This window comes from Salinivibrio sp. SS3, assembly GCF_001722105.1.
GTDB lineage: Bacteria > Pseudomonadota > Gammaproteobacteria > Enterobacterales > Vibrionaceae > Salinivibrio > Salinivibrio kushneri.
In genome coordinates this window covers 1-57,671 of sequence record NZ_MEBQ01000022.1, presented here as the reverse complement: position 1 = coordinate 57,671, position 57,671 = coordinate 1, and the positions used below count along the sequence as shown (strand labels likewise).

The following is a 57,671-nucleotide window of genomic DNA, read 5'->3' as shown; positions in this document are numbered from 1 at the left end:
ACCCATTGAGGTGGCTGATGCCAAGCCGGGCCGTTTCAAGGCGGGCGAAGACTACCAAGTGCTGGACACGCCAGCCACGGAGACACCGACCGTCACCGAGTTTTTCTCCTTCTACTGCCCGCACTGTTATCAATTTGAGCCATTGGTTCAACAGCTTAAGCAGCAGGTGCCCGACAACGCCAAAGTGGTGAAAAATCACGTCTCCTTTATGGGCGGTGATATGGGCAGTGTCGTCACCCGTGCATACGCAACCGCCGTGGTACTTAACGCACAAGACACTATCATTCCGGTGATGTTTGATCGCATTCACGCGGCGCAAAACCCACCCAAATCATTGGCCGAGGTGCGCCAAATGTTTGTTGATAACGGCATTGATGGCCAAGAGTTTGATGGTGCTTACAACAGCTTTGCAGCCAACTCAATGGCGAAGCGTTTTGACCAATCATTCGAAAAGGCGGGCCTGCGCGGCGTCCCTGCCGTGGTCGTGAACGGCAAGTATCATGTCACGCCGAAAACAGTGGAAACCCCTGAAGAATACTTTCAGTTGATCAACTTCTTGCTTACCCAAAAGTAATTAGCTGACTTGGGCGTTGAGGTGGCGTAATAAGCCATCCATCGCCCGATACCCCAGCGCCTCAGCAAGGTGAGAGCGCTGGATGGTGTCAACATCGGCCAAATCCGCAATGGTTCTCGCCACTTTTATAATCCGATGATACGCCCGCACAGACAGCCCCAAACGATGCAAGGCTTGCTCTAAAAATGCCGCATCGGTTTGAGCCAGTTGGCAATGTTGTTCCATTTCTCGATTGCTTAGCAACGCATTAACCTTACCTTGACGCGCCACCATCCGCGTGCGCGCCGCTTCAACTCGGGCTTTTACCACCTCCGTTGACTCACCACGGTCTCCACCATTGGAGAGGCTCCCTCTTGGCAGTGCTGGGATGTCAATCGACATATCAAACCTATCTAATAATGGCCCAGACAAACGGGCTAAATAGCGCAAGATTTGCTGTGGGTTTGAACGCGCGAGCTCTCCTTCATGATGGCCTGTGGGGCTAGGGTTTAATGGGCCTATCAACTGAAAGCGCGCGGGAAAGCGGGTTTTGCCATTGGCGCGAGAGATAATAATCTCCCCCGACTCTAGCGGCTCACGCAGGGCATCAAGCACCCGGCGCTCGAACTCTGGCATTTCATCTAAAAACAGTACCCCATGGTGCGACAAAGAGATCTCTCCCGGGCGCGGGACGGTGCCACCCCCGACCAACGCCGCCATCGAGCTTGAGTGGTGGGGACTACGAAACGGGCGCTGACGCCAATTTCCTTCATGCAAGGGTTGCTGGGTTAAAGAAGTCACCGCCGCGGAGGCCAGTGCTTCTTCATCATTCATGGGCGGGAGTAAATCGCACAAACGCGAGGCCAGCATGGTTTTGCCGGTGCCGGGTGGGCCAACAAAAAGGAGATTGTGAGAGCCACTCGCGGCGATTTCGAGCGCCCGCTTGCCTTGCTGTTGGCCGATAATGTCACGCAAACACCGGGTCGGCGGTGGATCGGGGGCCTCAACCTGGTTTGTATTCAAACAAAGGCTTTGTTGGCCTGTCAGGTGCTGACCCACCGCAATCAGATCAGGGGCGGACACATGGCGCTCATTGTCCACCAATGCGACCTGGCTGGCGTTATCATCTGGCACCACCAGTGCGCGCTGCGCTTTTTGACAGGCAAGCGCGGCGGGCAAGGCCCCTTTAACCGGCCGTAGCTGCCCAGACAAAGCCAGCTCCCCCAAAAACTCGAATTCGTTGAGCCGCTTCTCCGGCAGTTGCCCAGACGCCACCAAGATCCCAAGTGCAATCGGTAAATCAAACCGTCCACCTTCTTTGGGTAAGTCAGCCGGTGCAAGGTTAACGGTGATCCGACGTGATGGGAACTCAAAGTTAGAGGTCACAATCGCACTTCTCACCCTGTCTCGGGCTTCTTTCACCGTGGTTTCCGGCAGCCCCACCAGCGCAAAACCAGGTAAACCATTGGATATATGCACTTCTACCGTTACATTTGGTGCTTGCACGCCCACACAGGCTCGACTGTGCACTATCGCTAATGCCATTTTCTCTCCGCGTTGCCCTTGTTAGCCACTATGAAACCCGGCTCTTATAGTGCCGAGCCAATTTATGATTAAGAGTATTTTTTTCTTGTCATGCGAGTGAGGTCTGTGATACCACTACAAATGCACAACAATTAAACACGAGACTCGGCGACAGATCGGGTTCGTGACTGACCTGTAACAAGCAGGCATAAACAAAAAACAAATTAACAAAAAGCTCATAAAATGGGCTAACGACAAGAAAAGACAGACAAATGCTTAACTTCGCTATCGTCCTAATTATTCGCCTCATCGTGGTCATTATGCCGCGAGGGGTTTAGGTACGCGAAATACAGCAGCAACATCGCAACCAAGCCCCCGCAACCAACAGGTTCGGGGGCTTTTTTCATTCATGTGGCGATAGCCACGCGACAACGGAAGCAACAATGATGGAGAGCGCAGAGACCGATCATTCGCCCGCCTGCCCTCCCCGTTCATACGGGGAGGGACGAGGATGACAGGTGCACAATGGGTTGTGGAAGCCTTACATAAGCAAGGCGTTGAAACCGTATTTGGGTATCCAGGCGGTGCCATCATGCCTGTGTATGATGCCCTCTATGATGGTGGGGTTGAACATATTTTATGTCGCCACGAACAAGGCGCGGCGATGGCCGCCATCGGGTATGCCCGCGCCAGTGGCCGCCCTGGCGTCTGCCTGGCGACATCAGGGCCGGGCGCCACTAACTTAGTCACCGGGCTTGCCGATGCAATGATGGACTCGGTGCCCGTGGTCGCGATCACCGGCCAAGTTGCCAGTCCGCTAATTGGAACGGATGCCTTTCAAGAGATTGATGTCCTCGGCTTATCGCTTGCCTGCACCAAACACAGTTTTCTGGTCACTGATCCGGCCGAGCTTACTACCACCTTAGCGCAGGCATTCGAAATAGCACAATCCGGCCGGCCCGGCCCAGTATTGGTCGATATCGCTAAAGATGTGCAACAAGCACTGATCCCACACACGGAAACTCAAGTTCGCACCGCAAACGCTGATCCTGTCGACAACCAAGCGCTCGAAAAGGCCAATACGCTGATTCGAACCAGTGAGCGCCCTATGGTCTATTTGGGCGGTGGCGTGATACTCGGTAAAGCGACCCAGGCATTACGTGATTACTTGGATCGCAGTCAGCTACCTGTCGTGAGCACGCTGAAAGGCTTGGGCACAGTTGAAGCAAACTATCCGTATTACCTCGGGATGCTCGGCATGCATGGCACCAAAGCGGCCAACCTCGCAGTGCAAGCGTCTGATTTGCTGATTGTCATCGGCGCGCGCTTTGATGACCGGGTGACCGGCAAGCTCGATACCTTTGCCCCCCATGCCAATGTGGTGCACCTGGATATCGATGCCGCCGAAATCAATAAACTGCGCCGCGCACAAGCTCCGGTTTGCGCCCCACTCAATCAAGTGCTCCCTGCACTCGCCTGCCCTGACACCTCACCGGCATGGCGGGCGCAAATCACTGAATGGCAAACCACTCACGCGTGGCGCTACGACCACCCTGGCGAGGCGATCTACGCGCCTGCCTTACTCAAACACTTATCCGATAGCATGCCTGCAAGCACAGTGGTTGCCACCGATGTGGGTCAACACCAAATGTGGGTCGCGCAACATGTTCGCCCCACTCGACCTGAGAATCTGCTGACCTCAGCCGGCCTTGGCACCATGGGATTTGGCTTGCCTGCCGCGATGGGGGCCAAAGTGGCTCGCCCCGAGGATGAAGTGGTGTTGGTGTCCGGAGATGGCTCATTCATGATGAACGTCCAAGAGCTGGGCACACTGAAGCGTCGCGGGATCGGGGTGAAAATCATCCTGCTGGACAACCAACGCTTGGGCATGGTGCGTCAATGGCAACAGCTGTTTTTCGAGCAACGTTACAGTGAAACTGACCTATCTGATAACCCGGATTTTCTCACCCTAGCGCGCGCCTTTGATATTCCTGGACACAGTATCCAGCGCAAAGACGAAGTCGAGGACGCGCTCAACACCTTGATGGCACATCAAGGCCCGTATTTGCTGCATGTTGCCATTGATGAGATGGAAAACGTATGGCCGCTGGTACCACCCGGCGCGGCAAACCAACAAATGATGGAGCAAGACTTATGATGCAACACCAGTTTTCAATTCATGCCACCCACAGCCCTGAACTGCTTGAGCGTGTTTTGCGTGTGATCCGTCATCGCGGCTTTACGGTTTGTCAATTCAATATGTCTTTGCCTTCAGAAAGCGGCCAAGTAATTTTTGACGTCACCGTCGAAAGCCAAAGAGCGATCGAGACCTTGCGACCACAACTGACTAAGCTATGGGACGTGGCTGAGGTCATGATGTCCTCATCCCAGCCACACTCCCTACGCGCATAACCAAAAAGGAAGAAAAGAATGTCGACAAATACCGCTGATTACATTTGGTCTAACGGTGAAATGATCGCTTGGCAGGATGCTACCGTGCACGTACTCACGCACGCCATGCACTATGGTACCTCGGTGTTTGAGGGGATCCGCTGCTACGACACGCCGAACGGCCCAGTGGTGTTTCGCCATCGCGAGCACATGCAGCGCTTGAAAGACTCGGCCAAAATATATCGTTTTCCGATCCCATTTAGCGTCGACGCGCTGATGGAAGCGTGTCGTGAAACCTTACGCGTGAACCAACTACGCTCTGCCTACATTCGCCCGCTGGGGTTTGTGGGCAACGTCGGCCTAGGGGTCTGCCCGCCACCTGATACACAAATGGATATCATCATCGCCGCGTTTAGCTGGGGAAGCTACTTAGGGGAAGAAGCGCTCGCCCAAGGGGTGGATGCCATGGTGTCGAGCTGGAACCGAGCGGCCCCCAACACCATTCCGACCGCGGCCAAAGCCGGCGGCAACTATTTATCATCCCTCTTAGTAGGGGGGGAAGCGCGTCGTCACGGCTATGCCGAGGGCATTGCCTTAGATGTACGCGGCTACCTGTCCGAAGGGGCCGGTGAGAACCTCTTTATTGTTAAAAATGGTGTGATCAGCACCCCACCCGCCACCAGTGCCATTTTGCCGGGGCTCACGCGTGATTCCATCATCACCCTGGCGAAAGAAAAAGGGCTCACCATTTGCGAAGAGCCGATTGCACGTGAAGCACTGTATCTGGCCGATGAAGTCTTTATGACCGGCACCGCGGCAGAAATCGTGCCGGTGCGTAGCGTTGATCAGATCACCGTCGGTGAGGGCCAGCGAGGCCCGATCACCGCCTCACTACAACAAGCCTTCTTTGGCTTATTTGATGGCACCACCGAAGACAAATGGGGCTGGCTTGACCCGGTTTACCCAGACCAGAGCGCATAAGGCAAAGGAGTCGTAATATGCCAACCTATCGTTCCAAAACGACTACCCACGGTCGCAACATGGCAGGGGCACGTGCATTATGGCGCGCCACTGGCGTCAAAGATGATGATTTCGGCAAACCCATTATCGCCGTGGTCAACTCATTTACCCAGTTTGTCCCCGGCCATGTCCATCTCAAAGACATGGGTCAGCTGGTCGCCAAGGAAATCGAGCAAGCAGGCGGTATCGCCAAAGAGTTCAATACCATCGCCGTTGATGATGGCATCGCCATGGGTCATGGCGGCATGCTGTACTCACTGCCTTCCCGTGAGATTATCGCAGACTCGGTCGAGTATATGGTCAATGCACACTGTGCCGATGCCATGGTCTGCATTTCTAACTGTGACAAAATCACCCCGGGCATGTTGATGGCCTCAATGCGACTCAATGTCCCGGTGATCTTTGTTTCCGGTGGCCCCATGGAAGCGGGGAAAACCAAGCTCTCCGATCAGATCCTAAAACTCGATTTGGTCGATGCCATGATGCAAGGGGCCAACCCTGATGTGTCCGATGAGCAAAGCGAGCAGATTGAGCGTTCCGCTTGCCCGACATGCGGATCGTGCTCCGGCATGTTTACCGCCAACTCGATGAACTGTCTCACCGAAGCGCTGGGGCTCAGCCAACCCGGTAATGGGTCGATGCTCGCCACCCATGCAGACCGTGAGCAACTGTTCATCAACGCCGGCAAACGGATAGTCGGGCTGGCCAAGCGCTATTATGAGCAGGACGATGACAGCATCCTACCGCGCAATATCGCCAACCGCGCCTCGTTTGAAAACGCGATGGCGCTCGATATTGCCATGGGCGGGTCAACCAATACCGTCTTACACCTACTGGCGGCTGCACAAGAAGGCGACGTCCATTTCGATATGGATGATATCGATCGTATGTCACGCCAAGTGCCTCACCTTTGCAAGGTGGCGCCATCGACGCCGCAATATCACATGGAAGATGTGCACCGTGCTGGCGGGGTAATGGGGATCCTCGGTGAGCTTCAGCGCGCCAACCTGCTAAACGTCGAGCAACAAACCGTGCTGGGCATGAGCCTCAAAGAGCAACTGGCGCAATACGACATCGTGCAAACCGATGATGAAGCGATTAAAGCCTTCTATCGCGCCGGGCCAGCGGGCATTCGTACCACCCAAGCCTTCTCGCAACGCTGTCGCTGGGACACCCTGGATGATGATCGCCAATCAGGCTGTATCCGTGCCCATGAATACGCCTTTAGCCAAGACGGTGGTTTAGCCGTGCTACAAGGCAATATCGCGCTCAATGGCTGCATCGTCAAAACCGCTGGGGTCGATGAAAGTATTCTGACCTTCGAAGGGCCAGCCGTGGTGTTTGAAAGTCAAGACCACGCGGTGGATGCCATCCTCGGGGGGGAAGTGAAAGCCGGTGATGTGGTGGTGATCCGTTACGAAGGGCCGAAAGGGGGGCCAGGCATGCAAGAAATGCTCTATCCCACCACCTACTTAAAATCGATGGGATTGGGCAAATCCTGCGCCCTGCTCACTGATGGACGCTTCTCTGGTGGCACCTCTGGGCTGTCTATTGGTCATGTCTCTCCCGAGGCAGCGAACGGCGGCACCATTGCGTTAGTGGAAAACGGCGATCGTATTCGTATTGATATCCCCACTCGCGAAATCAGTCTGCTAGTGGACGAAGCGACACTGGCCACCCGCCGCACCGAAGTAAACGCACGCGGCTGGAAGCCCAAAGACCGTCAACGTCAGGTCTCTTACGCGTTAAAAGCCTATGCCAGCCTCGCCACCAGCGCCGATAAAGGTGCGGTGCGCGATCGCAGTAAATTGGAGGAGTAAGCATGCAACAGGCCCAACCCTCAAGGGTACAACCGATGGACGGTGCTGATTACCTTAGAGATATCTTGCGCGCGCCTGTTTATGAAGTGGCGATGACCTCGCCTCTTCAAACCATGAAGCGCTTATCTGAGCGCTTCAATAATCAGGTACAGCTCAAGCGTGAAGATCGCCAACCGGTCCACTCATTTAAACTACGCGGCGCGCACAACATGATGGCGCAACTGACTGAGGCGCAAAAAAAAGCGGGTGTGATTGCGGCATCGGCGGGTAACCACGCTCAGGGCGTCGCTCTATCGGGTAGCCGCCTTGGGGTGAAAGCGACCATCGTGATGCCGCGCACCACGCCAGCCATTAAGGTCGACGCGGTACGCGGCTTCGGCGGCCATGTGGTGCTGCACGGTAATAATTTCGATGAAGCCAAAGGCATGGCACAGCAGCTCGCCGACGAACACGGTTATACCTTTGTGCCCCCTTTTGATCATCCCCAAGTGATTGCTGGACAGGGCACCATTGGCTTAGAGCTGGTGCAACAAAATGGTCACCTCGATTATATTTTTCTGCCCGTTGGAGGCGGGGGCATCGCCGCGGGCGTGGCCGTGCTTATCAAACAACTGATGCCCAACATCAAAGTCATCGGCGTCGAGGCGGAAGACTCTGCCTGTCTACGTGCGGCATTAGATGCTGGCTTCCCAGTGACGCTCGACAGAGTGGGCACCTTTGCCGACGGTGTGGCCGTGAAACGTATCGGCGATGAGTCTTTCCGGCTTTGTCAGCAATACTTAGATGACAGCATCACGGTATCGAGTGATGCGATTTGTGCCGCGGTGCAAGACATCTTTGAGGATACGCGAGCCATCTCCGAGCCCTCTGGCGCCTTGGCATTAGCCGGCCTGAAGCAATACGTGGAAAAGCACCAGCTCAAAGATAAACAGCTGGCGGCCGTGTTGTCTGGTGCCAATACCAATTTCCACTCGCTGCGCTACGTCTCTGAGCGCGCGGAGCTTGGCGAGAAGCGAGAGGGCTTACTGGCTGTCACCATCCCCGAGCAAACCGGCGCCTTTTTTAATTTTTGTCAGATATTGGGCGATCGCGCCGTCACCGAGTTCAATTATCGGTATGGCGATGACCATCTCGCCAATATCTTCGTCGGTGTCAGATTACTCGGCGGACAAGAAGAGTTGGACAATATCCTGCGCGATTTGCGCCAAGCCGGCTATCCGGTCGAAGATTTGTCCGATGATGAAATGGCTAAAGTGCACGTGCGCTATATGATTGGTGGCCGACCATTGGCCAACCTCAGTGAACGGCTTTATAGTTTTGAGTTTCCTGAATACCCAGGAGCATTACTACACTTTTTGCAAACCTTGGGCACCCATTGGAACATCAGCCTGTTCAATTATCGTAACCATGGTTCGGACTATGGTCGCGTACTGTGCGGCTTCGAAATTGGCGACCAGGACTTGCTCGCTTTTACGGCCCATTTGCGGGAGCTTGGGTATGGCTGGAAAGACGAGACGTCGAACCCGGCTTATCGCTTTTTCCTGTCAAAAACCACCGATTAATCCGCAATAAAAAGCCCGACATTAATGTCGGGCTGGGTTTATTCGTTTGGCGGCTCTGGGGTCAGGGTGACCACATATTCGGCAATGGACAACGCGTTATCCATTACTGTCTGTCGTGCCATTTGCGGGAGCTGACTCAGCAAGCTCGTCAATGCGGCGAGATCATCACGGTGAGAGAAGGCGATGTCTCGCTCATCCGTTTCACCATGCACAAACCAGTTGAAGGGTCGGCCGGTAATTTCCGCTATCATGACCAGCGCGAGGATTTTCGGATCCGTTTTCCCCGACTCCATATCCAAATAGGTTTGGCGCGCGACATTCAAACGCTTCGCCATGTCTACTTGGGTTATCTTACTAAATTCCCGTGCTTCACGGATCCGTTGCGCGATGCGCGCCGTCGAAATCACCATGGTTCATGCCTCATTTCTGCAACCCGAGCTGTATTAAACACAGCCCGTCACAACACCACCCCTGCATTATGCATGGCTCGGCAGGCGTATCATGGTGGCGCACACCGATAGTGTGACACTACGCTTTTGATGCCTACCTCAGTAAGCAAGCACTCACCTGCCTATCTAGTCGAGCAGGCAGTCTTTTTATGCGCGCTGGGCCGCCTTTGAATAGTTCACCAAGAACGAAGCCATGTTCACGCTTTGGTTTAAGATCGCAGTACGGGCTTCGTGCGGTAAGCGAGAGAAATGCTCAAGCAGGCGGTTCACATCTTGCTTATACTGAACATCGTGCATTTCGACATCTTCGTCACCGTAGACAAACCATACCAATGGGCGCTCAGTCAGCTCAGCAATGTTGGAAAGCATACGAACACGCGGTTCTGTTTTACCATTTTCGATATCTAAGTAGGTTTGACGGGCCACATTAAGCAGCTTGGCCATTTTTACTTGGGTGATGCCTTTCCACTCACGCGCTTCTTTGATGCGTTTTGCTACTTGGGTTTTAGAGTCAATCATTGCTTCCTCTCTATAACTGGTCGATGTTAGTCGTTATACCCTGAGTATGCACAATGTAGGCCAAGTTATTGGACACCAACAAAAACCAATATATTCAACAACTTAAAAACCAGAATGGCGTTCTGTTTAATTTTCCAGACGCCATGCCTGAGATTAAATGCAAAATGATTTGCATTTTGCAATAAATCCTATGCAGATCGCATTTTTGTAGAAAGAGGACAGTAATTGATAAAAGATCAACCACGCTCCTGGTCAGAGCGTGGTGATTATTGGGCAGGTTTACTCAACAGTGACGGCTTTAGCAAGGTTACGAGGTTGATCGACGTCCGTGCCTTTAATCAAGGCCACATGATACGACAATTGCTGCATCGGGATGGTGTAAAACACGGGGGCGATGATGTCATCCACGTGTGGCATGGCGATAATTTTCATGCCTTCTTCTGGTGTAAAGCCGGCGTCTTGATCGGCAAACACGTAGAGCTGGCCACCACGGGCGCGCACTTCTTCGATATTGGATTTGAGCTTTTCCAACAGCTCGTTATTGGGGGCAATCACAATCACTGGCATATCGGCATCAATCAGCGCCAATGGGCCGTGTTTTAGTTCACCCGCGGCATAGGCTTCCGCGTGAATGTACGAGATCTCTTTGAGTTTAAGCGCGGCTTCTACGGCAATCGGATAAAACTCGCCACGCCCTAAGAACAGAGAGTGATGCTTGTCGGCAAAATCTTCCGCGAGTTGCTCAATCGCTTTATCAAAGGTCAACGCTTGCTCGATGCTTGAAGGCAGGTGATGCAAAGCATCGACAATCTCACGTTCTTGGTCACGACCAATCGATCCCTGCATTTTACCTAGCGCGGTGACCAGCATCAGCAGCGCAGACAGCTGGGTGGTAAAGGCCTTGGTCGAGGCCACGCCAATTTCTGCGCCCGCGCGCGTCATAAAGGCCAAATCGGATTCACGTACCAACGATGAGCCTGCCACGTTGCAAATGGCCATGGTGGCCATATAGCCACGCTCCTTGGCTAAACGCAGCGCCGCTAGCGTGTCGGCCGTTTCGCCAGACTGCGACAAGGTGATCAGCACGCTATTAGGACGGGTGACAAACTGGCGATAGCGAAACTCCGAGGCAATCTCCACATCACAACTGACGCCTGCCAGCGATTCAAACCAATAACGCGCTACCATGCCCGCATTGTACGAGGTGCCACAGGCGATGATTTGAATATGCTGTGCTTTGGCGAGAATATCGCTGGCCCCATTACCGATGGCATCGACAATCACATGGTCGCTGCCTAACCGGCCTTCCATGGTGTTGGTGAGCGCGGTGGGCTGCTCATAAATCTCTTTTTGCATATAGTGGCGATATTGGCCTTTATCCGCCGCATCGTACTGAGCACTGGCTTCATGCACCTCGCGCTCTACCGGTGTGCCTTCTTGATTATAAATGGTCACCTCGCGGCGAGAGATATCGGCCACATCCCCTTCTTCGAGATAGATAAAGCGACGCGTGACATTGAGCAGCGCCAACTGATCCGAGGCGAGAAAGTTTTCGCCAATCCCCAAACCAATCACTAGTGGGCTACCCGAACGCGCGGCTATCAAGCGCTCTGGCTGATTTTTATCCATCACCACGGTACCGTATGCCCCTTCAAGCTGACTCACCGTGCGTTGGAATGCCTCAAGCAAATCAGAGGATTGCTTAAGCTCCCAATCAACCCAATGCGCAATCACTTCAGTGTCGGTCTGTGAATGGAATTGATAACCCCGCGCTTGTAATTGTTCACGCAGCATTTGGTGGTTTTCAATAATGCCATTGTGTACCACGGCAATGCGCTCGCCAGACATATGTGGATGGGCGTTCGCCTCACTGGGTTCGCCATGGGTGGCCCAACGTGTATGCGCGATGCCGGTACCACCGGTAGGATTGGTCTCAGCCACCGCGTCTGACAATGCAGCCACTTTACCCAGCCGGCGCACACGAGTGAGCTGCCCGGTTGCCGAATCGGTGATCGCGACCCCAGCCGAGTCGTAACCGCGATATTCAAGGCGACGCAGCCCCTCTACTAAAATCTCGGCGACATCACGCTGAGCGACCGCCCCTACAATTCCACACATAGTCTTTCCTTACTGGTCTTATTACTGGTCAGCACAGATCACATCTGTGCCGGTTTGTTCTATGGCGTGTTTAAGATCATCATCCAGCAAACTGTCGGTGATCAGGGTGTCGATGCTCGACCACGCAAGCTCTAGGTTGGGGATCCGACGCCCGATTTTCTCCGACTCAATCATCACCACCACCTCACGCGCGACCTCCGCCATCACCCGCGTCAGACCCGTCATCTCGTTAAAAGTCGTCGTACCACGTGCCACATCAATGCCATCGGCACCGACAAAAAGCTGGTCAAAGTCGTAGGCACGTAAGGTTTGTTCGGCCACTTGGCCTTGAAACGATTCAGAATGGGTATCCCAAGTGCCGCCGGTCATCAGCAGGGTTGGCTCGTGCTCGAGTTCACGAATGGCATTGGCCACCTGTAGCGAGTTGGTCATCACCACCAAGCCACGTTTCTTATCCAGCAAAGGGATCAAAGCGGCCGTCGTGGTACCACTGTCTACCACAACCCGGTTATGGTCACGAATGCGCGCCGCGGCCGCATCGGCAATACTTTGCTTTTTTTTCGATACCTTGACCGCATGCTCCGACACCATTTCTTGTGGCACGGGTACCGCTCCACCGTAACGGCGCAGCAATAGGCCATTTTTCTCCAGCTCGGCGAGATCTTTGCGAATAGTCACCTCTGAGGTTTCAAAACGTTGCGAGAGCGCGTCGACACTCACTTGGCCTTGCTCGGTGAGCAAAGTAACGATGGTATGGCGCCTTTGCTGAGTATTTCGTTTCGACATATAACAACCAAATTTCGATTCGAAACTTATGGTAGAGCAAACAAAACAAAGATCAAGATAATGAGGGAAAAAGTGTGGCAAAACAGAGAAGAGGATGATTCAGCGTCGAGCAATAACGAAAAAAGCCCACCAGCGAATGCTGATGGGCTTAATATGGTGCGGAAGGAGAGACTTGAACTCTCACACCTTGCGGCGCCAGAACCTAAATCTGGTGCGTCTACCAATTCCGCCACTTCCGCAAATTTATATGATACACCGGCGGGCGGGCCGAATATCAATTGTCTTGGTGCGGGGGGAGGGACTTGAACCCTCACGTCCTTTCGGACACTAGCACCTGAAGCTAGCGCGTCTACCAATTCCGCCACCGCCGCAAATCGGTGCGATTTACTGCGTTAGCAACAAATCGGAATAATGGTGGCTACGACGGGATTCGAACCTGTGACCCCATCATTATGAGTGATGTGCTCTAACCAACTGAGCTACGTAGCCAACCTAAAGTGGCTGGGGTACCAGGATTCGAACCTGGGAATGACGAGATCAAAACCCGTTGCCTTACCGCTTGGCGATACCCCAATTTTCATGCCGCTTAATGCCACATGTTTTAATAATGGTGCGGAAGGAGAGACTTGAACTCTCACACCTTGCGGCGCCAGAACCTAAATCTGGTGCGTCTACCAATTCCGCCACTTCCGCATTCCAAGTTGTTCATCTGACTTCATGGTAGCTGAAGAAAGATGGCGCGTCCGGGAGGATTCGAACCTCCGACCGCCTGGTTCGTAGCCAGGTACTCTATCCAGCTGAGCTACGGACGCGTTGGCTGGGGTACCAGGATTCGAACCTGGGAATGACGAGATCAAAACCCGTTGCCTTACCGCTTGGCGATACCCCAACTGAGGCGCGCATAATAGGCTGGTTTTTATCGGGAGTCAACACCTGATTTTACCAACCGCACAACTTTTCGCCTTTCAAGCTAAAAAGCGGCTTGTGCGCGCTCAACAGTCATATTCTACTTTTTTTTCGGCCGTTGCCAAGCCTCAATTGTTCTGGGTTTAGCACGAGTGATGATAAGTTGACCATCAGCGACATCTTTGCTGATGGTACTGCCAGCCCCGACAGTCACCCCTTCGCCAATCACTACCGGCGCCACCAGCTGAGAATCCGAACCAATAAAGGCATTATCTTTAATCACGGTTTTATGTTTATTGGCGCCATCGTAATTACAGGTGATCACGCCGGCACCAATATTCACGCCGCGTCCTACCTCGGTATCACCCAGATATGTCAGATGATTGGCTTTGGAGCCTTCACCTAAGTGAGACTTTTTCATCTCGACAAAGTTGCCCACGTGGGCATCGCGCGCCATCTCGGCGCCGGGACGCAACCGCGTGAACGGACCAACCGTGCAGTCTTCTCCAACACTGGCCCCTTCTATCACGCTGTACGGGCGTACCAATGTATTATCGTCAATCTCGCAATCTACCAGTACACTGCCAGCACCGATAGTCACGTTATCGCCTAAGGTGACACTGCCTTCAATAATCACATTGACGTCGATGGTCACATCCTGCCCACATTGCAGCTGACCACGCAAGTCAAAACGGGTGGGATCTTTGAGCATCACACCACTGAGCAACAACTGTTCAGCCTGCATTTTTTGGTATTCTCGCTCAAGGCGCGAAAGCTGAAGGCGATTATTCACCCCTTCCACTTCCACCGCACTTACAGGATGGACGGCTTGAATCGAGCGGCCTTGTTGATGTGCCAGCGCAATCACATCGGTGAGATAAAACTCGCCTTGCGCGTTGTTGTTATCAAGTTGCGATAACCAATGGCGCAAGTCACGCCCAGTGGCCACCAGCACACCGGTATTAATTTCAGTGATGGCAAGCTGGCTGTCAGTGGCATCTTTTTGCTCAACAATCGCCACCACTTCCCCGTTTTCACGCACAATACGGCCGTAGCCAGTCGGATCGTCCTGATGCACAGTTAATAAACCAATCCCGCCTTCAGGCTGCCCTTCAAGCAAACGCGTTAAGGTTTGCTCTGAAATCAAGGGCACATCGCCATACAGCACCAACACTTGCTCATCATCAGCAAAATGCGGCGCGGCTTGTTGTACGGCATGGCCGGTGCCCAATTGATCCGCTTGCAAGCACCAGTTCACCGGTGTGTGTGCTAAAACGCGCTGCATAGTGTCGCCACCATGGCCATAAACCAAATGGATTTGCGAGGCGCCAAGGCCGTGACAGATATCGATAACGTGCTCAACCATTGGTTTGCCCGCCAGGGTATGAAGCACCTTAGGGGTTTGTGAATACATACGCGTGCCCTTACCGGCCGCGAGAATAACTGCACTGTATTGCATAGTCTTTCCGTGATAAAAGAGAGGCTTGTCTATTAAGTTGCCCTTAGTGTAACGCGTTTTAGCTTTCACGCGAATCACAGCCTGCAAGGTGGCCTTTGCAGGCAATAAAAAAGCGACGCCGAAGCGTCGCTTTTATTCTCACCGTAAGTGCCTGATTAACGCTTGTGCTTGGTCAGCTCGATCACTCGAAGCTTCGCAATCGCCTTAGCCAGGTCACTGGCCGCTTGAGCAAAGTCGACGTCTTTATGCTGATTGTGGATTTTATCCTCAGCGCGGCGCTTCGCTTCTTCCGCCTTAGCTTGGTCCAGTTCTTCACCACGAATTGCGGTGTCAGCCAGCACAGTGACTGTGCCAGGCTGCACTTCAAGCGTGCCACCAGAAAGATAAATAATCTCTTCGCTACCGCCTTGTTTGACGATGCGAACCATGCCAGGCGTGATAGCGGTCAGCAGCGGTGTGTGTCCTGCGTGAATACCCAGTTCACCTTCGCTACCGGTCACCTGAATATGCTCAGCACGACCAGAGAACAATTGTCGCTCTGCACTGACCACATCCAGATGGAAGGTTATCGCTGCCATATCGCCTCCTACTCAAGCCTTACAGGTTTTTCGCTTTTTCGAGCACTTCTTCAATGCTACCGCAGTACAGGAATGCCTGCTCTGGGATATCATCGTACTCACCACTTAGCAGGCCTTTGAAGCTTGCAATGGTATCTTTCAGCGAAACATAAACACCTGGCTGGCCGGTGAAGACTTCGGCGACGTGGTAAGGCTGCGTTAGGAAACGCTCAATCTTACGTGCACGTGCAACCGTCATTTTATCTTCTTCAGACAGCTCATCCATACCCAGGATAGCAATGATGTCTTTCAGCTCTTTATAACGCTGAAGGACAGACTGTACGCCACGCGCCACATCATAGTGGTCTTGACCAACAACCAGAGGATCCAACATACGTGATGTAGAGTCCAATGGGTCGATCGCTGGGTACATACCCATCGACGCGATGTTACGTGACAGTACAACCGTTGCATCCAAGTGGGCAAAGGTGGTCGCGGGTGACGGGTCAGTCAAGTCATCCGCAGGCACGTAAACCGCCTGTACCGAGGTGATAGATCCAGTACGGGTTGAGGTAATACGCTCTTGCAGTACACCCATCTCTTCCGCCAACGTTGGCTGATAGCCTACCGCTGATGGCATACGACCCAACAGGGCGGATACTTCGGTACCCGCAAGGGTGTAACGATAGATGTTATCGATGAACAGCAGTACATCACGGCCATCATCACGGAATTTTTCCGCCATGGTCAGGCCGGTCAGTGCAACACGCAGACGGTTACCTGGTGGCTCGTTCATCTGACCATAGACCATGGCCACTTTCGATTCTTCTGGGTTCTCGATGTTTACAACACCGGCTTCCTGCATTTCGTAGTAGAAGTCATTACCCTCACGAGTACGCTCACCGACACCTGCGAAAACAGACAGACCTGAGTGTTGCAATGCGATGTTGTTGATAAGCTCCATCATGTTAACGGTCTTACCAACACCCGCACCACCGAACAGACCGATTTTACCCCCTTTCGCAAACGGGCAAATCAGGTCGATAACCTTCACACCGGTTTCCAAAAGTTCGGTTGCACTTGACTGCTCTTCATAGCTTGGCGCTTCACGGTGGATAGAGTAACGCTCTTTCTCACCCAGATCGCCACGCTCATCAATCGCGTCACCCAAAACGTTGACGATACGCCCCAGTGTGGCTTCACCCACAGGGACTTCGATTGCTTTACCTGTATTTTCTACTTCGATTCCACGACGCAGACCATCAGATGAGCCCATTGCGATGGCACGGATGACGCCACCACCAAGCTGCTGCTGAACTTCCAGCACCAGACGCTCGCCTTCACGTTTCACATTCAACGCATCGTATACCTTAGGTACTGCGTCTTGTGGAAACTCTACGTCGACTACCGCACCGATGATCTGAACGATCTTACCTGTAGCCATCGTTATTCCTCTAAACTAGTTCGTTAACCCTTGCCTTTACACCGCACTCGCGCCAGAAACAATTTCTGACAGCTCCTGGGTGATCGCAGCCTGACGGGCTTTGTTGTAGACCAACTGCAGATCATCAATCAGATTCCCCGCATTATCGGTCGCAACTTTCATTGCCACCATACGTGCCGCTTGCTCACTGGCGAGGTTCTCTACCACACCTTGATACACTTGCGATTCGGCATAGCGAACCAACAAGGTATCGAGCAACGGCTTCGGCTCAGGTTCATAGATATAATCCCAAGCGTGGCTGCGCTGCATCTCCTCGTCGTCTGACTTTGGCAAAGGCAGCAATTGATCGATCACTGGGGTCTGTACCATGGTATTTTCAAATTTGTTGAAAACCAGGTACAAGCGGTCCAGCTCACCTTCATCATATTTTTTCAGCATCACCCCAACGGTACCGATGAGGTCTTCCAGTACTGGGGTGTCACCCAGACCAGCAGTTTGTGCCACTACATTGCCGCCATAACTGTTAAAGAAAGCGGTGGCTTTCGCCCCAATCAGTGCCATATCGATTTCGGCACCTTTTTGGCTCCAACTTTCCATATCGTTGATGACACTTTTGAACAAGTTAATGTTCAAGCCACCACACAGTCCGCGGTCAGTAGAAATGATGATGTAACCAACGCGCTTGGCTTCCCGCTCTTCCAAATACGGATGGCGGTACTCCAAGTTACCCAGTGCAAGATGACCGATCACTTTGCGCATAGTGACAGCGTATGGACGTGACGACTCCATGGCTTCTTGCGTTTTACGCATTTTGGAGGCTGCCACCATTTCCATCGCTTTAGTGATCTTCTGTGTGTTTTTCACACTTCCGATCTTATTACGAATCTCTTTTGCGCCGGCCATAGTTACTCTCCATTAGTGGGCGACCACCGAAGTGGTCACCTACGTGTTACCAAGTCTGGGTCGCTTTGAAGTCATCCAACAGCTTTTTCAGCTGTGCCTCAACGTCATCGTTGTAAGCACCAGACTCTTCAATTTGAGCAGCCAGGTCAGCGTACTGGCTCTTCGCAAAGGCCAGCAGGGAACGTTCAAAGTCACCGATCTTGTTCAGCTCAACATCTTCCAAGTAGCCTTTTTCAGCCGCAAAGATCACCAGTGCCTGCTCGAACACAGACATAGGTGCGTATTGCATCTGCTTCATCAGCTCGGTCACTTTCTGACCGTGATCCAATTGCTTCTTGGTTGCGTCATCCAGATCAGAAGAGAACTGCGCAAACGCGGCAAGCTCACGATACTGTGCTAGAGCTGTACGAATACCGCCTGACAGTTTTTTCATGATCTTGGTTTGTGCAGAGCCACCCACACGCGACACCGAAATACCTGGGTCAACAGCCGGGCGGATACCTGCGTTAAACAGCTCGGTTTGCAGGAAGATCTGACCGTCGGTGATCGAGATAACGTTAGTCGGTACGAACGCCGACACGTCACCGGCTTGGGTTTCAATGATAGGCAGGGCGGTCAACGAACCGGTTTGACCTTTCACTTCACCTTGAGTGAACTCTTCGACATAGTGAGCGTTAACACGTGCCGCACGCTCAAGTAGGCGCGAGTGCAAATAGAAAACATCACCTGGGAAGGCTTCACGACCTGGTGGACGACGCAGCAATAGCGAGATCTGACGGTAAGCAACGGCTTGCTTAGACAAATCATCGTAGACAATCAGTGCATCTTCACCGCGGTCACGGAAGTACTCACCCATTGCACAACCCGCGTAAGGCGCGAGGTACTGTAGGGCAGCCGCTTCAGAGGCCGACGCCACGACCACGATGGTGTTTTTCAGTGCGTCATGCTCTTCTAATTTGCGAACCACGTTGGCAATGGTCGATGCTTTTTGGCCGATCGCAACGTAGATAGAGTAAATACCAGAATCTTTCTGGTTGATGATCGCATCGATAGCCAGTGCGGTTTTACCGGTTTGACGGTCACCGATGATCAGCTCACGCTGGCCTCGGCCGATAGGGATCATCGAGTCGACCGCTTTATAGCCCGTTTGTACAGGCTGATCAACCGATTGACGTGCAATAACACCTGGCGCAATCACTTCGACTGGCGATGTGGTTTTGGCCTCGATAGGCCCTTTACCATCAATCGGCTCACCCAGGGTGTTCACCACGCGGCCCAACAGTTCAGGGCCAGTGGGTACTTCGAGGATACGACCCGTACCCGTTACCTTCATGCCTTCTTGCAGGTCCGAGTATGGACCCATTACAACCGCACCGACTGAGTCACGCTCAAGGTTCAATGCCAGTGCATAGCGGTTGCCAGGCAGTTCAATCATTTCACCTTGCATCGCATCAGCAAGGCCGTGAATACGAATGATACCGTCGCTGACTGACACGATGGTACCTTCGTTGCGCGCTTCACTCACAACGTCGAATTTCTCGATGCGTTGTTTGATCAAATCGCTAATTTCCGTGGAATTAAGTTGCATGCTCCAATTCCCCAAATCAAGACTGCAATGCATCGCTCAGGCGGCGCATACGGCCACTTACTGAGTTATCGATGACCAAGTCTCCAGCTCGAATAATAACCCCGGCAACCAGGGTTTCGTCTACACTACAGTTCAGCTTTACTTTGCGCTCAAGACGCGCGGCGAGCTTGTCACTGATGGCTTGTTGTTGCTCTTCAGAAAGAGCCGTCGCTGAAATCACTTGAACTTCAACTTCTTTTTCCAGTTCCAAACGCATCGCTAGGAACTGCTCACAAACCTCAGGAAGAGCTTTTAAGCGCTTGTTTTCGGCCATCACCTTAATCAGGTTTTGACCAAAACCATTGAGCTGATCACCGCCAACTGTGATGAACATCTCTGCCAATGTGTCGGCAGAGAAAGAGGCGTCCAACATATGTTGAACACGTTCATCACGGGCAATCTCAGCAGTAAAGGCGAGCATTTCAGCCCATTGAGCTAACTCGCCTTTTTCTACCGCAAAATCAAAGGCTGCTTTCGCGTAGGGGCGAGCGAGTGTTGTCAGTTCAGACATTGCTGCCCCTCCTTGTTACAGTTCTGCAGTGATTTTATCGAGAAGATCTTTATGAGCGTTCTCATCAATAGAGCGCTCAATAATTTTCTCGGCACCAATAACAGCGAGCGATGCAACTTGCTTACGCAGCTCATCGCGAGCACGGTTACGCTCGGCTTCTAGCTCGGCTTTACCCTGATTGAGGATATTGTCGCGCTCAGCAGCCGCTTCAGCACGAGCCTCATCGAGGATCTGTGCTTTGCGCTTATTGGCCTGCTCGATAATGTCAGTTGCGTTGCGCTTCGCTTCTTTCAATTGATCAGAAGCATTCGCCTGGGCCAAATCCAGGTCTTTGGCGGCGCGATCAGCCGCCGCGAGACCGTCAGCGATTTTTTTCTGACGCTCTTCAATCGCTTGCATCAATGGTGGCCATACATATTTCATGCAGAACCACACAAAGATAGTGAACGCGATTGCCTGGCCTAGCAGAGTTGCGTTGATATTCACAACGGCGCCTCCTTAATCATAAGCTAAAGGGTCTGTTCAGCTATTAGCCAGTTTACAGTTGACCTACGAATGGGTTCGCGAACGTGAACAGCAGTGCAATTACGATACCGATCATTGGAACCGCATCGAGAAGACCCGCGATGATGAACATCTTAACTTGCAGCATAGGAGCCATCTCAGGTTGACGTGCTGCACCTTCAAGGAATTTACCACCCAGCAGGGCGAAACCAATCGCAGTACCAAGGGAAGCAAGACCTACAATGATGCCCACGGCAATTGCAGAAAAGCTCAATAAAGTTTCCATCACTATCTCCAGTTTTCGTTGTCGGCTTTGAGCCAATAATGACTAACAAATTGCTTTCTAAAAAAATGTCATCAATGATCTGAGTCTTCGTGTGCCTGCGAGAGATACACGATGGTCAACATCATAAAGACAAAGGCTTGAATCGTAATGACTAGAATGTGGAAGATTGCCCACGGCACAGAGCCCAGCCATTGCGCCCACCACGGCAACAAGGCCGCGATAAGAATAAATACCACCTCACCGGCAAACATGTTACCGAACAGACGCATCCCGAGAGAAATAGGCTTCGCCAACAGCGAGACTATCTCCAACAGGAGGTTGAACGGAATCATGATAGGGTGATTGAACGGGTGTAGCGCCAGCTCTTTGGCAAAGCCACTCACACCTTTGATCTTGATGCTGTAGAAAATCATCAAGAAGAACACGCCCAGCGCCATCGCAAGGGTGATATTTACGTCTGCAGTTGGCACCACTTTCAAGTAAGGAATGCCTAACCAATGTTCCGCCGGATACGGTAGAAAATCGATAGGAATTAGGTCCATCGTATTCATCAAGAATATCCAGACGAAGATAGTCAGGGCCAAAGGTGCGATCAGTGGGTTTCGTCCATGGAAGGTTTCGCGGACGTTGTCATCAACGAACTCAACCAAGATCTCAACGAAGCACTGAAACTTACCCGGGACACCTGTCGATGCTTTCTTTGCCACCGATCGGAAAAGGCCTAGGAAGACAATACCGATGAGGACAGAGAAAAACAGGCTATCAATGTGAACCGCCCAAAACCCCTCACCGCTTGACAAGTGTGTCAGGTGGTGAGTGATATAGCCAGACGGTGTAAGCGCATCACCTGACGCAGCCATAACTCATCCTATTTGTTGTTGTTAATGAATAAAACTGGCGCGAGGATATTAATCCCTAATGCCAGCAAATAGGCCAGTTTGAGGGGAAGCAATTCCACCTCGACATACAGGTAAGCAAGGACAAACAAGACGACAGTCAGTGAAATTTTCAACACTTCACCGCTAAAGAAGGACGCCACCACGAATTTCGCGGCTCTGGCCCCACTAAAAAGGAAAGCACACGCCGCAAACGCAGCATTGGCAACCACAAAGATGCCTCCACCGATCAGCGCGGATTTTCCCCAGTCGACATTGATAGCAAGTGCCATCACGATTGCCGTTGCTAATACGACGCCAGCTTGCAAAAGCACCAATTTTGTCGCGATTTCACGACCCGGCCGCGCGAGCGTCGATACCATGTATTTGTTCCTCGATTCCGTTCCACTTAGCACTGTTGCCGTGCTGGGAAAACAGCAAAAATTATACGTTTCGCCCCAACTAATGCAATCGCATCGATGTAAAAAAGCGGGGAAAATTTTACAACAGAGTAACCTGATCACAGTAAGCGCTTTTATGTAACAAAAAGCGAATGGCACAGGTCACATTTCTTCGTCGAAAATTGCAAGAATTTGCGCTAATTTTTCGGATTCTTCAAAATTAATCACCAATTTCCCACTGCCGTTTTTCTGTTGTGTTAATGCGACGCTGGCCCCTAATTTGTCCCCTAAACGCTGCTGGAGCGCTTCAACCTCAGGTGACGATTTAGGCTTTTCCGTCTCAACAGGCGGCGAAAGCATCTTTTTTACTAGTTTTTCTATCTGGCGAACCGTCATCTTTTTGTTGACGGCGGTCAGCGCCGCATCGATTTGTGCGTCGCCTTCTAACGCCAGCAGGGCACGTGCGTGACCCATCTCGAGTTGTTTGTTAAGCAGCAGCTGCCGCACCCCCGATTCCAACCCATTTAACCTCAGTAGGTTACTAATGGTGGTCCGGGATTTACCGAGTGACTCTGCCAACTGTTGGTGAGTCAGCTCAAATTCGTCAACTAAGCGCGCCAATGCCTGGGCTTCTTCCATCGCATTGAGGTTTTCGCGCTGAATGTTCTCAATCAAGGCCACCGCACTGGCGACCTTATCGCTCATCTCGCGCACCAAGCAGGGGACATTGTTAAGCCCTGCTTGCTTAGCGGCACGCCAGCGACGCTCACCGGCAATGATTTCATAGCGTCCGGCTGCCACTTGACGGACCACCAAAGGCTGAATAATACCTTGCGCGCGGATGGACTCGGTTAATTCTTCCAGTGCCTCTTCAGCCATATCTTGACGTGGCTGATACTGACCGGGATCCAACGCAGTAACGGGCAACTGCTGCAATTCGCTGTTACTCGTATTGGTGGACTCAGGGGAAGCTTGGGTGGATGACTGTGCATGTGCACTGGTCGCCAACAAGGCATCCAGGCCCTTTCCAAGACCGCGTTTCGCTGAATTCATTGTTTTCCTCAGGCATTGACAGCGTCAGGCGAGGAGCGTGCTTGCTCTTCGCGACGCAAGATTTCACCCGCAAGGGCGAGGTAGGCTTTGGCACCGCTCGATAATTTGTCGTAGTACATGGCAGGTCGGCCATGACTTGGCGCTTCCGCAAGCCGCACGTTGCGAGGAATCACCGTACGATACACCTTATCACCGAAGTGTTTTTTGATCTGATCCGATACTTCGGTCGCTAATCGGTTACGCGGATCGTACATGGTGCGCAGCACCCCTTCCACGTGAAGCTCAGCGTTGACCACACTGGCCAGCTTGCTGATGGTATCCATTAATGCGGTTAATCCCTCTAGGGCAAAGTACTCACACTGCATAGGAACCAACACAGAGTTGGCAGCGGTCATTGCGTTAATCGTCAGCAAGTTAAGCGATGGTGGGCAGTCGATAAAAATATAATCATAACGGTCTACCACAGGCTCCAGCATGGTGCGCAGGCGCACTTCGCGAGCGAACACTTCCATCAGCTTAATTTCTGCCGCGGTCACGTCGCCATTGGCGGCGATCAGGTGATAGCTGCCTGCCGTGTCGTCCACCACAACTTGCTCAAACGGCGTGTCTTCAATTAAGAGGTCGTAGGCGGTGGCATGCACATCGTATTTGTCCACCCCACTGGCCATGGTCGCATTACCTTGTGGGTCTAAATCAATCAGTAGCACCTTACGATTAGTGGCAGCCAGTGACGCTGCAAGGTTGACACTGGTGGTGGTTTTCCCCACGCCGCCTTTCTGGTTTGCTACCGCGATAACTTTACCCACGTGCTCTCGACCTCTATTCGTTACTCTTTGCTCTCAAGATTACTAGATGACGCGCCCCTTCCAATCCCGGTACCTTCAAAGCTTTGATATCGGTCACAGAACAAGCGGCAGGCAAGGCATCCAGCTCCTGCTGGTCCACTTGCCCTTTCAGCGCGTAAAAATATCCCTCAGCATGAGGAAGATGCTGGCACCAGCTCACCATATCGTTCATCGACGCAAACGCCCGGCTCAATACGCCATCAAAGCCATCATCGGGAGTAAAATCCTCGACACGGCTTTGCACCGGCGTGACATTGTCTATCTCGAGTTCGTGCAACACTTGGCGAATAAAACGAATCCGTTTGCCTAAACTGTCTAGCAAGGTGAAGTGTTTATCCGGATTCGCGATAGCCAGAGGAATACCTGGTAATCCTGGACCTGTCCCTACATCGATAAAATGATCGCCGTCAAGATGGGGCGAAACAACCAAACTATCGAGAATATGTTTCACCACCATGTCTTCCGGACGACGGACCGATGTCAGGTTGTACGCTTTGTTCCATTTGTCTAACAGGCGCACATACGCGAGAAGCTGCGCCTGTTGTTGTGAGGACAAAACCAGGCCTGCCTTGGCAAGCCCTTGCGTTAATTGTGATTCCATTTATGCCCCTTTCTTCAGCATGCCTTGCTTTTTCAAGTGCACGAGCAAAATGGAGATCGCCGCGGGGGTCACGCCAGAAATGCGAGACGCTTTGCCGACGGTTTCCGGGCGTGCATCGGCAAGCTTTCCTTTCACTTCATTAGACAAGCCTTTGATTTGCTCGTAATCAAGGTCAGTGGGCAGTGCCGTGTGTTCATGACGTTGCGACTTGGCGATTTCATCCTGCTGACGGTCGATGTAACCGGCATATTTTACTTGGATTTCAACTTGCTCACTCGCTTGTGCATCATCATGCGCCGGACCAAATGTCGGCAAAGACACAATATCGTGATAACGCAGCTCGGGACGACGCAGCAAATCTTCGCCATTGGCTTCACGCGCTAACGGTGTTTTTAACATGGCGTTAAGTGCAGTGACATCGTCCGAGTGTGGATGGATCCACGTACCACGCAGACGCTGACGCTCTTGTTCCATGTTTTCCATTTTCTGGTTAAAACGTGCCCAGCGAGCGTCGTCGACCAGACCAAGCTCGCGCCCTTTTTCGGTCAAACGCATATCGGCGTTATCTTCACGCAGCAACAAGCGGTACTCCGCGCGAGAAGTGAACATACGGTAAGGCTCTTGGGTACCCATAGTGGAGAGATCGTCGATCAATACACCCATGTAGGCTTGATCGCGGCGCGGACTCCAGCCCTCTTTGCCTTGCGCTTGCAACGCGGCATTACACCCGGCAAGCAAACCTTGTGCACCGGCTTCTTCATAACCGGTGGTGCCGTTAATTTGCCCCGCGAAGAACAAGCCATCGATGAATTTCGTTTCTAGGGTCTGCTTGAGATCGCGTGGATCAAAGAAATCGTACTCGATCGCATAGCCAGGGCGGATCACTTTGGCGTTTTCAAACCCTTTGATCGATTGAATAATGCCCATTTGCACGTCAAAGGGTAAGCTGGTGGAGATCCCGTTGGGATACAACTCGTTGCTGGTCAACCCTTCTGGTTCAACAAAGATCTGGTGTTTATCTTTGTCAGCAAACCGCATCACTTTATCTTCAATTGACGGGCAATAACGTGGACCTATCCCCTCGATAACTCCCGCATACATTGGGCTGCGAGAGAGGTTTTCGCGGATAACATCATGGGTTTTTTCGTTGGTATAGGTGATATAGCACGGGATTTGTTCCGGATGCTGGTGGACATTCCCCATAAATGAAAATACCGGACAAGGGGTATCACCATGTTGGGTTTGCATCACAGAAAAGTCCACTGAACGGGCGTCAATGCGTGGGGGAGTACCGGTTTTCAGTCGGTCTACACGGAAGGGTAACGCACGCAAACGATCAGCCAGTTTATTCGATGGAGGATCGCCCGCACGGCCTCCTGAGTAATTATCCATACCGATATGGATTTTCCCACCCAAAAAGGTTCCGACAGTGAGCACCACTGTAGTCGCGCTGAACTTCAACCCCATTTCTGTTTCTACGCCAGTGACACGATCTTGCTCGACGATCAGATCCACCACGGCTTGCTGGAACAAAGAAAGGTTCGGTGTATTTTCTAAGGTGTGGCGGATCGCCGCTTTGTACAACGCACGATCAGCTTGGGCACGGGTGGCTCGTACGGCTGGGCCTTTAGACGCATTCAATGTTCTAAATTGGATCCCGCCTTTGTCAATGGCTTGTGCCATGGCACCACCCAAGGCATCAATTTCTTTTACCAGGTGTCCTTTCCCGATCCCGCCAATGGCAGGGTTACACGACATCTGTCCCAAGGTGTCGATGTTGTGGGTCAACAATAGTGTTCGTTGATTCATCCGTGCGGCGGCCAGCGCCGCTTCGGTACCAGCATGGCCACCACCCACAACGATGACGTCAAAGTGATCCTGGTAAAACATGATTAAAGCCTCAACCTGGTTAAGTGTTTGCGCATGAACTAAGCAAAAGGGGCGACATTCTAGCGCTTTTTCTGCCAACAGGGAACCAAACCTTGATCCGGATCGTTAAAGCGCATTGGCTTTATATATATAAGATCTTTATATAGATCTTTTATTAGATCTACTATTAGGGAAAGGGATCTTAGTGGATAACTCAAAAAAGATCATTGAGATCAAAGATCTTACAACGATCACTTTTTGTGGGTGGCCTTGGATCCGATCCTGTATCACCTGGGATCAAAATAGGTAGTTATCCACATAGGGGGCAGGGGGTGAAAAGTATTAAATGGATAACTAAAGGAAGATCACTGGGTTATTCCTTAGTTATCCACAGTCTGGTTGGGTGTTTTTTGTTCAGTTAATCGTATGGAGAAGCGGTTCCCAGTCCGCTAACCAACGCTCAGCTTCATCTTCAGGGACCGGATGTGCTTGAATGTCGATATCAATCCGTTCGCCGATTTTGATCGCGCCTAAATCTTGCAGTAGCGCATCGGCCTTCATCCCGGCTTCACAAAAGGTGTCATAACTCGAGTCACCAATCCCCACCACGCCATAGTGAACATCACGCAGCATCGGGCGCTCGGCGAGTAATTGTTCCATCAAAGGAGCGATGCTGTCTGGAAAGTCGCCGGCGCCATGGGTTGAGGTAATAACAAGTAAGGTGCTGGCACTGAGTACATCGTCTATGATCCCTTCATTGATCACGTGAGTCTGGTGACCTTTGGCTTGTAAAAGATCAGAGAGGTGATCGCCAACGTATTCAGCGCCGCCTAAGGTGCTACCGGTAATAATGGTGATAGTTGCCATACGTTCCTCGTCGTTAAGGTTGTCGTCCCTAGTATTTCGGCCTTATTGCAAGGAGTCAATCACCGCTTAAACCGCTTGGCTAACCGTCATTTGGCTAAGTTGGCAGACACATTGATTGCCCCCTGCTTGCTTCGCCTCCGTCATGGCTTGGCAGGCTTGGTCAATCAAGCTGATCGCTTTGGCGTTCCCGGAAAAGTGTTGAACGATGCCTATCGAGGCGGTGAATGCATGAGCACCGCCATGAAAAGTAAATGGTGTCTCTTCAATGGCATGATGACATTTAACCGCCCATTTTGGCGCATCGGCGCAATCATTTTCTTTTAGCATGACCAAAAATTGATCGGCGTGAGTGCGGCTCAGTAGCGCATCGTGTGGTAGGTGACGATCCAGTAAGCCAGCAAGGAATTGTAAGCTTTGATCGCCAATATGGTGACCCTGTTGCATATTAAAAGACTGAAAGTGGTCAATATTAATACAAAGGACAGCGATAGGTTTATCGGTTGATGATTGGCATTCTGTGCTCAACCGGCGATAAAACTGGGTGGCATTCCAAGTTTGCGCTAAGGGCTCACGCTGAATGTACTGCCGTGCCTGCCGGTTGAGGGTGTAGAGATCATGGAGATAGAAGTCCATTAATATCACTGACAAGGCAATAAATATCAGAACGATGCTGAGGTAAATCGTTTTGCTATTTAGGCTGGAAAGATTCACCAAGGGGTCGGGCGTGGGTAACACCTGGATGGAAAACATTAAGCCTATGGCCGTCAGTGACAGCCCGTAGCGTGCCAAACGCTCATTGGGATCAAACAGCAATAACACGATAGTGGGTGAGACCAGTAACAAGAGTTCGTTTTGGCTTTGCGCCGCAAACACCCAGTAAGACATGATGAACTGCTGGGCAAAAAACATAAAAAAAAGATAGTACCGGGCGATATACCAGCGTCCTGACCACATCAACAGCCAAGTTGCCGCGTACAAAAAGGCGTAACTGACGTTATGCCAAGCCGCGATAGGGAGTTGGAAAGCAAGCCAGTACATGGTGGAGAAAATGAGCGTGCCGACCACGCAAATCACCGTGAGTAGATTGGTCATACGGATCTGATGCCGCATCAGTTGATTATGTTCACTCAGGCCTATCGATAAGATCGGATTAAAACTTGCTAGCATACTACCTCCATCCACACCTGGTTAAAGCGTAGCTGATCATGGTGAAAACTACGTGGATAACTTAGGATCGAACAGTGAGGATAAAGGCGATCAGGCGAGGCATTACAAGGGATCCTTAGTGGAAGGATCCCGTGATCAGGTTGGGGATAATTATTTACCGATACAAAATGATGAAAAGATTTTCCCCAGCAAATCATCGGCACTGAACTCACCGGTGATGGTATTGAGGTGTTGCTGAGTAAGGCGCAATTCTTCTGCTAAAATCTCGCCAGCCATATAGCCTTCGAGCTGCGCTTGGCCGATGTCTAAGTGATGCGCGGCATTGGCAAGTGCGTCGAGGTGACGGCGACGCGCCATAAAACCGCCTTCACTGCCCCCCGCGTAACCCATACAAGCTTTGAGGTGCTGACGTAGTGCATCCATCCCTTCACCGGTTTTGGCACTTAAGCGGATGAGTGCGGGATCATGGGTATTATCGTGTCCCATTGGTTCGTCGGTCATATCCGCTTTATTGCGGATCACTGTCATGCCCATGGCTTCGGGTAAACGGGAGACGAAATCTGGCCAGATCTCTGCAGGGTGGGTCGCGTCAGTAGTGGTGCCATCAACCATAAACAACACGCGGTCAGCTTGCGCGATTTCATCCCACGCCCGCTCGACACCAATCCGTTCGACTTCATCAGCGGTATCGCGCAGTCCGGCGGTATCAATAATGTGCAACGGCATACCGTCAATATGTATGTGCTCACGCAAGACATCCCGCGTGGTTCCGGCGATATCCGTGACAATCGCGCTATCTTTTCCTGACAAGGCGTTTAATAGGCTTGATTTGCCGGCGTTGGGGCGGCCTGCGATCACCACTTTCATTCCCTCACGCATGATTGCCCCTTGATTGGCTTCTTTACGCAGTGTGGCAAGGTGCTCGATAATATGGTTAAGGTCGCTGGCAACCTTGCCATCAGAGAGAAAGTCAATTTCTTCATCGGGAAAGTCGATCGCCGCTTCAACGTAAATACGCAGGTGAATCACTTTTTCCACCAGCGTATTCACCTGACTAGAGAAGGCACCTTGTAGCGATTGTAAGGCCGAGCGGGCGGCTTGCTCGGAGCTGGCATCAATCAAGTCGGCAATCGCTTCAGCTTGGGCTAAATCCAGTTTGTCGTTTAAAAACGCGCGCTCGGAGAACTCACCGGGTCGTGCGGCACGCACCCCAGAAAAGGCACTGATACGCTGAATAAGCATGTCCATGATCACGGGGCCACCATGGCCTTGAAGTTCAAGCACATCCTCGCCTGTGAACGAGTGAGGGCCTTTAAAGAATAAGGCAATGCCCTGATCGATAGGTTGACCTTCCTGATCGAGAAAGGGCAAATAATCCGCACGACGTGGCACTAACTCGCGCCCCGTCATTTTTGTACCAATTTCATGGGCGAGCGGGCCAGACACGCGGACAATCCCCACGCCGCCGCGGCCTGTTGCAGTGGCTTGCGCCACAATTGTGTCGGTTTGAGCCATAATGCACACTCTTTAATTCAATAACAGGCCCGAAGGCCATAAACGACAAAAAGGCGACCGCCGGGTCGCCTTTTCATTATTACGTGACACGGCCTGAGTTACGAGCGTGAATGCAGGCCTTTTTTCTCCAACGACTTGTAAATCAAGGTCTGTTGGATAAGCGTGACCACGTTCGATACCAGCCAGTATAGAACCAGGCCAGATGGGAAGAACAAGAAGAAGAACGTAAAGACCACAGGCATAAAGGTCATGATCTTCTGCTGCATCGGATCGGTGACCGTGGTCGGGCTCATCTTCTGGATCAGGAACATGGATGCGCCCATCAACAGCGGTAGCACATAGTATGGGTCTTGTGCCGACAAGTCTTGAATCCAGCCAAAGAACGGCGCATGACGCAATTCTACCGATTCCATCAACGCCCAGTACAAAGCAATGAAAATCGGCATTTGTAGGACAAGCGGTAAACAGCCCCCAAGTGGATTGACCTTCTCACGCTTATAGAGCTCCATCATCTCTTGGCTCATGCGCTGACGATCGTCACCGATACGCTCTTTCATCTCTTGCAGCTTAGGCTGTAGCATGCGCATCTTGGCCATTGAGGTGTACTGCGCTTTGGTCAGCGGATACATGGCACCACGGACGATGAAGGTCAGCATAATGATGGCCAGACCCCAGTTACTCACAAAGGTTTGGATGGTGGAGAGCAACCAGTGCAGCGGTTTAGCGATAAACCACAGCCAGCCGTAGTCGACCACCAAATCCAAGCTTGGTGCCACCGCGGCCATTTGCTCTTGCAGTTTAGGGCCTACCCATAAGGTGGCTGTCAGCGTCTTGCTGGTGCCAGCGGCAATGGTATCGCGAGTCTTGGTTTGGATATAGCCGTATTGCGCCGTGGTACGGGTGCTCAGCACATTATTGTCCGCCCGTGGGATCCACGCGGTAGCAAAGTAGTGCTGGATCATCGCGGCCCAACCTTGGTTAAACGTCACGTTCAGGTTTTTGCTTTGCATATCATCAAAGCTGTACTTCTCGTAACGCTTGTCGTCAGTGGAGTAGGCGCTACCGCGATAGGTGGGCATGGTCAAGCTGCCGCCATCGTCCAGCAAGTTTTGCTTTAGCTGGGTATACATGGTGACACTGGCATTGTTGTCGGTTTGGTTGTTGATAGTGTGTTCAACATCCACCGCATAGCTACCACGCTCAAACACGAAGGTTTTGGTATAGGTAATGCCATCTTTCTCAACCGTCATTGGCACTCGTAAGGTGTCTTGATCGTCTGAGAGCGAGAAGTTGTTTTGCGTCACCTGGTATTGTGCGCGACCCTCAGCCGTATCGATGCCGTCCGCACCAATTAAGCCGCTTTGTGCCACAAAGGTATGATCAGGTTTGCTGTGCAACAGCGTGAAGGCATTGTCAGAATCCAGCTCGGCATCATATTGCGGGAGCTCGGCGTGGACAACATCACCGCCTTGCGTATCAATTTTCAGTGTTAAAACGTCAGTGTTGATGGTGACAAGCTTGTCAGAGACAGGCTGTGCATCAAGAGACGTGGTATCACCGTCATTGCTGCTTGGCACGTCACTGTGAGTGGTTTGCTGCTGCTCAACGCCCTGTCCCTGCGGTTGCGGGGAATCTGGTTTGTTCCATTCCATGTAGAGCATGAAAGAAACGAACAATAGGGCAATCAACAGGATATTGCGTTGGGAATCCATTGTTAATTGTCTCTGTTATGGTGGTCGCAAGGCGGTACAGGATCGTAGCCGCCATCATTCAAAGGGTGGCATTTTAATAGACGTTTGCCTGCCAACCAACACCCTTTTATCACACCATGGGATTGAATCGCCATGATGGCGTAGTGAGAGCAGGTTGGTGTAAACCGGCATCGTGGTCCAATTAATGGACTGATGACCAGTTGGTATCCCCGAATCAGCGCGATGAGCGCTTTTTGCGCGGCGGTCGCGACAAACGTTGCCATAACTTGTCCAATTCGTCTCGTAGCGCTTGATTGCTCAGATTGTTGGCACTTTTTTTCGCGATCACCACAAAGTCTTTCGCCGGCAGTTGATGTTGACGTAAACGAAAGCTTTCGCGGACCACACGTTTAAAGCGGTTGCGATCAACAGCAAGTTTGATTTGCTTTTTCGGTACAGCTTGACCGAGACGTGGATGGCCGAGTGGATTATTTCTGGCGAGTATAGTTAAGTGCGGCGAACCTGCGCGATGCGGTTGCTGGAAGACGGCACTGAAATGTTCGGGAGTTAGCAGACGTAACTCCCGAGGATAAGCGAGCTTATTCACAAATCACTGCGGATTATTTAGAAAGCTGCTTGCGGCCTTTCGCACGGCGAGCGGCAATGACCTTACGGCCGTTCTTAGTCGCCATGCGCGCACGGAAACCGTGAGTGCGCTTACGCTTTAGAACTGAAGGTTGAAAAGTGCGTTTCATGGTTTCTACCTTTATTACTGATCAGTGTTAGGTTTGTTAACCCGACGTGGGAGGGTAGCACTAGGCTTGTCTCCGACGCCTCTCAACAAAGAGGGCGGATTGTAGCCATTGACTAACGATTAGTCAATCACTAACCGACGCCACTCCGGGCGGTGAATTATAAGCGCTTAGGCACAGATCGCAAGGATCGATCCCAAGCGATCGGCGACTAGGGGGTGATCCCGACTTGATTCAAAAACTTATGCAAACGAGGATCGTCGCATTGGTTAAATAACCAATTCGGTGTCCCTTGGGCAATAATGTGGCCGTCGTTCATAAAGACCACCCGATCCGCCACATCGCGAGCAAACTGCATCTCATGGGTGACCACCAGCATGGTTTGGTGGCGAGTCGCGAGCTTTTTCATCAATGCCAGGACTTCGCCAACCCATTCTGGATCGAGGGCAGACGTGGGTTCATCAAACAGCAGCAGCTCAGCCTCCAGCGCCATCGCCCGGCCGATGCCAACCCGTTGCTGTTGTCCACCGGATAAAGAGGCCGGGTAATGATCTCCTTTATCGCCAAGGCCAATATCATCGAGGATTTGCTGGGCACGCTCACGGGCTTTGTCTTTCGCCCATCCCTTAACGGTGCGTAGCCCTTCGGCAATGTTGTCACGGGCATTGAGGTGAGCAAATAACGCATAATTTTGGAAAACAAAGCCGGTTTGACGCCGCAACGCCAGAATATCCTGCTTACGGGTGGCCATGTTGCCGCTATCAACGCGTTGTTCCCCAATTTTGATGACCCCTTGCTCGGCGCGCTCGAGAAAGTTAATGCAACGCAACAAGGTGGACTTGCCGGTGCCGCTAGGGCCAATAATGCAAACTATTTCGCCTCGGTCGATAGTGAGATCGATGCCGTCAAGCACCGCTACTCCTTGATAGATTTTTTTGAGCTTCTCTATCTTTATCATCGTTGATACGCCTTATTAAGGTGTGCCTCTGCCCAATACTGAACGCGTGTCAATGCTACGACCACCGCCCAATAGATGAGTGCCACCGCTAAGTAAGCTTCAAAGAACTTGAAGCTGGATGACGCTTCCATTTGCGCCTGTGCCATGATTTCCGCAACCCCTAGGGTAAAGGCGAGTGACGTGGCTTTAATCATATCGATAAAGTAGTTCATCAAGGATGGCAGAGCGATACGCACCGCTTGCGGCAAGATGATACGTTGCATCGCTTGGCGGGTGGTCATGCCCACCGCCAGACTGGCTTCCATCTGACTACGATCCACGCCGGTAATGGCGGCGCGGATTGACTCGGCCATATAGGCAGAAAAGTGCAGGCTGATACCGATGACAGCGGCGGTAAAGGCTTCCATCCCTACCAAGGCGGGGATCACCTGAGGGAGGCCATAATAAAGCAAAAACAGCTGCACCAATAACGGCGTGCCGCGGAAGAAGCTGATAAACACTTGCGCTAAGCCATTGAGTAAAGGAATGCGAAACACGCGGATCAGTGCAATCGCCACGGCGAGGGCGAGCGCGAAGATGAGGCCCAGTACAGCCATCTCCATGGTAATCCCCAAATAACGCAGTAGCAGGGGAAACAAGGAGGCCATGTAATCAAAATCGAACGCCATGATTGACCTTTAAACAAAAAAGCCCGCCAACGCGGGCTTATTAAATGAAAGTAAACACTTACTTTTTAGTGATATCGCCACCAAACCATTTGGTTGAGATATCCGCCAAGGTGCCGTCTTCACGCATCGCGTTTAGCGCAGCATTGACTTCATCACGTAAGCGTTGACCACGCTCTGAGTCGACAAACGGCCATGCATTGGCAATGGTTTCAAAAGGTTGTCCTGCTAATTGTAGGGGCAGACCTGACTCTTTGATCAATTGTAGTGCGGAGAGGCGATCCATAATAAAGGCGTCGGCACGGCCCAGGGCCACATCGTGTTCAATCCCGGTTTCATAGGTTTTGATGTTGATGTCATCAGCGGCTGAATGTTCACGTAGTAGCTGCTCAAAGTTCGAGCCTAAGTTAACGGCCACGGTTTTGCCTTTCAGATCGGCGACCGCGTTAATGGCATCATTGCCTTTACGAACCGTGATTTGTGCGCCGTCCACCACATACGGGTCAGTGAACAGGTACTTCGCCTGGCGCTCATCGGTGATGGTGATTTGGTTTGAAATCGTATCGATACGGCCGGTTTGTAATAGACCAAACAGTCCTGAGAAGTTAGCGGTGACATACTCAACATCGTAGTCGTTGCGCGCGCCAATCTCATCCCACAAATCAACCTCAAAGCCTTGCAGCTGGTCTTGTTTAACAAAGGTAAACGGAAAGTAGCGGCCAGACATGCCCACTTTTACTGTTTCAGAAGCAAAGGCGGGGGCAGTGAGAATCATGCTCACGCTGAGCAAGGCGTTGATGAACCATTTAGTCATGAAAAGCTCCGTAGTAACCACATCGATATTGATAAGGTGCGTAATATAGAGGGTGGCAGCGGCTCGCGAGAAATACCTTCTTGTTATGAGTCATAACTTATGCACCGCATTTTTCGCGTAAAACAGGGGATAACCCCGATATTGCTCAAGATTATGCACAAGGAAAGAACAGGATTATTGGCCAATCTGATCCTGTTCTTGTGAGTAAAACATGGGTTTGTTGTGGCGATCTCGCGTATTTCTGTGGGATCTATGTGAATAACTCGGATCTTATTCACTGATTTCGGGATCGTGTGGGTAGCGATCTGGACGCGACAGGAGTACCATTGAAGCCTTTCTCTTTTCGGTACAACTGCGTGGAGTCAAACGTGTCATCATCGCTTTGGTTGCAGTGTCTTGAACGTCTTCAAGATGATTTACCTGCGACAGAATTCAGTATGTGGGTACGGCCACTTCAGGCCGAGCTCAATGACAATACGTTGACCCTCTTTGCCCCAAACCGTTTTGTGCTTGATTGGGTGCGAGATAAGTATCTGCATCAAATTAATCAATTGCTGAACGAGTTTTGTGGTGTCGACGTACCCATGCTTCGCTTTGAGGTGGGGAGCAAACCGGTTGCCGCGACGCCGCAAGCGGCACCTGCCGGTCCTGCGGCTGCGCCCGCGCCGCAACAAGCCGCGCCTGCGCCGCCGCAAGGACGTGTGTGGGAGCCTGCCCCGTCGCCGGTGCAATCGGATGTTAATCATCGCTCCAACGTCAATCCCAAACACAAGTTTAATAACTTTGTTGAGGGTAAATCTAACCAGTTAGCCTTGGCGGCCGCACGTCAGGTCTCAGACAATCCGGGTGCTGCCTACAACCCGCTTTTTCTATATGGCGGCACGGGTTTAGGTAAAACGCACTTATTGCATGCGGTGGGGAATGCCATTTCTGATCGCAAAGCGGATGCGCGTGTGGTGTACATGCACTCAGAGCGCTTTGTGCAAGATATGGTCAAAGCGCTACAAAACAACGCGATTGAAGAATTTAAGCGTTATTACCGCAGTGTCGATGCATTGTTGATCGATGATATTCAATTTTTTGCCAACAAAGAACGGTCACAAGAAGAATTCTTCCATACCTTTAATGCGTTGCTCGAGGGTAACCAGCAGATCATTCTCACCTCCGACCGCTATCCTAAAGAGATAAACGGGGTCGAGGATCGCTTAAAATCGCGATTTGGTTGGGGCCTGACCGTGGCGATTGAGCCGCCTGAGCTGGAAACCCGCGTGGCGATTTTGATGAAAAAAGCGGAAGACCATGCCATTCGTTTACCTGATGAGGTGGCTTTCTTTATCGCAAAGCGTCTGCGCTCAAACGTGCGTGAACTGGAAGGGGCGCTTAACCGGGTGATCGCTAATGCCAACTTTACCGGGCGAGCGATCACCATCGATTTCGTACGTGAAGCCCTGCGCGATCTGCTCGCCTTGCAAGAAAAATTGGTCACCATCGATAATATCCAGAAAACCGTGGCTGAATATTATAAAATCAAGATGGCAGACTTGTTATCCAAGCGTCGGTCTCGCTCGGTGGCGCGACCTCGACAGATGGCGATGGCGTTAGCGAAAGAGCTGACTAACCACAGCTTACCGGAAATTGGTGATGCATTTGGCGGTCGTGACCACACTACAGTACTGCATGCTTGTCGTAAGATTGAGCAACTGCGTGAAGAAAGTCACGACATTAAAGAAGATTACTCTAACCTGATTCGAACATTGTCGTCCTAATTATGAAATTTACTCTTACGCGTGAGCAATTACTTCAACCGCTTCAGCAAGTCTCTGGGGCGTTAGGCGGGCGTAGCACCTTGCCGATTTTAAGTAACCTATTAATTGAAGTGGCGGAGCAGCAACTTAAGCTGACGGCGACCGATATGGAGGTTGAGCTCAATGCCACCGCGCCGCTAGACAGTGAGCATCTTGATGGCGCTATCACTGTGCCCTCGCGTAAGTTTATGGATATCATCAAAGGCTTACATAGCGAAGCCCGTATCACAGTGGCGCAAGAAGGCGACCGCGTGGTGGTACGCGCAGGGCGAAGCCGCTTTACCTTATCGACCTTACCGGCTTCAGATTATCCCAACATCGAAGACTGGCATGCCGAAGTGAGCTTACAAGTGCCGCAAAGCAAGCTGGGTCATCTGATTGACGCCACCCAGTTTTCGATGGCAAATCAAGATGTGCGCTATTACCTTAATGGGCTTTTGTTCGAAACGGACGGGCACACATTGCGTACGGTCGGGACGGACGGCCACCGGATGGCGGTATGCCATTTATCCATGGAAGAGGGGTTGCCCGCACAACAAGTGATTGTGCCACGTAAAGGCGTCAGTGAGTTGGCGCGTTTGCTCGATGACAGCGAGCACCCGGTGAATATCCAAATTGGCGCGTCCAATATTCGTGCGGTGGTGGGTAACGTGACTTTTACCTCTAAATTGGTGGATGGGCGTTTCCCTGACTATCGCCGTGTGTTGCCGCAATCAACCTCTCGTACGTTGGAAGTCAATTGCGCGGAGTTAAAACAAGCGCTGTCATTGGCGGCGGTATTATCGAACGAGAAATTTCGCGGCGTACGAATGAATATTGAAGGGAGCGAGCTGCGTATCTCTGCCAATAACCCCGAGCAAGAAGAAGCGGAAGAGTTTTTGGAAGTCGACTATCAAGGTGAGCCAATTGAAATCGGTTTTAATGTCAGTTACGTGCTCGATGTGCTCAATGTTTTACGTTGTGACAAGGTGCGTTTTTCGATGACAGACGCGGTGGGTAGTACCTTGATTGAGGACTGCGATCGCGAAGACGCCATGTATGTTGTGATGCCAATTCGCCTCTAGGTTATGGCGCTATCACGACTGGTCGTTCACGACTTTCGAAATATTGAAGCCTGCGATATTGCATTGTCGTCAGGCTTTAACTTTTTAATTGGCCCCAATGGCAGTGGTAAAACCAGTGTCTTGGAAGCCATTCACTTTCTCGGTCATGGGCGCTCTTTTCGCAGCGCGCTTAATAGCCGAGTGATACGTCATCAGCAACCTCATCTTACGGTACATGGTCGCGTAAAAACGCAAGATGGGATCTTGCTTCCGGTCGGGATTCAAAAGCGCCGAGATGGCAGTGCAGATGTTAAAATTGGTCAAGAAAAAGGGCAAAAGCTGGTGGCCCTGGCCAAAGTGCTGCCATTGCAATTGATCACCCCGGAAGGGTTCGAGTTGTTAACCGATGGCCCCAAGTTTCGTCGTGCGTTTATCGATTGGGGGGTGTTTCATTCTGAGCCAGGATTTTTTGAAGCGTGGACGCGCGTAAAACGCCTGACGAAGCAACGCAACGCCGCGTTGAAAACAGCGCGCCACTATGGCGATATTCAAGTATGGGATACGGAACTAGCACGCCTTGCCGAGCAAATCAGCGCATGGCGTCAAGCATACGTTGATGCGGTGGCCGCGCGAGCGACCGCATTGTGCCAAGCCTTTCTCCCCGAGTTTTCCATCCAGTTTCGCTTTTACCAAGGATGGGAGCGAGGTGCCGACTATCAGGCATTGTTGGCGGCGAACTTTGAGCGCGACCAGCAGATGGGATACACGGTGTCAGGGCCGCATAAAGCCGACTTGCGTATCAAGGTGGCAGGTACCCCAGTCGATGATGTGCTATCGCGCGGCCAGTTAAAACTCATGGTGTGTGCACTTCGGCTTGCACAAGGCCAGTTATATAGCGAGGAGCAAGGTATCGCTTGTATCTACTTAATCGATGACTTTGCTTCCGAATTAGACAGTCGCCGGCGAGCACTCTTGGCCAGTGAGCTGACCCGTATCGGGGCTCAGGTTTTTGTTAGCGCCATTAGTGCCGATCAAGTCGCGGAAATTTGCGACGAAAATAGTAAGATGTTTCATGTGGAACATGGCAAAATTAACGCAGGATAAATAAGCGAGAGTAACTCAATGTCCAACGAATACGATTCATCGAGTATCAAGGTACTGAAGGGCTTGGATGCCGTGCGTAAGCGTCCGGGAATGTATATCGGCGATACCGACGATGGTACCGGCCTGCACCACATGGTGTTTGAGGTGGTCGATAACTCGATCGATGAAGCACTGGCCGGACATTGTAATGATATCGTGGCGACCATCCACGAGGATGGCTCGGTATCGGTTCGCGACGATGGTCGTGGTATTCCGGTCGATATTCATGAGGAAGAAGGTGTATCGGCTGCACAAGTGATCATGACCGTCCTTCACGCTGGCGGTAAGTTTGATGACAACTCTTACAAAGTATCTGGCGGCCTTCACGGAGTGGGGGTGTCGGTGGTCAACGCCTTGTCAGAAAAACTCGAGTTGACCATTTGGCGTAATGGCCATGTTCACCAGCTTAACTTTGCACACGGCGAACCGTTGGGGCCGTTGGCTGAAATGGGGGAGACCGATCAAACCGGTACTCGTATTCGTTTCTGGCCAAGTGAAGAGACATTCTCTGATATCAACTTTAACTATGACGTGCTTGCCAAGCGCTTGCGTGAGTTGTCTTTCCTCAATTCGGGTGTCTCCATTAAGCTGATTGACGAGCGCGAAGAAGACAAAGCGGATCACTTTAGATACGAAGGCGGGATCCGTGCGTTTGTTGAACACCTCAACAACAAGAAGACCTCCATCCACCCATCAGTCTTCCACTTTGAACACACCCGTGAAGACGGAGTGAGTGTCGAAGTGGCGATGCAGTGGAATGATGGCTATCAAGAGAATATCTATTGCTTTACCAACAATATTCCGCAGCGCGATGGCGGTACGCACCTGGCCGGCTTCCGCGCGGCCTTGACGCGCACGCTCAACAGCTTCATGGATAAAGAAGGCTACTCCAAAAAGGCCAAAGCCGCGACGTCTGGCGATGATGCCCGTGAAGGCTTGACCGCGGTGGTCTCGGTAAAAGTGCCGGATCCTAAGTTTTCCAGCCAGACCAAAGACAAGTTGGTGTCATCAGAAGTGAAGTCGGCGGTTGAATCCGCCATGAGCAGCCACTTATCAGACTTTCTGATTGAGCATCCGGCCGATGCGAAAGTGGTATGTACCAAGATCATTGACGCGGCCCGAGCGCGTGATGCGGCACGCAAAGCACGTGAAATGACGCGTCGTAAAGGCGCGTTGGATTTAGCTGGCCTTCCCGGCAAGCTTGCCGACTGCCAAGAAAAAGATCCGGCGTTATCCGAACTCTACATTGTGGAGGGTGACTCGGCGGGCGGCTCAGCCAAGCAAGGGCGTAACCGTAAGAACCAAGCGATCTTGCCTTTGAAAGGTAAGATCCTCAACGTCGAGAAAGCCCGTTTTGATAAGATGTTGTCCTCGCAAGAAGTGGCGACACTGATCACGGCAATGGGGTGCGGGATTGGCCGCGAAGAGTACGATCCGGATAAATTGCGTTACCACAGTATTATTATCATGACCGATGCGGATGTCGACGGCTCGCATATTCGTACCTTGCTGCTGACCTTCTTCTATCGCCAAATGCCAGAGTTGATTGAGCGTGGCTACATCTATATTGCTCAGCCACCGCTTTATAAAGTGAAAAAGGGCAAGCAAGAGCAATACATCAAAGATGATGAGGCGATGGAGCAGTATCAGGTGGCACTGGCGTTGGAAAACGCGTCATTGTTCGTGAACCCAGATGCGCCAGCGATGCACGGCGAGTCACTCGAGAAGTTGGTGAAAGAGTACAACGGTGTACTCAAGCTGATCCAGCGTATGAAGCGTCGCTATCCCGCCGCGCTGCTTAATGAGCTACTTTATCAACCGCGCTTGTCAGTCGACGACCTACGCGACGAGTGGGCCGCTAAGCAATGGGTAGAAAACATCGTTGAGATTTTGAATCGTAAGTCGACGGGAGAAAGCCAGTATCAGGCATCGTGCCGACTTGATGAAGAGCACCAAGTATGGGTACCAGAGCTGGTGGTGCGGACTCATGGTGTTGATTACAAGTACTTGGTGAGCTATGACTTCCTGAACTCGAAAGAGTACGGTCGAATCGCCAGCTTGTCAGAGACCTTGAATGATCTCTTGGATGAAGGGGCGTATGTCAAGCGCGGTGAGCGTACCCAAGCCGTAGAGAGCTTTGAGCAAGCGCTCAACTGGTTGATTAAAGAGTCAACCCGTGGGGTATCGCGTCAGCGCTACAAAGGTTTGGGAGAGATGAACCCAGAGCAGCTTTGGGAAACCACCATGGATCCAGAGGGCCGTCGTATGATGCAGGTGACGATTCAGGATGCGGTAGCGGCCGACGAGCTGTTTACCACCTTGATGGGTGATCAAGTTGAGCCACGCCGTGCGTTTATCGAAAATAATGCGCTGAAAGTAGAAAACCTCGACGTATAACCGATAAATCAACTGTTTATCAACAATTAAGGCCAGCATTGCTGGCCTTTTTCATATCTATTTGCGAGGCAAATCGCAATACATAACTGTTTATATATACAGTTGTTTTTGGCACGAGTAATCTCGTCATTCTCTTAACAGCAGAGTGATAGGAAGCCTTATGTCTATAAAAACGCGTGCTAACCTCCAACTGGTTTATGTTTCTGATATTGAGCGTTCTGTGGAATTCTACCAACAACTCTTTCAGTGCGAGCCGGTATTTACCAGCCCCAGATATGTAGCCTTTTCAGCGTCTGAACAGGGCGATGCCTTGTTTGCATTGTGGACAGGCGGCGAGCAGCCCTCACCATCAATCACCCGACTGAGTGAAATTGGCATTATGGTACCCACCAATGATGACGTTGATGCGCTTTTTGACCAATGGTCGAACAACCTAACCATCGATGTGGTGCAGTCCCCTTATGATGATGTGTTTGGTCGAACCTTCGTGATTCAAGATCCTGATGGGCATCTGGTGCGCGTAGCGCCGCTCGATTAGTGCGATGCGCTTGGGGAGAGTGGTGAGGTATAGAATAGTGCGCCACTCACGAAACAAAAAATTTTACGATCAGCCATTGAAATCAATTTGCGCAACCTTATATAGAGTAATGAGGCGATGCCATTGGGTCGCCGGGGGCTTGTCCGAGTTGGAAGGCCGTAGATAACATTTTATTGCTTCATAGGAAGGGTAAGATTATGCGTAACTTTGATTTCTCTCCACTCTATCGTACTGCAATTGGTTTCGATCGTTTATTCGATCTGGTTGAAAACAGCAATACCAATAATGCGGGTGGATTTCCTCCTTACAACATAGAGCAAAGCCAAGAAAACCAATACCGCATCACCATGGCGGTAGCAGGCTTTAGCCAAGATGAGGTGGATATCACTCAGCAAAAAAATAGCCTAATCGTCGCCGGTAAAAAGGGTGCTCGTAATCAAGATACTAAGTTCTTGTACCAAGGCATTGCCGAGCGCGATTTCGAGCGCAAGTTCCAGCTCGATGATCATATTAAAGTGACAGGGGCAGACATGGAAAACGGCATGCTACATATTGATTTAGTACGCGAAGTACCAGAGGAAGAAAAGCCTCGTCGTATCGAAATCGGTAGCCGTTTGCTAGAAAACGCTGAGTAAACCTTAAATCCCGAGTGGTTCACGATAAGGGAGAGGGCAGCCATGCTGCCCTTTTTATCGACTATACACCTAAGACGAGCCTGCCAATCCGTCGTGACATCCGAAGCTGTAAAGCGCCTGATGATTTATCCCGTCCACATAGATCTGTCTATCGCTGCCGGTTGCCTATCCGCCTCTAAACGAGATCTGGCTCAGTAATACGTGACTAACGCTCTACCGCTGAATGAACAAATACTGGTGTGTCAGTTCCCAGCCAAGAACGTCCTCTCTCGATAGATATATTAATGAGAGCAAGGGTAATGTTTCACGTGAAACATATAAGAATACCAATAGCAAACCATCTCGTCTGGCCTATCAAACTAAACCAATCGACGTTCGGGCTGACCACATAGATTGAGTCGACGGCTACTTGGGAGGGAGTGTAGTGGTACGCCTTCCTTAAGGGTAGGTTCGCTTGCAAGGAAAGAAAGGCGTGTCATTAGCAGTGCTGGTTGATGACTTTTTTCTGTGAGCCTACTTGGTCTTAAGTGGTGCGAGATGAGCGACTTCTTCACCTTGTCCAAAAGTCTCGTGCAATATTTGAATGACGAGTTGTTCTTTGGGTGTTGACTCAAAACCATGAGATAGGAAATCTATAAAAGGTTTCACGTGGAACGTCCATTAGCCAGTGTTCCACGTGAAACCAAGGCTTATTCCTCGTTGTAGGCGCGCGCGACTTCTTCAGCGATAATATCAATGCCTTTCTGCATCATCTTGTCATCTTGCACGTAGTTCATTCGGATACATTGCTTAGCATGATCCCAGCCTTCGTGATCGACACCAATAAAGAAGTACTCGCCGGGTACCACCAGCACACCGCGCGCTTTTAAACGTTTATATAGATCTTGGGTGGAGATAGGGAGATCGTTGAACCACAGCCATAGGAAGATGGCACCTTCTGGTTTATGAACACGAACACGTTCATCGTTAATGGTTTCAAGCACCATGTTTAATATTCTTTGCGACTTTTTCTGATAGAAGGGACGAACGACGTCTTTACTCAGGCGGAGTAGGTCGCCACGCTCTATCATTGAAAGTGCCATCGCTGGCCCAACACTGTTGGGAGATAAACTTACAATGCCATTGATATTTGACATGGCTTGGATGACATCTTCGTTGGCGATCACAATGCCGCAACGCACACCAGGCAAACCTAATTTACTGAGGCTAGAGCAGAGTATGGTGTTTTCATTCCAGAACGGTGCGACGTCTTCAAAAATGATATCAGGGAAGGGGGTACCGTACGCGTTATCGATAATTAGTGGAATATTGTTATCACGTGCCAACTGATCAAGCTGATGGATTTCGCTATCAGTGAGTACATTGCCGGTCGGGTTGGTCGGGCGGGAGGCACAGATGGCTCCAATGTTGTCATCAATTGTTAGGCGACTAAAGTCGACGTGATATTTGAATTGACGGTTGTCGAGCAATTCTATTTCAGGCTGGTAGCTGACGAAAATGTCGTCGTTAATTCCGGCGTCACCGTAACCGATATATTCCGGCGCGAGAGGCAGCAAGATTTTTTTGTGGGTGCCATCGGCGTATCGTCCAGCCAATAGATTAAACAGATAAAAGAACGCACTTTGGCTGCCATTGGTCAGCATGATGTTTTTACTAGAAAGCTGCCAGCCATAGGTTTTATTAAGAAGCTCGGCGAGGGCATTTAGTAATGCCGACTTGCCTTGTGGCCCATCATAGTTGGCCATCGCATGAACGAGGCTTCCATCATCGAGCATCGACTGGCTCAGTGTTTTGAAGTAATCGAGCATTTCCGGTATCGCAGCGGGGTTGCCGCCACCTAGCATAATGGCATCTGGATTACGTAAGCCGTCATTAAGATCGTCCATTAACTGTGTGATGCCCGAGTGATTTGCTAACTTCTCGCCAAAGTGAGTGACTTCCATGATTACTGCCTTTAAATATCTGTATCGTTGTTGTGGTTAAGCTGCAATCAACATACAACAATCTATTGTCTAAAAGAAAGTCTGATAAAGTTGTTATCTCTTGGTCACTAACTGGCATGGTTGACGGGGGTTGTTACGTTATCGGTACACACTCGGGAGAAAAGTCGTTGAAAGGGATAACAAGCCGCGTGTTTCACGTGAAACCAACTCGGCTTGACTCGACAAACAGGGTGATTAGCGTCATTGAGGTTAAAAACCAATAATGAGGGTGTGAGTTGGTCGCTAATAAGACGAGAGTGAGTGGCCAACAGGGGCGTGCGCGTTTAAATAGCCAAAAAAAGCCCCGCACCATGGCGGGGCTGAGTGGTGTGTTGCTGATGATTACTTCTGTAGAACAGAGATATCTGCCACGTTGAGGAATTGCTCACGGATAAGGTGAAGCATCGCTAAACGGTTGGCTTTCAGTGCGGGATCATCTGCCATGACCATCACGTTGTCAAAGAAGGTATCAACCGGTGTGCGCAATTGTGCCAGCTCGGTCAGCGCGCCTTGATAATCGCTGTCAGCAAAAAGAGGTTTAACTGCAGCGACTTTCTCTGCTACCACGTTCGCCAATGCTTTTTCTGCGTCTTCTTGTAGCAAGCCAGTATCGACGTTGCTAGGAAGCTCGCCATCATACTTGGCCAAGATATTGCCTACTCGCTTGTTGGCGGCGGCGAGTGCTTCGGCTTCTTCCAGACTGCGGAAGTGCGACACCGCTTTAACGCGGCTGTCAAAGTCAGCAGGCTTGGTTGGACGACGGGCTAAAACCGCTTGGATAATATCGACGCTATAGCCCATATCTTGGTACCAGGCGCGGAAACGACCTAGCATAAAGTCGAGAACGTCCGTCTCTACCTCTTTGTGCGTCAAACGGTCATCGTACTGGGCTTTGGCATCACGAATAAGGTCGACAAGATCAAGCTGATAGCCATTCTCGACGACAATACGCAGAACCCCTAATGCGGCCCGACGTAGGGCGAAGGGGTCACTCCCTTTAGGTGCTTGACCAATACCAAAGATGCCCACGATGGTATCCATTTTGTCAGCCATTGCGAGTGCTGAGGAGACCGGCGTCGTAGGTAGCTTATCACCGGCAAAGCGCGGCCAGTATTGCTCATTCAGCGCCAGCGCTACGGCTTCAGGCTCGCCATCATGACGCGCATAGTGCATGCCCATCACGCCTTGGGTCTCGGTGAACTCAAACACCATCGAGGTCATGAGATCACATTTAGCCAGTTGGCCTGCGCGCTCAGTGTGTGCCTTGTCGGCACCGATACGCTCTGCAATCTGTCCTGCGAGTGCAGTAATGCGGTCGGTTTTATCTTTGATGGTACCCAGTTGCTTTTGGAATACCGCGCTATCTAGCTCTGGCAGGCGATCAATCAATGGGCGCTTGCGGTCTGTATCAAAGAAGAACTCCGCATCCGCGAGGCGAGGACGCACGACTTTTTCATTGCCTGAGATAACTTGCGCTGGATCTTTCGATTCGATGTTAGACACGAAGATGAACTTGGGCAGTAGCTCGCCATTAGCGTCATAGACAGGGAAGTACTTTTGATCGCCTTTCATGGTGTACACCAGCGCTTCTGATGGCACCTTAAGGAACTTGTTCTCAAAAGAGGCAGTCAGTACCACTGGCCATTCCACCAAAGAGGTGACTTCTTCAACCAAGTCGTCATCAAGCTCAGCAACCCCACCAACCGCGTCAGCCGCTGCTTTGGCATCTTTAATAATCAATGCTTTACGCTTTTCATAATCGGCCATGACCTTACCTTCACGCTCAAGGCGCTCTGGGTATTGGTCAGCATGATCCAGCGTTAAGCTCGATTCACCCATAAAGCGGTGACCTCGAATCACGCGATCGGATGCCACGCCAAGAATGGTGCCTTCAATCAAGGTGTCCCCATACAGCATCACCAAGGTTTTCACTGGGCGGATAAACTGGGTGTCTTTGTCACCCCAGCGCATGGGTTTAGGAATAGGCAGTTTGCTTAGGGCGTTATCGGCCAGTACCGGCAGTAAGGCGTCAATGGCTTGGCCAGGTACGTGTTGACGATACAGCAACCACTCACCTTTATCAGTTTTTAGGCGCTCGGCTTCGCTCACATCAATCCCGTTACCGCGCGCCCAACCCATGGCGGCTTTGGTGGGATTGCCGTCTGCGTCAAAGGCGGCTTTGACCGCAGGACCGCGTTTCTCAACCACTTTATCTGGCTGGCGATCGCTCAAAGCAGCCACTTTAAGTGCTAAGCGACGCGGGGACGCGTACCAAGTGATACCTTGGTGGCTCAGATCAGCGTCTTTTAGTTGCGCTTCAAACTGACTCGCGAAGGCTTCAGCCAGTGTGCGCAATGCTGTTGGTGGTAGCTCTTCAGTGCCGAGCTCAATCAGGAAATTTTGCGTTGCCATGATGCTCCCTTATTTGCTGTGTCGGCACATCGGGAAGCCTAGCGCTTCGCGAGATGCGTAGTAGGCTTCGGCGACACGTTTAGTCAGTGTGCGAATGCGCAGAATATAGCGTTGACGTTCAGTCACTGAAATGGCTTTGCGCGCATCCAGTAGGTTGAACGCATGACCGGCTTTTAGGATCTGTTCGTAAGCAGGCAAAGGGAGCGGCTGCTCGAGATCCAGTAGCTTGGTACTTTCGGCTTCGCACTGATCAAAGTAGCGGAACAGAAAATCAACATCAGCGTGTTCAAAGTTATAGGTCGATTGCTCCACTTCGTTTTGGTGGAAAATATCGCCGTAGGTGACTTTGCCAAATGGGCCATCGGTCCAAACCAGATCATACACAGAGTCGACTTCTTGAATGTACATCGCCAGACGTTCGATACCGTAGGTAATCTCACCCGTGACCGGTTTACATTCCAATCCGCCTACTTGTTGGAAGTAGGTAAACTGAGTGATCTCCATCCCGTTCAGCCAGACTTCCCAACCTAGGCCCCAAGCGCCCAGCGTTGGGTTTTCCCAGTTATCTTCCACAAAGCGAATGTCGTGGACTTCTGGATCAATCCCCAGCACACGCAGCGAGCCTAAATACAGCTCTTGAATGTTATCGGGTGACGGCTTCAGGATGGTTTGAAACTGGTAGTAATGCTGCAGACGGTTCGGGTTCTCGCCATAACGCCCATCGGTAGGACGACGAGAAGGTTGAACGTAAGCCGCTGCAATGGGCTCTGGACCAAGTGCACGCAAGCATGTCATCGGGTGGGAGGTACCTGCACCCACTTCCATGTCTAGCGGCTGAACAATGGTACAGCCTTGCTGGGCCCAATAATCCTGCAGCGCGAGGATCATACCCTGAAAGGTTTTGATATCGAATTTATGCATTGTCAGGTTCGCGCGAGTTGATGAATGGAGAAAATAGCTGGCAATTATAACTCGCAGCGCGCCCAAGCAGTAGGGGGCTGGCGGATTTTTGTGCGCCTTTGATGTGCTTATTTTCTGCGTACAGGGGTAGGAGGAATAGAAGTTGCCAAGCGAGTGTTCAAATCGTACACTAGCGGCGTCTTGGGGAGTAGTCGACCACTGCACAGTCAGTGGAGCAATCATCAACATAGTTGAAGCAAAATCTTCATGGTGATTGCAAGCCTGCCATTAGGTGCTCTGGGCTTGACGAGACCAACGACAATCGCACGAACCGGGGTGGGGCGTGTGTGTTGTCGTGGTTGAATCATAATAAGCCCTGCCCCAGATGAGCAATGTCATGAGCGTTCTTGCTATTTCTATCTCCACCGTCACCTTGGCGGAAATCGGGGATAAAACCCAATTATTATCGCTAGCGTTGGCGACCCGGTTTCGAAAACCTGCGGTGATTGTCAGTGCCATTTTATTGGCGACACTAGTGAATCACGCCATTGCCGCCTGGCTTGGCGTGGTCGCGGCCGATATCCTGACCGATACCGTATTGCATATCATTTTGATTATCAGCTTTAGTGTGATGGCGGTATGGATGCTGATCCCTGACAAGCTTGAAGATGAAGGGATTCAGGGCAAAAGCGCGTTTTGGGCGAGCTTCTGTGCGTTTTTTGTCGCAGAAATTGGCGATAAAACCCAGCTCGCCACCACGGCATTGGGGGCACAGTTTAATGAAGCATTGTGGGTGGTGGTGATTGGGTCAACCATTGGTATGCTGCTAGCCAACGTCCCTGTGGTGCTGGCCGGTGATAAAATTCAGCGCCATGTCCCGCTCGCTGCCGTACGGGCGCTCGCCGCGGCAATGTTTGCAGCGTTGGCTGTACTGGATACCTGGTATCTATTGAGTTGACGCAAGACAATGGTGAATCGGTAAGGGTTGGCGTTATGCCAGCCCTTTTTTGATCAAAAACTGGAATGGCACGCACTCGGTTTGGGCTGCGACCAGGGTATGGTCCATAAAGCGACAGAAGCTGGGAATATCACGCGTGGTTGACGGGTCATCCGCGGTAATCAGCAAGGTCTGACCGTCATCCATATGGCGGATACGCTTACGCACCATCATTACAGGTTCCGGGCAGCGCAAGCCTAAGGCATCGAGTTGGAGATCAGCGTGGTCAAAAGCGAGTGTCATTGTTGTTACCTCAAAAAGTGTCGACTTGATCATACTTATGGCGACAAATTATTCAAACAGGGTTGCGCTTGTAAATGATTTGTGTAAATTATTTAACAAGTCGTTAACGAAAGGCGAGGACATGAGAAAAGCACAAACGGGCAAATTGAGCTTGGCTTATGGACACCGTATCGCTGCTTACACAGGGCTGAGCGGGTTCGCTTTTTGGGGATTAACGCATAGTCATGAGCACACTCTCTTGGCAACACTAGCAGTCTGCGCCGCAGCTTTGGGGTTATTGGTAGAAGCCTTATCGGCCTCAACGCCACGCTCGCAGCCTGACTAGGCTAACTCACTCAACAGCTACACTCACTCCCAGTTTTCTTGGGCTTCCCCGCTCTTCGAGCGGGATTTTTTTTGTCTGTGCGTCGACAAAAAAGACCAATCCATCACAAAGATTGGCCTTTTGCTTGCGTTAGCCTTGGTAAGCGATATCAATAACGACGCGACCTTTAACCTCACCCTGAATAATTTTATTCGCATACTCTGGGGTTTGCGCCAGAGCGATGGTGTGGCATGCCTGTTCAAAGTAGCTGGCGGGCAATAGCTTGGTCAGTGACTGCCACGCAGCTTGACGTTGCGCTTTCGGGCAAGAGACGGAGTCAACTCCTTGCAATCGCACATTGCGCAAAATAAACGGCATCACAGTGGCGGGTAAGTCAAAACCGCCGGCAAGGCCGCATGCGGCAACCGTGCCCCCGTAGTGGATTTGTGAGAGAACATTGGCGAGCATTTGACTCCCAACAGTATCAATCGCGCCTGCCCACTGTTGCTTATCCAGCGGGCGGCCGGGTGCGCTAAAGGACTCGCGTGGGAGTACCTCGTCAGCGCCCAGTTGTTTAAGCCACGCTTGATTGTCTTCAAGACGGCCTGTGACGGCACTGACGCGATAGCCCAATGCATGCAATAAGGTGACCGCGACAGAGCCAACGCCGCCACTGGCACCGGTGACTAACACTGGGCCATCTTCAGGTTTGACGCCACCATCGATTAAGGCTTGCACACATAACATCGCGGTAAACCCTGCTGTGCCTACCATCATTGCTTGTTGCGCAGAGAGCCCCTCTGGAAGGGGAACGAGCCAGTCGCCATTAACACGCGCTTTCTCTGCCATGCCTCCCCAGTGTGCTTCACCGACGCCCCAACCAGTGAGCACCACTTTATCTCCGGGTTGATAGTCGGGGTGTTGGCTATCAGCAACCGTACCGGCAAAGTCGATACCTGGCACCATCGGGAATTGGCGAACAATCTTGCCTTTTCCGGTGATGGCCAAGCCGTCTTTATAATTCAAGGAGCTAAAATCGACATCGACAGTCACATTACCGTCTGGGAGCAAATCGTCATCGAGCGAGGTGATTTTCGCGAAGGTTTGCTTCTCGTGTTGTTCAAGGACAAGCGCGTTAAACATAGCATTCTCCCGGTTGAAGTCTGTGAGCGGCCATACTAGGCCGGATGAAGTGACCACCACTTGCGTTACATCAATCACTATGCGATTGCGAGCGGGGTGACGCAAGCCAAAAAAAAGAGCGGACTCAGCCGCTCTTTGTTAATGATAGGTTCATCGTTAGACGCGTTCGAACACAGTGGCGATGCCTTGGCCTAAGCCAATACACATGGTTGCCAAACCTATCGTCGCATCTTGGCGCTCCATTTGATGTAACAAGGTGGTCGAGATGCGTGCACCGGAACAACCTAGTGGGTGACCCAGCGCGATGGCACCACCGTTGAGGTTAACCTTGTCATCCACTTTGTCCATCAGGCCGAGATCTTTGACACAAGGCAGAGACTGGGCGGCAAATGCCTCATTCAGTTCGACCAAATCAATATCATCGATGCTAAGCCCAGCACGTTTGAGCGCTTTTTTAGTCGCAGGTACTGGACCATAGCCCATAATCGAGGGATCGCAACCCGCAACGCCCATGGCGCGGATACGTGCACGGATAGGCAGCCCCAAGGCTTTGGCCTTTTCTTCACTCATCACCAGCATTGCAGAGGCACCATCCGATAATGCCGACGACGAGCCAGCGGTGACTGTGCCATTGGCAGGGTCAAAGGCTGGGCGCAGGCCAGCGAGGCTCTCGACGGTGGTTTCGGGACGAATGACTTCATCGTCTTCCACTAACGTCAATAAGCCATCGGCATCATGGCCTTCAATGGGCGCAATCTCATCTTTAAAGCGGCCTTCCACGGTGGCGGCATGCGCACGGGCGTGGGAGCGCGCAGCAAATTGGTCTTGCATTTCACGGCTGATGCCATGCATACGGCCGAGCATTTCAGCAGTGAGCCCCATCATGCCTGCCGCTTTGGCAACGGACTTCGACATCCCTGGGTGGAAGTCGACCCCATGATTCATCGGCACGTGACCCATGTGTTCAACCCCACCAATGATGAAGGTATCGCCGTCACCCACCATAATCGCGCGAGCCGCATCGTGTAGTGCCTGCATCGACGAGCCACACAGGCGGTTGACGGTAGTCGCGCCCACATTATGTGGAATGCCAGCAAGGAGTGCCGCATTACGGGCAATATTAAAGCCTTGCTCGAGTGTTTGCTGTACACAGCCCCAGTAAATGTCTTCAATGCTGGTGCTTTCTACCGCAGGGTTGCGCGCCAACAGAGATTTCATCAAGTGCGCTGAGAGATCTTCGGCGCGGACGTGGCGAAACACACCGCCTTTTGAGCGGCCCATTGGGGTACGGATACAGTCAACGATCACTACATTGTTCATTGTTCTCTCCTTAAACTTAGGCTGATTGCGGTGCGTTGACCGGTGTGACATCAAAGTAAGCCTGTTTATCGCCGGCACGACGTTTCATATCCGCAGGAACATGATACAAAGCGCCGAGATCAGAGAATTTGTCTGCCATGGCGACGTAGTTATCAACACCCAAGGTATCGACATAACGGAAAGCACCACCTCGGAATGGCGGAAAGCCAATGCCATACACCAAGGCGATGTCTGCCTCAGCCGGAGAGGCGATAATGTTTTCTTCCAGACAACGGGCGACTTCGTTGATCATCGGCACCATCATGCGCGCGATAATGTCTTCGTCACTGATCTCTGCCTGGCCACCCTGGATGACGGGGGCGAGCAGTTCAGGGACGGCTTCATCAGCCTCTTTTTTCGGCTTGCCTTTTTTATCTGTGCTGTAGCGGTAGAAACCTTTGCCGTTTTTCTGACCGAAGCGCTCGGCTTCAAACATCACATCAATGGCATCGCGGCCAGATTTGCTCATACGATCTGGGAAGCCTTCCGCCATCACCGCCTGTGCGTGGTGCGCGGTATCAATCCCGACCACGTCTAGCAGATACGCCGGACCCATCGGCCAGCCGAATTGTTTTTCCATGATTTTGTCAATGCGCTGAAAGTCTACGCCGTCGCGTAGTAGCAAGCTAAAGGCATGGAAGTAGGGGAACAATACGCGGTTGACGAAAAAGCCGGGGCAGTCGTTCACCACCACGGGTGATTTACCCATCTTGGCGGCGTAGGCCACGACGCGTGCAATAGTCTCATCAGAGGTTTTCTCGCCGCGGATCACCTCAACTAACGGCATGCGGTGAACTGGGTTAAAGAAGTGCATGCCACAGAAGTTTTCAGGGCGCGATAAAGACTTCGCCAGTGTGTTGATAGGAATCGTGGAGGTGTTAGAGGCAATCACCGTCTCTTCGCTAACCAGCGCTTCGACCTCTTTGAGCACACTGGTTTTCACTTTCGGGTTCTCGACCACGGCTTCGACGATCACGTCGCTGTGCTCAATGCCAGCATAGTGGAGGCTTGGGGTGATTGACGACAGCACTTGACCCATTTTAAAGCCATCGACGCGGCCACGCTCTAACTGCTTATTCAGCAGCTTGGTTGCTTCTTTCATGCCGAGTTCGAGTGAGGCTTGGGCGATGTCTTTCATCATCACAGGTACGCCTTTAAGCGCCGATTGGTAGGCAATACCACCGCCCATAATGCCCGCGCCGAGTACAGCACCTCGCTCCGTATCTTTACCTTGTTTGGCGGCTTGTTTGGCGTTGCCTTTGATGACTTGGTCATTGAGGAAAATCCCCACCAAGGCTTGCGCCACATCGGTTTTAGCCAGCTTAACGAAATAGCGATTTTCAACCTTGAGCGCCTCATCGCGCGTCATCCCTGCGGCTTCTTCAATGGCCGTCACGGCGGTCATTGGTGCGGGGTAATGCTTGCCAGCAACTTGCGCCACCATACCTTTGGCCATGGTAAAGCTCATCGCCGCTTCGGTACGATTCAGACCCAAAGGTTGTTTTTTCTGTTGGCGACGACTCTGCCAATCAATTTTCTCGTCGATTGCTTGGCTAAGCATTCGAATCGCTGCGTCGCGAAGGTTGTCATTCTCGACGACCGCATCTACCAAGCCTTCTTTGAGAGCGGCAGAGGCACGTTTGTCTTTACCTGCCGTGATGATTTCCATCGCAGTATCCGCGCCGATAAGCCGCGGTAAGCGCACAGTGCCACCAAAGCCTGGCATGATGCCTAACTTGGTTTCAGGCAGGCCAATACGCGCATCCTTGCCCGCGACACGCAGATCCGTGGCGAGTATGCATTCACAGCCACCGCCTAGCGCATGACCCTTGATCGCGCTAAGGGTTGGGTAGGGCAAGTCTTCTAAACGATTGAAAATGGCATTGGCGCGAGATACCCAATCAGACAGTTCTTGGTCGGGTTTAGCGAACAGGCCGAGAAACTCGGTGATGTCGGCACCGACAATAAAGGCTGATTTGGCAGAGGTTAGCAACAGCCCCTTGATGTCATCGCGACCCGACAAAGCGTCGAGGGCTTGGTCTAAACTTTCTAGCGTTGCCAAATCCAGTTTGTTGACAGAACCTTGGCTGTCTAAGGTCAGCTCTGCAATGCCGTTATCCAATGCACGAACTGAAAGGTTATCTCCTTGGTAGATCATGGTTGTTCTCCACGTTGGCAGTACCATCCTGGTTGAATAGTGTTCTGGTTAGACCAGATGCGACCTAGTGTGGATCATTGTTATAAGAAATGACAACCAAAAGTTAAACGAATGTTTAAAATATGTGGTGTGGGTTGTTTTTACTATGGCCGAGTCCCTGTCGTGCTTGGGGGAATATGGTACAGTGCGTCGCTGAGACACAAAGGGTGTACCAGGATGCCAATCACGCCATATGCCGTGCCAGCCGAAACCGTAAGGCACGAGCTTGAAATAAAAAAAAGTCGGTTTATCACCTATCTTGCCCATACGCCTGGAGAAGAAGAGGCGAAGCAGTTTATTCAGTCGCTGCGAGAAACGTACCCTGATGCCCGCCATCACTGCTGGGCATTTGTCGCAGGTCGGCCTGAATCTTCCGTGCAATGGGGATGTGGTGATGACGGTGAGCCCGCGGGAACCGCAGGTAAGCCGATGCTTGCGCAACTTTCAGGCGCGAACGTTGGTGAGGTTTGTGCGGTGGTGGTGCGCTACTTTGGTGGGATCAAATTGGGTACTGGCGGGCTGGTAAAGGCGTATGGCAGTAGTGTGCAACAAGCCCTGGGCCTTTTGACCACGCGGGAAGTGGCAGTGACCGTCCCTTACACGATAAGCTGTGAATATGCTCACATTGACACGATAGAGTCATTGCTTAAGCAGCACGATGGCGTTCAGCTCGATGCAGAATTCAGCCATAATGTGCGACTGAGTGTGCGTATCGATGCGCGCTATATCGATGTGTTTCTTGAGGCACTTAAAAATCAAACTCGCGGGCAAGCACACGCGCACCCGTTAGAACATAAGACAACGTCAGGCACTTAGCCTGCTTTACGTGTAACGACGAGACGGTAGAAAGTCGCTACCGCCGATAAGAGGGCCACGTCAGGCTATGCAATTTCGTTCCATTACCCGCATTGTCGGACTCCTGCTGGCCCTGTTCAGCATTACCATGCTAGCGCCTGCGCTGGTTGCGTTTATCTATCGCGACGGTGCGGGCTATCCCTTTGTATTAACGTTTTTCCTCCTGCTAGCGGGTGGTGGGTTACTTTGGTTCCCTAACCGAAACTATCGACACGAGCTTAAAGCACGTGATGGTTTTTTGATTGTTGTCTTATTCTGGACGGTGATCGGTAGCGCCGGCTCGGTGCCGCTGATGTTATCGGAGCAACCCGATTTATCGGTCAGTGAAGCCTTTTTTGAATCCTTTTCTGGCTTAACCACGACGGGGGCAACCGTCATCGTGGGGCTGGATGAGCTTCCCAAAGCGATTTTGTTTTATCGCCAATTGCTTCAATGGCTCGGGGGTATGGGGATCATTGTGCTGGCAGTGGCAATCTTGCCTGTGCTCGGTATCGGTGGGATGCAGCTATATCGTGCTGAGATCCCAGGCCCTGTGAAAGATACCAAAATGACACCACGGATAGCGGAGACGGCCAAAGTGCTTTGGTATATCTACCTGACGTTAACCGTGAGCTGTGCCTTGGCTTATTGGCTGGCGGGTATGTCTGCGTTCGATGCCATTGGGCATAGCTTTTCAACCGTCGCGATTGGGGGGTTCTCAACCCATGATGCCAGCATTGGGCATTTTGATAGCACTGCCGTTAATCTTATCACCGTGGTGTTTTTACTGATCTCTGCGTGTAACTTTTCGCTTCACTTTGCGGCCTTTGCTAATAATGGGCTCAATCTAAAGTTTTACTTGCGCGATCCAGAGTTTCGCGCATTTTTGGTGATTCAGCTCCTATTATGGCTGGTGGTGTTTGCCATGCTGAGTGGACATCAGGTTTATAACAGCTCCACAGAAACCTTCACTCAGGCGCTATTTCAGTCGGTATCAATATCAACCACCGCGGGTTATACCACCACTACGTTTGCTCACTGGCCCTTGTTTCTCCCTGTTTTACTCTTGTTCTCGTCATTTATTGGTGGGTGTGCAGGCTCGACTGGTGGCGGGATGAAAGTGATTCGCATCCTGCTGTTGTCACTGCAAGGGACGCGCGAGCTAAAACGCCTGGTGCACCCACGCGCGGTATACACCATTAAAGTGGGTAATAAGGCGTTAAGGCAGCAAGTGGTCGATGCCGTATGGGGTTTTTTTTCCGCCTACGCATTAGTGTTTGTCATTTGTATGTTGGCTTTGATAGCGACAGGCATTGAAGAACTCACAGCTTTCTCCGCCGTTGCTGCGACTCTCAATAACCTAGGACCAGGACTAGGCGAAGTGGCTGCTCACTTTGGCGATATTAATGACACGGCGAAGTGGGTATTGATCCTTGCGATGTTGTTCGGCCGTTTAGAGATATTTACATTATTGGTTTTATTTACGCCTACATTCTGGCGGAGCTAGTTGAATAGGGAAGGAGAGGACATGAGCGAGCAAACCGACGCAGTGCAGAAAGTCTTGTTGCTACATTCGAGCCGAGAAGGGCAGACCAAAAAAATCCTGCACTTTATCGAGACGCAGCTTGGCTCGTCGGCGCAGTGTGAGATTAAGGATATTCATCAGCTTCCTTCAGCGGATTTAACAAAGTACGACCGGGTTTTGATTGGCGCGTCTATTCGCTATGGCCACTTTAATAAAAAGCTGTATCAATTTATTGAAGCACATGCAGATCAGCTTAAAGCGGCGAAAGCAGCATTCTTTAGTGTCAATCTCACTGCGCGTAAACCAGGCAAAGATACGCCAGAAACCAGCGCTTATAGCCGTAAGTTTATCGAGAAGTCACCTTGGACGCCTGAACTGCATGGCGTCTTTGCTGGCGCACTCTATTATCCACGCTATAAATGGTTCGATCGGATGATGATTCGCTTAATCATGCACATTACCGGTGGGGAAACGGATACGACCAAAGAGGTGGAATACACCGATTGGCAAAAAGTCGAGGAGTTCAGCGAGCAATTTGCCCGTTTTTAGGCCATAACGTTGATTGTTTGACCGAATGGCGACTTTTTCCTAAAAAAGTCGCTTTTTAGTCTTGCCAAGGTGAGCAACTTCTCTATAATGCGCCTCCATCGACACGGCACGCAGGGCAAGCGTTCAGCGAGCATGTCAAGGCAAAAAATCAAATAAAAATAAACGCTTGACGTGAGTTTTTAAAAGATTAAGATAGCCTTCCACTTAACGCTAAGCGTTAGGGGAGTCAAAAAGAGGTTTTGTTTCACCCGGTTGGGCTGAAAATAAAAGATAAAATTTCTTCTTGACTTTAACGGTAAGGTGCGTAAGATGCGCAGCCCTGACCGAGCGAAGCGCCGCTTCGCACAGTCAACGCTCTTTAACAATTTGACCTATGCAATCTGTGTGGGCACTCGTTAAGAATAGACAAAAAGATTTATTCGATGAACTGAGTGACCAAACGATAACTTTTATTGTTGTTCGACACAGTCAATTCGTTTGTCTCGTAACACACGACTAAGACAATATTTATCGAGCCGTTTGTCTTTTCTTTCTCGATATGCACATCAAATCACTTCAATACACGAATTTCACCATCACCCAGATTGAACGCTGGCCGCAGGTCCAACCCCTGCAAGACCACCGCACACCACAGCTTTGACTCTGACGGGAAT

The 57,671-nt window shown here is 51.4% G+C and carries 53 protein-coding genes and 7 tRNA genes (1 of these 60 running past the window's edge); 17 read left to right on the top strand and 43 right to left on the bottom strand.

Features of this window, described 5'->3' with window-relative positions; all coding sequences use genetic code 11:
- Positions 1 to 574, top strand: the 3' portion of a protein-coding gene (locus tag BGL48_RS09135; RefSeq protein WP_077458606.1) for a thiol:disulfide interchange protein DsbA/DsbL. Its footprint begins 134 nt before the window's first position; the window shows 574 of its 708 coding nt (coding positions 135-708); its start codon lies beyond the left edge, outside the window; its stop codon occupies positions 572 to 574.
- Here BGL48_RS09135 and BGL48_RS09130 read toward each other — a convergent pair whose 3' ends face one another.
- Entirely contained in the window at positions 575 to 2,098 is a 1,524-nt protein-coding gene (locus tag BGL48_RS09130) for a YifB family Mg chelatase-like AAA ATPase (RefSeq protein WP_069362344.1), read from the bottom strand.
- A gap of 490 nt (positions 2,099 to 2,588) precedes the next feature.
- Here BGL48_RS09130 and ilvG point away from each other — a divergent pair, with 490 nt between their 5' ends.
- The 5 genes from ilvG to ilvA are packed head-to-tail and all read left to right on the top strand — an operon-like array spanning position 2,589 to position 8,870.
- Positions 2,589 to 4,235, top strand: a complete 1,647-nt coding sequence (ilvG, locus tag BGL48_RS09125) for an acetolactate synthase 2 catalytic subunit (RefSeq protein ID WP_069362343.1) — start codon at positions 2,589 to 2,591, stop codon at positions 4,233 to 4,235.
- Positions 4,232 to 4,489 carry an acetolactate synthase 2 small subunit gene (gene ilvM / locus BGL48_RS09120; protein ID WP_069362342.1) on the top strand — a complete coding sequence of 86 codons (258 nt, stop codon included), beginning with the start codon at positions 4,232 to 4,234 and terminating at the stop codon, positions 4,487 to 4,489. Before ilvG ends, ilvM begins: the two co-directional genes overlap by 4 nt.
- 18 nt (positions 4,490 to 4,507) lie before the next feature.
- On the top strand, positions 4,508 to 5,449 hold the full coding sequence (ilvE, locus tag BGL48_RS09115) for a branched-chain-amino-acid transaminase (protein WP_069362341.1): 942 nt from the start codon (positions 4,508 to 4,510) through the stop codon (positions 5,447 to 5,449).
- 17 nt (positions 5,450 to 5,466) lie between these two features.
- On the top strand, positions 5,467 to 7,308 hold the full coding sequence (gene ilvD, locus BGL48_RS09110; protein WP_069362340.1) for a dihydroxy-acid dehydratase: 1,842 nt from the start codon (positions 5,467 to 5,469) through the stop codon (positions 7,306 to 7,308).
- Between the two features lie 2 nt (positions 7,309 to 7,310).
- Positions 7,311 to 8,870, top strand: coding sequence for a threonine ammonia-lyase, biosynthetic (gene ilvA, locus BGL48_RS09105; RefSeq protein ID WP_069362339.1), 1,560 nt, complete (start codon positions 7,311 to 7,313; stop codon positions 8,868 to 8,870).
- 38 nt (positions 8,871 to 8,908) lie between these two features.
- On the opposite strand, the gene BGL48_RS09100 is transcribed toward ilvA, so the two are convergent.
- The 35 genes from BGL48_RS09100 to BGL48_RS08935 form a co-directional block, all read right to left on the bottom strand.
- Positions 8,909 to 9,280, bottom strand: a complete 372-nt coding sequence (locus BGL48_RS09100; RefSeq protein ID WP_069362338.1) for a helix-turn-helix domain-containing protein — start codon at positions 9,278 to 9,280, stop codon at positions 8,909 to 8,911.
- Positions 9,281 to 9,466: 186 nt separating this feature from the next.
- Positions 9,467 to 9,838 (bottom strand): helix-turn-helix transcriptional regulator, encoded by a 372-nt coding sequence (locus BGL48_RS09095; protein ID WP_021022741.1) that lies wholly within the window; start codon positions 9,836 to 9,838, stop codon positions 9,467 to 9,469.
- Positions 9,839 to 10,117: 279 nt separating this feature from the next.
- Positions 10,118 to 11,956 carry a glutamine--fructose-6-phosphate transaminase (isomerizing) gene (gene glmS / locus BGL48_RS09090; RefSeq protein ID WP_069362337.1) on the bottom strand — a complete coding sequence of 613 codons (1,839 nt, stop codon included), beginning with the start codon at positions 11,954 to 11,956 and terminating at the stop codon, positions 10,118 to 10,120.
- Between the two features lie 21 nt (positions 11,957 to 11,977).
- On the bottom strand, positions 11,978 to 12,742 hold the full coding sequence (locus tag BGL48_RS09085; RefSeq protein ID WP_069362336.1) for a DeoR/GlpR family DNA-binding transcription regulator: 765 nt from the start codon (positions 12,740 to 12,742) through the stop codon (positions 11,978 to 11,980).
- A 154-nt stretch (positions 12,743 to 12,896) separates the two neighbouring features.
- Positions 12,897 to 12,981, bottom strand: a tRNA-Leu gene (locus BGL48_RS09080).
- Positions 12,982 to 13,026: 45 nt separating this feature from the next.
- A tRNA-Leu gene (locus BGL48_RS09075) sits at positions 13,027 to 13,113 on the bottom strand.
- Positions 13,114 to 13,154: 41 nt separating this feature from the next.
- A tRNA-Met gene (locus BGL48_RS09070) sits at positions 13,155 to 13,231 on the bottom strand.
- A gap of 9 nt (positions 13,232 to 13,240) precedes the next feature.
- Positions 13,241 to 13,315, bottom strand: a tRNA-Gln gene (locus BGL48_RS09065).
- Positions 13,316 to 13,350: 35 nt separating this feature from the next.
- A tRNA-Leu gene (locus tag BGL48_RS09060) sits at positions 13,351 to 13,435 on the bottom strand.
- A 42-nt stretch (positions 13,436 to 13,477) separates the two neighbouring features.
- Positions 13,478 to 13,554, bottom strand: a tRNA-Arg gene (locus BGL48_RS09055).
- A 2-nt stretch (positions 13,555 to 13,556) separates the two neighbouring features.
- Positions 13,557 to 13,631, bottom strand: a tRNA-Gln gene (locus BGL48_RS09050).
- 117 nt (positions 13,632 to 13,748) lie between these two features.
- Positions 13,749 to 15,107 (bottom strand): bifunctional UDP-N-acetylglucosamine diphosphorylase/glucosamine-1-phosphate N-acetyltransferase GlmU, encoded by a 1,359-nt coding sequence (glmU, locus tag BGL48_RS09045; protein WP_069362335.1) that lies wholly within the window; start codon positions 15,105 to 15,107, stop codon positions 13,749 to 13,751.
- 155 nt (positions 15,108 to 15,262) lie between these two features.
- Entirely contained in the window at positions 15,263 to 15,685 is a 423-nt protein-coding gene (locus BGL48_RS09040; protein WP_046074864.1) for a F0F1 ATP synthase subunit epsilon, read from the bottom strand.
- Positions 15,686 to 15,704: 19 nt separating this feature from the next.
- A complete protein-coding gene (gene atpD / locus BGL48_RS09035; protein WP_069362334.1) occupies positions 15,705 to 17,108 on the bottom strand; it encodes a F0F1 ATP synthase subunit beta in 1,404 nt (467 codons plus the stop codon).
- Between the two features lie 36 nt (positions 17,109 to 17,144).
- The gene (gene atpG / locus BGL48_RS09030) at positions 17,145 to 18,011 is read right to left on the bottom strand and encodes a F0F1 ATP synthase subunit gamma (protein ID WP_069362333.1); all 867 of its coding nucleotides are present in this window, start codon (positions 18,009 to 18,011) and stop codon (positions 17,145 to 17,147) included.
- 46 nt (positions 18,012 to 18,057) lie between these two features.
- Entirely contained in the window at positions 18,058 to 19,599 is a 1,542-nt protein-coding gene (gene atpA, locus BGL48_RS09025; protein ID WP_069362332.1) for a F0F1 ATP synthase subunit alpha, read from the bottom strand.
- A gap of 16 nt (positions 19,600 to 19,615) precedes the next feature.
- Positions 19,616 to 20,149 carry a F0F1 ATP synthase subunit delta gene (atpH, locus tag BGL48_RS09020; RefSeq protein WP_069362331.1) on the bottom strand — a complete coding sequence of 178 codons (534 nt, stop codon included), beginning with the start codon at positions 20,147 to 20,149 and terminating at the stop codon, positions 19,616 to 19,618.
- 15 nt (positions 20,150 to 20,164) lie between these two features.
- A complete protein-coding gene (gene atpF / locus BGL48_RS09015; RefSeq protein WP_046074859.1) occupies positions 20,165 to 20,635 on the bottom strand; it encodes a F0F1 ATP synthase subunit B in 471 nt (156 codons plus the stop codon).
- 52 nt (positions 20,636 to 20,687) lie between these two features.
- Positions 20,688 to 20,939 carry a F0F1 ATP synthase subunit C gene (atpE, locus tag BGL48_RS09010; RefSeq protein WP_025672872.1) on the bottom strand — a complete coding sequence of 84 codons (252 nt, stop codon included), beginning with the start codon at positions 20,937 to 20,939 and terminating at the stop codon, positions 20,688 to 20,690.
- Positions 20,940 to 21,010: 71 nt separating this feature from the next.
- Positions 21,011 to 21,799 (bottom strand): F0F1 ATP synthase subunit A, encoded by a 789-nt coding sequence (gene atpB, locus BGL48_RS09005; RefSeq protein ID WP_046074858.1) that lies wholly within the window; start codon positions 21,797 to 21,799, stop codon positions 21,011 to 21,013.
- A gap of 8 nt (positions 21,800 to 21,807) precedes the next feature.
- Positions 21,808 to 22,197 (bottom strand): F0F1 ATP synthase subunit I, encoded by a 390-nt coding sequence (locus BGL48_RS09000; RefSeq protein ID WP_069362330.1) that lies wholly within the window; start codon positions 22,195 to 22,197, stop codon positions 21,808 to 21,810.
- A 180-nt stretch (positions 22,198 to 22,377) separates the two neighbouring features.
- The gene (locus BGL48_RS08995; protein WP_069362329.1) at positions 22,378 to 23,268 is read right to left on the bottom strand and encodes a ParB/RepB/Spo0J family partition protein; all 891 of its coding nucleotides are present in this window, start codon (positions 23,266 to 23,268) and stop codon (positions 22,378 to 22,380) included.
- 8 nt (positions 23,269 to 23,276) lie between these two features.
- Positions 23,277 to 24,074, bottom strand: coding sequence for a ParA family protein (locus BGL48_RS08990; RefSeq protein WP_069362328.1), 798 nt, complete (start codon positions 24,072 to 24,074; stop codon positions 23,277 to 23,279).
- A gap of 13 nt (positions 24,075 to 24,087) precedes the next feature.
- Entirely contained in the window at positions 24,088 to 24,714 is a 627-nt protein-coding gene (rsmG, locus tag BGL48_RS08985; RefSeq protein ID WP_069362327.1) for a 16S rRNA (guanine(527)-N(7))-methyltransferase RsmG, read from the bottom strand.
- Positions 24,715 to 26,604: a tRNA uridine-5-carboxymethylaminomethyl(34) synthesis enzyme MnmG gene (gene mnmG / locus BGL48_RS08980; RefSeq protein ID WP_069362326.1), complete on the bottom strand. Its 1,890-nt coding sequence runs from the start codon at positions 26,602 to 26,604 to the stop codon at positions 24,715 to 24,717.
- 393 nt (positions 26,605 to 26,997) lie between these two features.
- Positions 26,998 to 27,450, bottom strand: a complete 453-nt coding sequence (gene mioC / locus BGL48_RS08975; RefSeq protein ID WP_069362325.1) for an FMN-binding protein MioC — start codon at positions 27,448 to 27,450, stop codon at positions 26,998 to 27,000.
- Positions 27,451 to 27,516: 66 nt separating this feature from the next.
- Positions 27,517 to 28,617, bottom strand: a complete 1,101-nt coding sequence (locus tag BGL48_RS16360; RefSeq protein ID WP_069362324.1) for a GGDEF domain-containing protein — start codon at positions 28,615 to 28,617, stop codon at positions 27,517 to 27,519.
- Positions 28,618 to 28,767: 150 nt separating this feature from the next.
- The gene (mnmE, locus tag BGL48_RS08965) at positions 28,768 to 30,132 is read right to left on the bottom strand and encodes a tRNA uridine-5-carboxymethylaminomethyl(34) synthesis GTPase MnmE (RefSeq protein ID WP_069362323.1); all 1,365 of its coding nucleotides are present in this window, start codon (positions 30,130 to 30,132) and stop codon (positions 28,768 to 28,770) included.
- 98 nt (positions 30,133 to 30,230) lie between these two features.
- Entirely contained in the window at positions 30,231 to 31,844 is a 1,614-nt protein-coding gene (gene yidC / locus BGL48_RS08960) for a membrane protein insertase YidC (RefSeq protein WP_069362322.1), read from the bottom strand.
- 2 nt (positions 31,845 to 31,846) lie between these two features.
- The gene (gene yidD, locus BGL48_RS15995; protein ID WP_077456636.1) at positions 31,847 to 32,107 is read right to left on the bottom strand and encodes a membrane protein insertion efficiency factor YidD; all 261 of its coding nucleotides are present in this window, start codon (positions 32,105 to 32,107) and stop codon (positions 31,847 to 31,849) included.
- The gene (gene rnpA, locus BGL48_RS08955) at positions 32,059 to 32,430 is read right to left on the bottom strand and encodes a ribonuclease P protein component (protein WP_046074850.1); all 372 of its coding nucleotides are present in this window, start codon (positions 32,428 to 32,430) and stop codon (positions 32,059 to 32,061) included. Before rnpA ends, yidD begins: the two co-directional genes overlap by 49 nt.
- 13 nt (positions 32,431 to 32,443) lie before the next feature.
- Positions 32,444 to 32,578 (bottom strand): 50S ribosomal protein L34, encoded by a 135-nt coding sequence (rpmH, locus tag BGL48_RS08950; protein ID WP_025672864.1) that lies wholly within the window; start codon positions 32,576 to 32,578, stop codon positions 32,444 to 32,446.
- Positions 32,579 to 32,786: 208 nt separating this feature from the next.
- The gene (locus BGL48_RS08945) at positions 32,787 to 33,533 is read right to left on the bottom strand and encodes an amino acid ABC transporter ATP-binding protein (RefSeq protein WP_069362321.1); all 747 of its coding nucleotides are present in this window, start codon (positions 33,531 to 33,533) and stop codon (positions 32,787 to 32,789) included.
- Positions 33,530 to 34,201 (bottom strand): amino acid ABC transporter permease, encoded by a 672-nt coding sequence (locus BGL48_RS08940; protein ID WP_069362320.1) that lies wholly within the window; start codon positions 34,199 to 34,201, stop codon positions 33,530 to 33,532. The genes BGL48_RS08945 and BGL48_RS08940 overlap by 4 nt, the downstream gene beginning before the upstream one ends.
- A gap of 58 nt (positions 34,202 to 34,259) precedes the next feature.
- Positions 34,260 to 35,012: an amino acid ABC transporter substrate-binding protein gene (locus BGL48_RS08935; protein ID WP_069362319.1), complete on the bottom strand. Its 753-nt coding sequence runs from the start codon at positions 35,010 to 35,012 to the stop codon at positions 34,260 to 34,262.
- Positions 35,013 to 35,380: 368 nt separating this feature from the next.
- Here BGL48_RS08935 and dnaA point away from each other — a divergent pair, with 368 nt between their 5' ends.
- From dnaA to BGL48_RS08905, 6 genes are all read left to right on the top strand, one after another.
- Positions 35,381 to 36,778: a chromosomal replication initiator protein DnaA gene (gene dnaA / locus BGL48_RS08930; protein ID WP_046074846.1), complete on the top strand. Its 1,398-nt coding sequence runs from the start codon at positions 35,381 to 35,383 to the stop codon at positions 36,776 to 36,778.
- 2 nt (positions 36,779 to 36,780) lie between these two features.
- The gene (gene dnaN, locus BGL48_RS08925) at positions 36,781 to 37,881 is read left to right on the top strand and encodes a DNA polymerase III subunit beta (RefSeq protein WP_069362318.1); all 1,101 of its coding nucleotides are present in this window, start codon (positions 36,781 to 36,783) and stop codon (positions 37,879 to 37,881) included.
- Between the two features lie 3 nt (positions 37,882 to 37,884).
- A complete protein-coding gene (gene recF, locus BGL48_RS08920; protein WP_069362317.1) occupies positions 37,885 to 38,964 on the top strand; it encodes a DNA replication/repair protein RecF in 1,080 nt (359 codons plus the stop codon).
- Positions 38,965 to 38,982: 18 nt separating this feature from the next.
- A complete protein-coding gene (gene gyrB, locus BGL48_RS08915; RefSeq protein WP_069362316.1) occupies positions 38,983 to 41,400 on the top strand; it encodes a DNA topoisomerase (ATP-hydrolyzing) subunit B in 2,418 nt (805 codons plus the stop codon).
- Between the two features lie 160 nt (positions 41,401 to 41,560).
- Complete coding sequence (locus tag BGL48_RS08910) at positions 41,561 to 41,938, top strand: VOC family protein (protein ID WP_069362315.1); 378 nt, start codon at positions 41,561 to 41,563, stop codon at positions 41,936 to 41,938.
- A gap of 197 nt (positions 41,939 to 42,135) precedes the next feature.
- Positions 42,136 to 42,573: an Hsp20 family protein gene (locus tag BGL48_RS08905; RefSeq protein ID WP_069362314.1), complete on the top strand. Its 438-nt coding sequence runs from the start codon at positions 42,136 to 42,138 to the stop codon at positions 42,571 to 42,573.
- A gap of 689 nt (positions 42,574 to 43,262) precedes the next feature.
- On the opposite strand, the gene BGL48_RS08900 is transcribed toward BGL48_RS08905, so the two are convergent.
- From BGL48_RS08900 to glyQ, 3 genes are all read right to left on the bottom strand, one after another.
- Complete coding sequence (locus BGL48_RS08900; protein ID WP_069362313.1) at positions 43,263 to 44,516, bottom strand: valine--pyruvate transaminase; 1,254 nt, start codon at positions 44,514 to 44,516, stop codon at positions 43,263 to 43,265.
- 381 nt (positions 44,517 to 44,897) lie between these two features.
- Entirely contained in the window at positions 44,898 to 46,967 is a 2,070-nt protein-coding gene (glyS, locus tag BGL48_RS08895; RefSeq protein ID WP_069362312.1) for a glycine--tRNA ligase subunit beta, read from the bottom strand.
- Between the two features lie 9 nt (positions 46,968 to 46,976).
- Positions 46,977 to 47,888, bottom strand: a complete 912-nt coding sequence (gene glyQ, locus BGL48_RS08890) for a glycine--tRNA ligase subunit alpha (RefSeq protein WP_069362311.1) — start codon at positions 47,886 to 47,888, stop codon at positions 46,977 to 46,979.
- Between the two features lie 376 nt (positions 47,889 to 48,264).
- On the opposite strand from glyQ, the gene BGL48_RS08885 reads away from it, so the two are divergent.
- Positions 48,265 to 48,825: a TMEM165/GDT1 family protein gene (locus tag BGL48_RS08885; protein WP_069362310.1), complete on the top strand. Its 561-nt coding sequence runs from the start codon at positions 48,265 to 48,267 to the stop codon at positions 48,823 to 48,825.
- Between the two features lie 33 nt (positions 48,826 to 48,858).
- Here the strand turns inward: BGL48_RS08885 and tusA are convergent, their stop codons facing one another.
- On the bottom strand, positions 48,859 to 49,107 hold the full coding sequence (gene tusA / locus BGL48_RS08880) for a sulfurtransferase TusA (protein ID WP_069362309.1): 249 nt from the start codon (positions 49,105 to 49,107) through the stop codon (positions 48,859 to 48,861).
- A gap of 121 nt (positions 49,108 to 49,228) precedes the next feature.
- Between tusA and BGL48_RS08875 the strand changes: the two genes are divergently transcribed.
- Positions 49,229 to 49,432 carry a hypothetical protein gene (locus BGL48_RS08875; RefSeq protein WP_069362308.1) on the top strand — a complete coding sequence of 68 codons (204 nt, stop codon included), beginning with the start codon at positions 49,229 to 49,231 and terminating at the stop codon, positions 49,430 to 49,432.
- A 129-nt stretch (positions 49,433 to 49,561) separates the two neighbouring features.
- On the opposite strand, the gene BGL48_RS08870 is transcribed toward BGL48_RS08875, so the two are convergent.
- From BGL48_RS08870 to fadB, 3 genes are all read right to left on the bottom strand, one after another.
- Positions 49,562 to 50,554 (bottom strand): MDR family oxidoreductase, encoded by a 993-nt coding sequence (locus BGL48_RS08870; RefSeq protein ID WP_069362307.1) that lies wholly within the window; start codon positions 50,552 to 50,554, stop codon positions 49,562 to 49,564.
- A 156-nt stretch (positions 50,555 to 50,710) separates the two neighbouring features.
- Complete coding sequence (gene fadA, locus BGL48_RS08865) at positions 50,711 to 51,874, bottom strand: acetyl-CoA C-acyltransferase FadA (protein WP_069362306.1); 1,164 nt, start codon at positions 51,872 to 51,874, stop codon at positions 50,711 to 50,713.
- Positions 51,875 to 51,890: 16 nt separating this feature from the next.
- The gene (gene fadB / locus BGL48_RS08860) at positions 51,891 to 54,071 is read right to left on the bottom strand and encodes a fatty acid oxidation complex subunit alpha FadB (RefSeq protein WP_069362305.1); all 2,181 of its coding nucleotides are present in this window, start codon (positions 54,069 to 54,071) and stop codon (positions 51,891 to 51,893) included.
- 216 nt (positions 54,072 to 54,287) lie between these two features.
- Between fadB and BGL48_RS08855 the strand changes: the two genes are divergently transcribed.
- From BGL48_RS08855 to hemG, 3 genes are all read left to right on the top strand, one after another.
- The gene (locus BGL48_RS08855) at positions 54,288 to 54,926 is read left to right on the top strand and encodes a YigZ family protein (RefSeq protein WP_069362304.1); all 639 of its coding nucleotides are present in this window, start codon (positions 54,288 to 54,290) and stop codon (positions 54,924 to 54,926) included.
- A gap of 67 nt (positions 54,927 to 54,993) precedes the next feature.
- Positions 54,994 to 56,451: a TrkH family potassium uptake protein gene (locus tag BGL48_RS08850; protein WP_069362303.1), complete on the top strand. Its 1,458-nt coding sequence runs from the start codon at positions 54,994 to 54,996 to the stop codon at positions 56,449 to 56,451.
- Positions 56,452 to 56,493: 42 nt separating this feature from the next.
- Complete coding sequence (gene hemG, locus BGL48_RS08845; protein WP_069362363.1) at positions 56,494 to 57,018, top strand: menaquinone-dependent protoporphyrinogen IX dehydrogenase; 525 nt, start codon at positions 56,494 to 56,496, stop codon at positions 57,016 to 57,018.
- Positions 57,019 to 57,671: the final 653 nt, after the last annotated feature.

Coding starts and splice junctions, on each gene's coding strand:
- BGL48_RS09130 (WP_069362344.1), bottom strand. CDS start 2,098: ATGGCATTAGCGATAGTGCACAGTCGAGCCTGTGTGGGCGTGCAAGCA.
- ilvG (WP_069362343.1), top strand. CDS start 2,589: ATGACAGGTGCACAATGGGTTGTGGAAGCCTTACATAAGCAAGGCGTT.
- ilvM (WP_069362342.1), top strand. CDS start 4,232: ATGATGCAACACCAGTTTTCAATTCATGCCACCCACAGCCCTGAACTG.
- ilvE (WP_069362341.1), top strand. CDS start 4,508: ATGTCGACAAATACCGCTGATTACATTTGGTCTAACGGTGAAATGATC.
- ilvD (WP_069362340.1), top strand. CDS start 5,467: ATGCCAACCTATCGTTCCAAAACGACTACCCACGGTCGCAACATGGCA.
- ilvA (WP_069362339.1), top strand. CDS start 7,311: ATGCAACAGGCCCAACCCTCAAGGGTACAACCGATGGACGGTGCTGAT.
- BGL48_RS09100 (WP_069362338.1), bottom strand. CDS start 9,280: ATGGTGATTTCGACGGCGCGCATCGCGCAACGGATCCGTGAAGCACGG.
- BGL48_RS09095 (WP_021022741.1), bottom strand. CDS start 9,838: ATGATTGACTCTAAAACCCAAGTAGCAAAACGCATCAAAGAAGCGCGT.
- glmS (WP_069362337.1), bottom strand. CDS start 11,956: ATGTGTGGAATTGTAGGGGCGGTCGCTCAGCGTGATGTCGCCGAGATT.
- BGL48_RS09085 (WP_069362336.1), bottom strand. CDS start 12,742: ATGTCGAAACGAAATACTCAGCAAAGGCGCCATACCATCGTTACTTTG.
- glmU (WP_069362335.1), bottom strand. CDS start 15,107: ATGCAATACAGTGCAGTTATTCTCGCGGCCGGTAAGGGCACGCGTATG.
- BGL48_RS09040 (WP_046074864.1), bottom strand. CDS start 15,685: ATGGCAGCGATAACCTTCCATCTGGATGTGGTCAGTGCAGAGCGACAA.
- atpD (WP_069362334.1), bottom strand. CDS start 17,108: ATGGCTACAGGTAAGATCGTTCAGATCATCGGTGCGGTAGTCGACGTA.
- atpG (WP_069362333.1), bottom strand. CDS start 18,011: ATGGCCGGCGCAAAAGAGATTCGTAATAAGATCGGAAGTGTGAAAAAC.
- atpA (WP_069362332.1), bottom strand. CDS start 19,599: ATGCAACTTAATTCCACGGAAATTAGCGATTTGATCAAACAACGCATC.
- atpH (WP_069362331.1), bottom strand. CDS start 20,149: ATGTCTGAACTGACAACACTCGCTCGCCCCTACGCGAAAGCAGCCTTT.
- atpE (WP_025672872.1), bottom strand. CDS start 20,939: ATGGAAACTTTATTGAGCTTTTCTGCAATTGCCGTGGGCATCATTGTA.
- atpB (WP_046074858.1), bottom strand. CDS start 21,799: ATGGCTGCGTCAGGTGATGCGCTTACACCGTCTGGCTATATCACTCAC.
- BGL48_RS09000 (WP_069362330.1), bottom strand. CDS start 22,197: ATGGTATCGACGCTCGCGCGGCCGGGTCGTGAAATCGCGACAAAATTG.
- BGL48_RS08995 (WP_069362329.1), bottom strand. CDS start 23,268: ATGAATTCAGCGAAACGCGGTCTTGGAAAGGGCCTGGATGCCTTGTTG.
- rsmG (WP_069362327.1), bottom strand. CDS start 24,714: ATGGAATCACAATTAACGCAAGGGCTTGCCAAGGCAGGCCTGGTTTTG.
- mnmG (WP_069362326.1), bottom strand. CDS start 26,604: ATGTTTTACCAGGATCACTTTGACGTCATCGTTGTGGGTGGTGGCCAT.
- mioC (WP_069362325.1), bottom strand. CDS start 27,450: ATGGCAACTATCACCATTATTACCGGTAGCACCTTAGGCGGCGCTGAA.
- BGL48_RS16360 (WP_069362324.1), bottom strand. CDS start 28,617: ATGCTAGCAAGTTTTAATCCGATCTTATCGATAGGCCTGAGTGAACAT.
- mnmE (WP_069362323.1), bottom strand. CDS start 30,132: ATGGCTCAAACCGACACAATTGTGGCGCAAGCCACTGCAACAGGCCGC.
- yidC (WP_069362322.1), bottom strand. CDS start 31,844: ATGGATTCCCAACGCAATATCCTGTTGATTGCCCTATTGTTCGTTTCT.
- yidD (WP_077456636.1), bottom strand. CDS start 32,107: ATGGCAACGTTTGTCGCGACCGCCGCGCAAAAAGCGCTCATCGCGCTG.
- rpmH (WP_025672864.1), bottom strand. CDS start 32,578: ATGAAACGCACTTTTCAACCTTCAGTTCTAAAGCGTAAGCGCACTCAC.
- BGL48_RS08945 (WP_069362321.1), bottom strand. CDS start 33,533: ATGATAAAGATAGAGAAGCTCAAAAAAATCTATCAAGGAGTAGCGGTG.
- BGL48_RS08940 (WP_069362320.1), bottom strand. CDS start 34,201: ATGGCGTTCGATTTTGATTACATGGCCTCCTTGTTTCCCCTGCTACTG.
- BGL48_RS08935 (WP_069362319.1), bottom strand. CDS start 35,012: ATGACTAAATGGTTCATCAACGCCTTGCTCAGCGTGAGCATGATTCTC.
- dnaN (WP_069362318.1), top strand. CDS start 36,781: ATGAAATTTACTCTTACGCGTGAGCAATTACTTCAACCGCTTCAGCAA.
- recF (WP_069362317.1), top strand. CDS start 37,885: ATGGCGCTATCACGACTGGTCGTTCACGACTTTCGAAATATTGAAGCC.
- gyrB (WP_069362316.1), top strand. CDS start 38,983: ATGTCCAACGAATACGATTCATCGAGTATCAAGGTACTGAAGGGCTTG.
- BGL48_RS08910 (WP_069362315.1), top strand. CDS start 41,561: ATGTCTATAAAAACGCGTGCTAACCTCCAACTGGTTTATGTTTCTGAT.
- BGL48_RS08905 (WP_069362314.1), top strand. CDS start 42,136: ATGCGTAACTTTGATTTCTCTCCACTCTATCGTACTGCAATTGGTTTC.
- BGL48_RS08900 (WP_069362313.1), bottom strand. CDS start 44,516: ATGGAAGTCACTCACTTTGGCGAGAAGTTAGCAAATCACTCGGGCATC.
- glyS (WP_069362312.1), bottom strand. CDS start 46,967: ATGGCAACGCAAAATTTCCTGATTGAGCTCGGCACTGAAGAGCTACCA.
- glyQ (WP_069362311.1), bottom strand. CDS start 47,888: ATGCATAAATTCGATATCAAAACCTTTCAGGGTATGATCCTCGCGCTG.
- BGL48_RS08885 (WP_069362310.1), top strand. CDS start 48,265: ATGAGCGTTCTTGCTATTTCTATCTCCACCGTCACCTTGGCGGAAATC.
- tusA (WP_069362309.1), bottom strand. CDS start 49,107: ATGACACTCGCTTTTGACCACGCTGATCTCCAACTCGATGCCTTAGGC.
- BGL48_RS08875 (WP_069362308.1), top strand. CDS start 49,229: ATGAGAAAAGCACAAACGGGCAAATTGAGCTTGGCTTATGGACACCGT.
- BGL48_RS08870 (WP_069362307.1), bottom strand. CDS start 50,554: ATGTTTAACGCGCTTGTCCTTGAACAACACGAGAAGCAAACCTTCGCG.
- fadA (WP_069362306.1), bottom strand. CDS start 51,874: ATGAACAATGTAGTGATCGTTGACTGTATCCGTACCCCAATGGGCCGC.
- fadB (WP_069362305.1), bottom strand. CDS start 54,071: ATGATCTACCAAGGAGATAACCTTTCAGTTCGTGCATTGGATAACGGC.
- BGL48_RS08855 (WP_069362304.1), top strand. CDS start 54,288: ATGCCAATCACGCCATATGCCGTGCCAGCCGAAACCGTAAGGCACGAG.
- BGL48_RS08850 (WP_069362303.1), top strand. CDS start 54,994: ATGCAATTTCGTTCCATTACCCGCATTGTCGGACTCCTGCTGGCCCTG.